47 protein-coding genes and 2 tRNA genes (1 of these 49 cut by a window edge) are annotated in these 57,671 nt (G+C 72.0%); 18 read left to right on the top strand and 31 right to left on the bottom strand.

The features are described 5' to 3' along the window. Window positions 1-192: 192 nt before the first annotated feature. The 6 genes from ACIBH3_RS23600 to pknB all read left to right on the top strand — a co-directional run bounded on the left by ACIBH3_RS23600 (window position 193) and on the right by pknB (window position 8,994). Window positions 193-1,056 carry an FhaA domain-containing protein gene (locus ACIBH3_RS23600; protein WP_396314035.1) on the top strand — a complete coding sequence of 288 codons (864 nt, stop codon included), beginning with the start codon at window positions 193-195 and terminating at the stop codon, window positions 1,054-1,056. Between the two features lie 12 nt (window positions 1,057-1,068). Then, complete coding sequence (locus ACIBH3_RS23605) at window positions 1,069-1,599, top strand: FHA domain-containing protein (RefSeq protein ID WP_396314036.1); 531 nt, start codon at window positions 1,069-1,071, stop codon at window positions 1,597-1,599. A gap of 149 nt (window positions 1,600-1,748) precedes the next feature. After that, window positions 1,749-3,416, top strand: a complete 1,668-nt coding sequence (locus ACIBH3_RS23610; RefSeq protein ID WP_396314037.1) for a protein phosphatase 2C domain-containing protein — start codon at window positions 1,749-1,751, stop codon at window positions 3,414-3,416. Between the two features lie 256 nt (window positions 3,417-3,672). After that, entirely contained in the window at window positions 3,673-5,031 is a 1,359-nt protein-coding gene (locus ACIBH3_RS23615) for an FtsW/RodA/SpoVE family cell cycle protein (RefSeq protein ID WP_396314092.1), read from the top strand. A gap of 66 nt (window positions 5,032-5,097) precedes the next feature. Continuing rightward, a complete protein-coding gene (locus ACIBH3_RS23620; RefSeq protein WP_396314038.1) occupies window positions 5,098-6,561 on the top strand; it encodes a peptidoglycan D,D-transpeptidase FtsI family protein in 1,464 nt (487 codons plus the stop codon). 285 nt (window positions 6,562-6,846) lie between these two features. Beyond that, complete coding sequence (gene pknB, locus ACIBH3_RS23625; protein ID WP_396314039.1) at window positions 6,847-8,994, top strand: Stk1 family PASTA domain-containing Ser/Thr kinase; 2,148 nt, start codon at window positions 6,847-6,849, stop codon at window positions 8,992-8,994. A 333-nt stretch (window positions 8,995-9,327) separates the two neighbouring features. Here the strand turns inward: pknB and ACIBH3_RS23630 are convergent, their stop codons facing one another. From ACIBH3_RS23630 to ACIBH3_RS23650, 5 genes are all read right to left on the bottom strand, one after another. Continuing rightward, the gene (locus ACIBH3_RS23630; protein ID WP_396314040.1) at window positions 9,328-10,131 is read right to left on the bottom strand and encodes a class E sortase; all 804 of its coding nucleotides are present in this window, start codon (window positions 10,129-10,131) and stop codon (window positions 9,328-9,330) included. Window positions 10,132-10,186: 55 nt separating this feature from the next. Continuing rightward, window positions 10,187-11,416, bottom strand: a complete 1,230-nt coding sequence (locus ACIBH3_RS23635) for a class E sortase (RefSeq protein WP_396314041.1) — start codon at window positions 11,414-11,416, stop codon at window positions 10,187-10,189. Window positions 11,417-11,421: 5 nt separating this feature from the next. Next, window positions 11,422-12,084 (bottom strand): aminodeoxychorismate/anthranilate synthase component II, encoded by a 663-nt coding sequence (locus ACIBH3_RS23640; protein ID WP_396314042.1) that lies wholly within the window; start codon window positions 12,082-12,084, stop codon window positions 11,422-11,424. A 55-nt stretch (window positions 12,085-12,139) separates the two neighbouring features. Further along, window positions 12,140-12,313 (bottom strand): hypothetical protein, encoded by a 174-nt coding sequence (locus ACIBH3_RS23645; RefSeq protein ID WP_396314043.1) that lies wholly within the window; start codon window positions 12,311-12,313, stop codon window positions 12,140-12,142. A gap of 105 nt (window positions 12,314-12,418) precedes the next feature. Further along, window positions 12,419-13,180: a DUF881 domain-containing protein gene (locus ACIBH3_RS23650; RefSeq protein WP_396314044.1), complete on the bottom strand. Its 762-nt coding sequence runs from the start codon at window positions 13,178-13,180 to the stop codon at window positions 12,419-12,421. Window positions 13,181-13,394: 214 nt separating this feature from the next. On the opposite strand from ACIBH3_RS23650, the gene crgA reads away from it, so the two are divergent. After that, window positions 13,395-13,646, top strand: coding sequence for a cell division protein CrgA (gene crgA / locus ACIBH3_RS23655; protein ID WP_396314045.1), 252 nt, complete (start codon window positions 13,395-13,397; stop codon window positions 13,644-13,646). Between the two features lie 445 nt (window positions 13,647-14,091). Here crgA and ACIBH3_RS23660 read toward each other — a convergent pair whose 3' ends face one another. Further along, window positions 14,092-15,003, bottom strand: coding sequence for a rhomboid family intramembrane serine protease (locus tag ACIBH3_RS23660; protein ID WP_396314046.1), 912 nt, complete (start codon window positions 15,001-15,003; stop codon window positions 14,092-14,094). An 86-nt stretch (window positions 15,004-15,089) separates the two neighbouring features. After that, window positions 15,090-15,614: a peptidylprolyl isomerase gene (locus tag ACIBH3_RS23665; RefSeq protein ID WP_396314047.1), complete on the bottom strand. Its 525-nt coding sequence runs from the start codon at window positions 15,612-15,614 to the stop codon at window positions 15,090-15,092. A gap of 252 nt (window positions 15,615-15,866) precedes the next feature. On the opposite strand from ACIBH3_RS23665, the gene ACIBH3_RS23670 reads away from it, so the two are divergent. After that, window positions 15,867-16,766 carry a DUF5324 family protein gene (locus ACIBH3_RS23670; protein ID WP_396314048.1) on the top strand — a complete coding sequence of 300 codons (900 nt, stop codon included), beginning with the start codon at window positions 15,867-15,869 and terminating at the stop codon, window positions 16,764-16,766. Between the two features lie 119 nt (window positions 16,767-16,885). Here ACIBH3_RS23670 and ACIBH3_RS23675 read toward each other — a convergent pair. The 13 genes from ACIBH3_RS23675 to dnaA form a co-directional block, all read right to left on the bottom strand. Further along, window positions 16,886-16,958, bottom strand: a tRNA-Ala gene (locus ACIBH3_RS23675). Between the two features lie 178 nt (window positions 16,959-17,136). Further along, a complete protein-coding gene (locus tag ACIBH3_RS23680) occupies window positions 17,137-17,268 on the bottom strand; it encodes a DLW-39 family protein (protein WP_211785814.1) in 132 nt (43 codons plus the stop codon). A 391-nt stretch (window positions 17,269-17,659) separates the two neighbouring features. Then, on the bottom strand, window positions 17,660-18,475 hold the full coding sequence (locus ACIBH3_RS23685; RefSeq protein ID WP_396314049.1) for a hypothetical protein: 816 nt from the start codon (window positions 18,473-18,475) through the stop codon (window positions 17,660-17,662). Between the two features lie 324 nt (window positions 18,476-18,799). Continuing rightward, a tRNA-Ile gene (locus tag ACIBH3_RS23690) sits at window positions 18,800-18,873 on the bottom strand. A gap of 16 nt (window positions 18,874-18,889) precedes the next feature. Then, on the bottom strand, window positions 18,890-20,341 hold the full coding sequence (locus ACIBH3_RS23695; protein ID WP_396314050.1) for a class I SAM-dependent methyltransferase: 1,452 nt from the start codon (window positions 20,339-20,341) through the stop codon (window positions 18,890-18,892). A gap of 309 nt (window positions 20,342-20,650) precedes the next feature. Then, on the bottom strand, window positions 20,651-21,409 hold the full coding sequence (locus ACIBH3_RS23700) for a DUF3566 domain-containing protein (protein WP_396314051.1): 759 nt from the start codon (window positions 21,407-21,409) through the stop codon (window positions 20,651-20,653). A 149-nt stretch (window positions 21,410-21,558) separates the two neighbouring features. Continuing rightward, complete coding sequence (gene gyrA, locus ACIBH3_RS23705) at window positions 21,559-24,192, bottom strand: DNA gyrase subunit A (RefSeq protein WP_396314052.1); 2,634 nt, start codon at window positions 24,190-24,192, stop codon at window positions 21,559-21,561. 56 nt (window positions 24,193-24,248) lie between these two features. After that, window positions 24,249-26,273: a DNA topoisomerase (ATP-hydrolyzing) subunit B gene (gyrB, locus tag ACIBH3_RS23710; protein WP_396314053.1), complete on the bottom strand. Its 2,025-nt coding sequence runs from the start codon at window positions 26,271-26,273 to the stop codon at window positions 24,249-24,251. Between the two features lie 257 nt (window positions 26,274-26,530). Further along, window positions 26,531-27,070 carry a DUF721 domain-containing protein gene (locus ACIBH3_RS23715; RefSeq protein WP_396314054.1) on the bottom strand — a complete coding sequence of 180 codons (540 nt, stop codon included), beginning with the start codon at window positions 27,068-27,070 and terminating at the stop codon, window positions 26,531-26,533. A gap of 118 nt (window positions 27,071-27,188) precedes the next feature. Further along, window positions 27,189-28,322: a DNA replication/repair protein RecF gene (gene recF, locus ACIBH3_RS23720; protein WP_396314055.1), complete on the bottom strand. Its 1,134-nt coding sequence runs from the start codon at window positions 28,320-28,322 to the stop codon at window positions 27,189-27,191. 40 nt (window positions 28,323-28,362) lie between these two features. Next, on the bottom strand, window positions 28,363-29,238 hold the full coding sequence (gene gnd, locus ACIBH3_RS23725; protein WP_396314056.1) for a phosphogluconate dehydrogenase (NAD(+)-dependent, decarboxylating): 876 nt from the start codon (window positions 29,236-29,238) through the stop codon (window positions 28,363-28,365). Between the two features lie 302 nt (window positions 29,239-29,540). Further along, entirely contained in the window at window positions 29,541-30,671 is a 1,131-nt protein-coding gene (gene dnaN, locus ACIBH3_RS23730; RefSeq protein ID WP_396314057.1) for a DNA polymerase III subunit beta, read from the bottom strand. A gap of 984 nt (window positions 30,672-31,655) precedes the next feature. Beyond that, window positions 31,656-33,653 (bottom strand): chromosomal replication initiator protein DnaA, encoded by a 1,998-nt coding sequence (dnaA, locus tag ACIBH3_RS23735; RefSeq protein WP_396314058.1) that lies wholly within the window; start codon window positions 33,651-33,653, stop codon window positions 31,656-31,658. Between the two features lie 485 nt (window positions 33,654-34,138). Between dnaA and rpmH the strand changes: the two genes are divergently transcribed. The 9 genes from rpmH to ACIBH3_RS23780 all read left to right on the top strand — a co-directional run bounded on the left by rpmH (window position 34,139) and on the right by ACIBH3_RS23780 (window position 41,008). After that, complete coding sequence (gene rpmH / locus ACIBH3_RS23740) at window positions 34,139-34,276, top strand: 50S ribosomal protein L34 (RefSeq protein ID WP_148643823.1); 138 nt, start codon at window positions 34,139-34,141, stop codon at window positions 34,274-34,276. Between the two features lie 19 nt (window positions 34,277-34,295). Further along, window positions 34,296-34,724: a ribonuclease P protein component gene (gene rnpA / locus ACIBH3_RS23745; RefSeq protein WP_396314059.1), complete on the top strand. Its 429-nt coding sequence runs from the start codon at window positions 34,296-34,298 to the stop codon at window positions 34,722-34,724. Further along, entirely contained in the window at window positions 34,721-35,089 is a 369-nt protein-coding gene (gene yidD / locus ACIBH3_RS23750) for a membrane protein insertion efficiency factor YidD (protein WP_396314060.1), read from the top strand. The genes rnpA and yidD overlap by 4 nt, the downstream gene beginning before the upstream one ends. A gap of 3 nt (window positions 35,090-35,092) precedes the next feature. Then, window positions 35,093-36,253, top strand: a complete 1,161-nt coding sequence (gene yidC, locus ACIBH3_RS23755; protein ID WP_396314061.1) for a membrane protein insertase YidC — start codon at window positions 35,093-35,095, stop codon at window positions 36,251-36,253. A gap of 67 nt (window positions 36,254-36,320) precedes the next feature. Further along, window positions 36,321-36,851, top strand: coding sequence for a protein jag (locus ACIBH3_RS23760; RefSeq protein ID WP_396314062.1), 531 nt, complete (start codon window positions 36,321-36,323; stop codon window positions 36,849-36,851). A gap of 177 nt (window positions 36,852-37,028) precedes the next feature. After that, window positions 37,029-37,847, top strand: a complete 819-nt coding sequence (rsmG, locus tag ACIBH3_RS23765) for a 16S rRNA (guanine(527)-N(7))-methyltransferase RsmG (protein WP_396314063.1) — start codon at window positions 37,029-37,031, stop codon at window positions 37,845-37,847. Between the two features lie 249 nt (window positions 37,848-38,096). Beyond that, complete coding sequence (locus ACIBH3_RS23770; protein ID WP_396314064.1) at window positions 38,097-39,170, top strand: ParA family protein; 1,074 nt, start codon at window positions 38,097-38,099, stop codon at window positions 39,168-39,170. Then, complete coding sequence (locus ACIBH3_RS23775; protein ID WP_396314065.1) at window positions 39,167-40,249, top strand: ParB/RepB/Spo0J family partition protein; 1,083 nt, start codon at window positions 39,167-39,169, stop codon at window positions 40,247-40,249. The genes ACIBH3_RS23770 and ACIBH3_RS23775 overlap by 4 nt, the downstream gene beginning before the upstream one ends. A gap of 132 nt (window positions 40,250-40,381) precedes the next feature. Then, a complete protein-coding gene (locus ACIBH3_RS23780) occupies window positions 40,382-41,008 on the top strand; it encodes a GNAT family N-acetyltransferase (protein WP_396314066.1) in 627 nt (208 codons plus the stop codon). A gap of 157 nt (window positions 41,009-41,165) precedes the next feature. On the opposite strand, the gene trxA is transcribed toward ACIBH3_RS23780, so the two are convergent. From trxA to ACIBH3_RS23815, 7 genes are all read right to left on the bottom strand, one after another. Continuing rightward, window positions 41,166-41,498, bottom strand: a complete 333-nt coding sequence (gene trxA / locus ACIBH3_RS23785; RefSeq protein ID WP_396314067.1) for a thioredoxin — start codon at window positions 41,496-41,498, stop codon at window positions 41,166-41,168. A gap of 131 nt (window positions 41,499-41,629) precedes the next feature. Then, on the bottom strand, window positions 41,630-42,595 hold the full coding sequence (gene trxB / locus ACIBH3_RS23790; RefSeq protein WP_396314068.1) for a thioredoxin-disulfide reductase: 966 nt from the start codon (window positions 42,593-42,595) through the stop codon (window positions 41,630-41,632). 138 nt (window positions 42,596-42,733) lie between these two features. After that, a complete protein-coding gene (locus ACIBH3_RS23795; protein ID WP_396314069.1) occupies window positions 42,734-43,675 on the bottom strand; it encodes a hypothetical protein in 942 nt (313 codons plus the stop codon). Continuing rightward, entirely contained in the window at window positions 43,672-44,475 is an 804-nt protein-coding gene (gene sigM, locus ACIBH3_RS23800; protein ID WP_396314070.1) for an RNA polymerase sigma factor SigM, read from the bottom strand. The genes ACIBH3_RS23795 and sigM overlap by 4 nt, the downstream gene beginning before the upstream one ends. 24 nt (window positions 44,476-44,499) lie before the next feature. After that, on the bottom strand, window positions 44,500-46,758 hold the full coding sequence (locus ACIBH3_RS23805; RefSeq protein ID WP_396314071.1) for a protein kinase family protein: 2,259 nt from the start codon (window positions 46,756-46,758) through the stop codon (window positions 44,500-44,502). A gap of 279 nt (window positions 46,759-47,037) precedes the next feature. Beyond that, window positions 47,038-49,527: a murein biosynthesis integral membrane protein MurJ gene (gene murJ / locus ACIBH3_RS23810; RefSeq protein WP_396314072.1), complete on the bottom strand. Its 2,490-nt coding sequence runs from the start codon at window positions 49,525-49,527 to the stop codon at window positions 47,038-47,040. Window positions 49,528-49,573: 46 nt separating this feature from the next. Next, complete coding sequence (locus tag ACIBH3_RS23815; protein WP_396314073.1) at window positions 49,574-52,150, bottom strand: DUF6049 family protein; 2,577 nt, start codon at window positions 52,148-52,150, stop codon at window positions 49,574-49,576. A gap of 305 nt (window positions 52,151-52,455) precedes the next feature. On the opposite strand from ACIBH3_RS23815, the gene ACIBH3_RS23820 reads away from it, so the two are divergent. Continuing rightward, entirely contained in the window at window positions 52,456-53,886 is a 1,431-nt protein-coding gene (locus tag ACIBH3_RS23820) for a CCA tRNA nucleotidyltransferase (RefSeq protein ID WP_396314093.1), read from the top strand. Window positions 53,887-54,014: 128 nt separating this feature from the next. Here ACIBH3_RS23820 and ACIBH3_RS23825 read toward each other — a convergent pair whose 3' ends face one another. The 4 genes from ACIBH3_RS23825 to ACIBH3_RS23840 form a co-directional block, all read right to left on the bottom strand. Further along, window positions 54,015-55,058, bottom strand: coding sequence for a hypothetical protein (locus tag ACIBH3_RS23825; RefSeq protein ID WP_396314074.1), 1,044 nt, complete (start codon window positions 55,056-55,058; stop codon window positions 54,015-54,017). A gap of 57 nt (window positions 55,059-55,115) precedes the next feature. Then, window positions 55,116-55,808, bottom strand: coding sequence for a hypothetical protein (locus ACIBH3_RS23830; protein ID WP_396314075.1), 693 nt, complete (start codon window positions 55,806-55,808; stop codon window positions 55,116-55,118). Window positions 55,809-55,898: 90 nt separating this feature from the next. Further along, window positions 55,899-57,242 (bottom strand): MFS transporter, encoded by a 1,344-nt coding sequence (locus ACIBH3_RS23835; protein WP_396314076.1) that lies wholly within the window; start codon window positions 57,240-57,242, stop codon window positions 55,899-55,901. Between the two features lie 170 nt (window positions 57,243-57,412). Further along, on the bottom strand, window positions 57,413-57,671 hold the end of the coding sequence (locus ACIBH3_RS23840; protein ID WP_396314077.1) for an inositol-3-phosphate synthase. The gene runs 824 nt beyond the window's last position; 259 of the gene's 1,083 nt are visible here — the last part of the coding sequence; its start codon lies off the right edge, out of view; it ends in the stop codon at window positions 57,413-57,415.

Consider the following 57,671-nt stretch of genomic DNA (forward strand, 5'->3'; position numbering starts at 1 on the left):
GCCCTGCCATGCTGCCGTCCGTGCCGCACCGGGTGTGGTCGACCCCACCCCCGGGCACGACGCGGTCCGGGAACCGTACGGATGGCCCCGGCGTGGATACGATCAGTACGGAAGTACCGCAAGTAGGCGCGACCGGCTCCCCCGGATCCGGTCGGCGGACAGGCGACCGAAACCCTTGGAAGGGGGTGCCCCGTGGGAGTGCTGAAGAAGTTCGAGCAGCGACTTGAGGGTCTCGTGAACGGCACCTTCGCCAAGGTGTTCAAGTCCGAGGTCCAGCCGGTGGAGATCGCCGGCGCGCTCCAGCGCGAGTGCGACAACAACGCCACCATCTGGAACCGCGACCGCACCGTGGTGCCCAACGACTTCATCGTCGAGCTCAGCCCGCACGACCACGAGCGCCTCAGCCCGTACTCCGGCCAGCTCGGCCAGGAACTGGCCGGCATGGTGCGCGAGTACGCCGAGGCCCAGCGCTACACCTTCATGGGCCCGCTCCAGGTGAACCTGGAGAAGGCCGACGACCTGGACACCGGCCTGTACCGGGTGCGCAGCCGCACCCTCACGGCCGAGGATCCGCAGCAGGCCGCACAGCAGCCCCCGGCCGGCCCCGCGGGCTACGGCCGCCCGCCGGCCGCGGCGGCCCCCGACGCACCGTGGCAGCAGCAGGGCGCGGGCGGGTACGGCACGCCGCCGCCACCCGCCGCCCCGCCGGCGATGCCCCCGGCCGCCCCCGCGGGCGGCAACGTCCGCCCCTTCCCCGGCGCGGGCCACGGCACCGCCGTGCGCCGCTGGATCGAGGTCAACGGGGCCCGGCACCAGATCACCGGGAACGCCTGCGTGCTCGGCCGCTCCACCGAGGCCGACGTGCGGATCGACGACCCCGGGGTCTCCCGCAAGCACGCCGAGATCCGGCCGGGCACCCCGTCGATGGTGCTCGACCTCGGATCGACGAACGGCATCGTGGTGGACGGGCAGCACACCCAGCGCGCTACGCTCCGCGACGGCTCACGAATCGTCGTGGGCTCCACCACCATCGTCTACCGACAGGTCGAAGGGTAGAGCGGGCCACTCATGTCAGAACTGACCCTGACGGTCATGCGGCTGGGATTCCTCGCCGTGCTGTGGCTGTTCGTCATCGTCGCGATCCAGGTGATCCGCAGCGACCTCTTCGGGACCAAGGTGAATCCGCGCTCCTCGCGGCGCACCGCCACCGCCGCCGCCCCATCGGGCGGCCAGGCCACCCCGGCCCCCGGTCGCGCTCCGCAGGGCCAGAGCGCCCCGCCGGCCCAGCCCTCGCGCCGCCGGGGCGGTCCGACGCAGCTGGTGGTGGTGGCGGGCTCGCTGGCCGGCACGACGGTCGCCCTGCAGGGCCAGACCATCACGCTGGGTCGCGCGCACGACTCCACCATCGTGCTGGACGACGACTACGCGTCCTCCCGGCATGCCAGGATCTATCCGGATCAGACTGGGCAGTGGACGGTCGAGGATCTAGGCTCCACAAACGGCACCTATCTGGACCGTCAGCGCCTGACCGTGCCGACACCGCTCCAGCCGGGCATGCCGATCCGTATCGGCAGGACCGTCATCGAACTGCGGAAGTAGTAGCGCATGAGGGACAGCATCCCGTCCACGACCAGCCGGGACGGCAGCGGCAACGCTGTCGCGGCAGTGCGCGCCCATTCCCGTGGCCGCGCCCTTCCCCAGGGCTGGGACCGCAGCTTTGACGACGCCCAGAGGGGGGCCCGGACCGCATGAGCTTGGTCTTGCGCTTCGCCGCCGGCTCCCACAAGGGCCTGATCCGGGAGGGGAACGAGGACTCCGGCTACGCCGGGCCGCGGCTGCTGGCCGTGGCCGACGGCATGGGCGGGGCGGCGGCCGGCGAGGTCGCCTCCTCCGAGGTGCTCGGTTCGATCGTCCGGCTGGACGAGGACGTGCCCGGGGCCGACCTGCTGACCCTGCTCGGCGACGCCGTCCAGGGCGCCAACGACCGCCTGCGCCAGATGGTGGAGGAGGACCCGCAGCTGGAGGGCATGGGCTGCACCCTCACCGCGATGCTCTGGACGGGCCAGCGGATGGGCCTGGTGCACGTCGGCGACTCCCGCGCCTACCTGCTGCGCGACGGCTCGCTCACCCAGATCACCCAGGACCACACCTGGGTGCAGCGTCTGGTGGACGAGGGCCGGATCACCCCGGAGGAGGCCGAGACCCACCCGCAGCGCTCCCTGCTGATGCGCGCGCTGGACGGCCGCGGCCAGGTCGAGCCCGACCTGTCGATCCGCGAGGTGCGCGCCGGCGACCGCTACCTGATCTGCTCCGACGGCCTGTCCGGCCCGGTCAGCCACCAGACGCTGGAGGAGACGCTCGGGAGCTTCTACTCCCCCGAGCAGACCGTCCAGGAGCTGATCCAGCTCGCCCTGCGCGGCGGCGGCCCGGACAACATCACCTGCATCGTGGCGGACGTCATCGACGTCGGCGCCACCGACACGCTCAGCGGTCGGCTCGACGACATCCCGGTGGTGGTCGGCGCGGTCGCCGAGACCCCGCCGGCCTCCGCCGCCGACCAGTCGATCCTGAACACCCCGGCCGGCCGCGCGGCCGGTCTGGGCCGCCCGCCGCAGGGCGCATTCGGCCCCGCCGAGGGCTACCAGGGCGGCTACGGCGCCGCCCCCGGGGGCTTCGGCCCGGCCGAGGGCTACGAGGACGGCTACGCCGCCGCGCAGCCGGCGGCCTACGGCAGCGAGTCCTACGAGGAGGACGAGCCGCGCCGCAAGAACCGGTGGGCGAAGATCTCCATCGTCGCCGCGGTGACCCTCGGCCTGCTCGGCGGCGCCGGGTACATCGGCTGGCGGTGGACCCAGGACCAGTACTACGTCGGGGTGGACGGCGACCACGTCGCGGTCTACCAGGGCATCAACCAGAGCCTGGCCGGGCTGAGCCTGTCCTCGGTGCACCAGACGTACCAGGACATCCAGCTCCAGTTCCTGCCGCAGGACCAGCGCACCCACGTCAGCAACACGATCACCGCCAGCAGCCTCGGCGACGCCGACGACAAGGTGAAGAAGCTCGGCGAGCAGGTCGCGGTCTGCCGCAAGGTCGCCGCGGGTGCCAAGCCCGCGCAGGGCGGCGCGGCCGGCTCGACCCCGAGCGCCGCACCCACCGGCGATGTGACCCACGCCTCGCTCACCGCGACCAGCCCGGCCACCCGCAACCCGGCGGCCACCCCGGCACCGGGCGCCCTCGTACCGGGGCAGAACACCGCGGGCAGCACGCCGAGCACCGCGCCGGGTGCGACGCCGGGCACGACGCCGAGCGCCGCGCCCAGCCAGAGCGCGAGCGCCCCGGCCCCCGCGCCACCGAGCGACGTACCCACGCTGACCGAGGAGGAGCGGCAGAAGGCCGTCTCCTGCCCGACGCCGTGACCGCCCAGGCAGCGCACCGCCCGCGCACGCACCACCGCCCCGGCGCACAGCCGCCGGGCCAGCGATCGAGCAGTACCGGCCCCGCCCTCCGGGGGCCTGCCAGCCGTCGGGGAGCGGCCACCACGTGAGCACCTATGACCTGAGCGGCGACGGCCCTAACGGCCGGCCCGGCAACCATCCGCCGGCCGGCCCGGCCACCGCCCCCACCGCCGCCGTACCCGGCGGCCGCCTCGGCCGGCGTCGCGGCAACACCACCATCACGCCGCAGGGCACGCCCAACCGCCGCAACACCGAGCTGGCCCTGCTGGCCTTCGCCGTCCTGGTGCCGATGCTGGCGTACGCCAACGTGGGCCTGGCCATGGACAAGAAGCTGCCCGCCGGCATGCTCGGCTACGGCCTGGGCATGGGCGCGCTCGCGCTGGTCGCGCACCTGGCGATGCGCCGCTTCGCGCCGTACGCCGACCCGCTGCTGCTGCCGCTGGGCACCCTGCTCAACGGGCTCGGCCTGGTGATGATCTGGCGGCTGGACAAGGCCGGCAAGCTGCTGGCCAAGAACTACGCGGCGGCGCCCAACCAGCTGATGTGGTCGGGCCTGGGCATCGCGTTCTTCATCGTGGTGATGATCTTCCTCAAGGACCACCGGGTCCTCCAGCGCTACACCTACATCTCGATGGCGGTGGCGCTGGTGCTGCTCGCCGCCCCCGCCTTCTTCCCGGCGCGCGAGGGCGACTTCGGTGCGAAGATCTGGATCCACCTCGGCCCGCTCTCGTTCCAGCCGGGCGAGTTCGCGAAGATCATCCTGACGGTGTTCTTCGCCGGCTACCTGATGGTCAAGCGGGACGCGCTGGCCCTGGCCAGCCGCCGCTTCATGGGCCTGTACCTGCCGCGCGGGCGCGACCTCGGCCCGATCATCGCGATCTGGCTGGTCAGCCTGCTGATCCTGATCTTCGAGAACGACCTCGGCTCGTCCTTCCTGTTCTTCGGCCTCTTCGTGGTGATGCTCTACGTCGCCACCGAGCGCACCAGCTGGATCGTCTTCGGCCTGCTGATGTCGATCGGCGGCGCGACCATGGTCGCCTCCACCGCCAGCCACGTGAAGGTCCGCATCGACGCCTGGCTCGACCCGATGGCCGCCTTCGGCCCGAACGCGCCCAAGGGCTCCAGCGACCAGATCGGCCAGGCCCTGATGGCCATGGGCTCGGGCGGGGTGACCGGCACCGGGCTGGGCCAGGGCCGCTCCTGGCTGATCGGCTTCGCCGCCAAGAGCGACTTCATCCTCGGCTCCTTCGGCGAGGAGCTCGGCCTGACCGGCCTGATGGCGATCTTCCTGCTCTACGGGCTGATCGTGCAGCGCGGCCTGCGCACCGCGGTCGCCGCCCGCGACCCGTTCGGCAAGCTGTTCGCGGTGGGCCTGTCCTCGGCTCTCGCGCTCCAGGTGTTCGTGGTGGCCGGCGGTGTCACCGGGCTCATCCCGCTGACCGGTATGACCATGCCCTTCATGGCCCAGGGTGGTTCCTCGGTGGTCGCCAACTGGGCCCTCATCGCCATCCTGCTGAAGATCAGCGACAGCGCCCGCCGCCCCGGGGTGGAACCGACCCCGGCCACCGAAACGTGAACCATCAGTGCGATTGAATGAGCAGCTGTCCGATGCGCTGACCGGTACGAGGAGGGGATCCGTCTCATGAACAAGCCCATTCGCCGGGTCTCGATCTTCTGCCTCGTGCTGATCCTGGCCCTGATGGTGCGCACCAACTGGGTGCAGGGTGTCCAGGCCGAGAGCTGGGCGTCGAACAAGAACAACAAGCGCAACGAGTACGACCGCTTCGCCTACCCGCGCGGCAACATCATCGTCGGCGGCGAGCGCGTCACCAACTCCGACTTCGTCGACGGCCTGCGCTACAAGTACAAGCGCTCCTGGGTCGACGGCCCGCTCTACGCGCCCGTCACCGGGTACTCCTCGCAGGTCTTCAAGACCTCGCAGCTGGAGAGCCTGGAGGACGGCATCCTCTCCGGCACCGACGACCGGCTGTTCTTCCGCAACACCCTCGACATGCTCACGGGTGAGCAGAAGAAGGGTGGCGACGTCGTCACGACGATCAACCCCAAGGCGCAGAAGGCGGCCTTCGAGGGCCTGGGCAACAAGAAGGGCGCGGCCGTCGCCATCGACCCGCGCACCGGCGCGATCCTGGCGCTGGTCTCCACGCCCTCGTACGACCCCGGCACCTTCGCGGGCGCCGAGAAGTCCGACGGCGAGGCCAAGGCCAAGCTCGACGCCGACCCGAACAAGCCGATGCTCAACCGCGCGCTGCGCGAGACGTACCCGCCCGGCTCGACGTTCAAGCTGGTCACCGCCGCCGCCGCGTTCGAGAACAACATCTTCCAGAGCATCGACGACCCGACCGACACCCCGGCCCCCTACATCCTGCCGGGGACGAGGACCGAGCTGAAGAACGAGAGCAGCACCGAGCCCTGCGAGAACGCGACGCTCAGGACCGCCCTCGCCGTCTCCTGCAACACCGTCTACGGCAAGATCGGCGCCGACCTCGGCAAGGACAAGATGCGCGAGCAGGCCGAGAAGTTCGGCTTCAACGCCACCGTCGACACCCCGATCCGCTCCACCGCCAGCGTCTACCCGAAGGACTCCACCCCGGACGGCACCGCGCTGGACTCGATCGGCCAGCACGACACCAAGGCCACCCCGCTGCAGATGGCGATGGTCTCCGCGGCCATCGCCAACAACGGCACCCTGATGCAGCCCTACCTGGTCGACGAGGAGCGCTCGGCGAGCCTGACCACCATCTCCAAGCACACCGAGAAGAAGCTCGGCCAGCCGATCAGCCCGGCCACCGCGCAGAAGCTCCAGGACATGATGGTCAGCGTGGTCGAGGATGGTCAGGGCACCGGCCACAACGCCCGGATCCCCGGTCTGAAGGTGGGCGGCAAGACGGGTACCGCCCAGCACGGCGAGGACAACAACGGCCTGCCGTTCGCCTGGTTCACCTCCTGGGCCAAGGGCGACAACGGCCAGTCGGTGGCGATCGCGGTGGTCGTCGAGGACGGCTCCAACAACCGTGACGGCATCAGCGGCGGCCGGCTCGCCGCGCCGATCGCCAAGGCCATGATGCAGGCGGTGCTGGGCAAGTAGCCGACCCCGGGTGGACCCGCTCGGTGGGTGGCGATCCGAGTGCGGCGATGGTCACGATCGGCACCCCCCTTCTGATACCGGTCTGGTATCGGCTGGCGGCCGACTCCGGTTGCGCTCGGCGCGACCGGTAGCGTATCCGCAAGCAGCGGTTGTGCCCGTTGCCCGCCTTCTGGGCGTCGTGGGGCCCTTCTCACAGAACCACGGTGGCCCGGGCGGCGTCACACAGAGCGTGCGGGGACACCTACGTCACATCCTCACCGGCCGGTGAGGGAGAGGGTCGGAACTATGGAAGAGCCTCGTCGCCTCGGCGGCAGGTACGAGCTCGGCGGCGTCCTAGGACGCGGCGGCATGGCCGAGGTGTACCTCGCCCATGACTCCCGGCTCGGCCGCTCCGTCGCAGTGAAGACGCTCCGGGCCGACATGGCCCGGGATCCGTCGTTCCAGGCCCGCTTCCGCCGCGAGGCGCAGTCCGCGGCGTCCCTGAACCACCCAGCGATCGTCGCCGTGTACGACACCGGCGAGGACTACATCGACGGCATCTCCATCCCGTACATCGTGATGGAGTACGTCGAGGGCTCCACGCTGCGCGAGCTGCTGCACTCCGGGCGGCGGTTGCTGCCCGAGCGCGCGCTGGAGATGACGATCGGCATCCTCCAGGCCCTGGAGTACTCGCACCGGGCCGGCATCGTGCACCGCGACATCAAGCCCGCCAACGTGATGCTGACCCGCCAGGGCAACGTCAAGGTGATGGACTTCGGCATCGCGCGCGCCATGGGCGACGCCGGTATGACCATGACCCAGACCTCGGCCGTGATCGGCACCGCGCAGTACCTCTCCCCGGAGCAGGCCAAGGGCGAGCAGGTCGACGCCCGCTCCGACCTCTACTCCACCGGCTGCCTGCTGTACGAGCTGCTGACCGTCCGCCCGCCGTTCGTGGGCGACTCCCCGGTCGCGGTGGCCTACCAGCACGTGCGGGAGGAGGCCCAGCCGCCGTCCGTCTACGACCCGGAGGTCCGCCCCGAGATCGACGCGATCGTGCTCAAGGCGCTCGCCAAGGAGCGGGACTACCGCTACCAGAGCGCCGACGAGATGCGCGACGACATCGAGCGCTTCCTCGACGGTCTGCCGGTGGCGGCCGCCCAGCAGGCCGCGTACGGCGCGGGCGCCGGGTACGGCTACGACCAGTACGGCCAGGGCGGCCAGCCGAACGACCCGTACGGCCAGACCAACGTGCTGCCGCAGCAGCCCGGTGGCGGCCCGACCACGCTGCTGCCGCAGGTCGGCGCCCCGCAGCAGGGCTACGGCCAGGGCGGGTACCAGGACGACGGCTACGGACAGGGCGGCGGCAACGACGGCTACGACGACGGCTACGGCCGCGGTGGCCGGCGTGGCCAGGAGCCGCCGAAGAAGAACAACACCTCCTGGATCGTGCTGGCGGTGGCCGCCGTGCTGGTCCTGGTCGGCACCTTCTTCGTGGCCCAGGCCATGTTCAGCGGCGGTGACAAGAAGTCGTCCGGCTCGGCCAAGCTGGTCGCCCCGAACCTGGTCGGCAAGAGCCTCGCGGAGGCGAAGACGGCCGCGCAGGCCGCCGGCGGCAAGCTCGTGGTGACCGAGGGCGACAAGGCGGCCTGCCCGGACACCAACATCAAGAAGGACCAGGTCTGCTCCCAGGACCCGGTCGTCGGCAGCCCGATCGCCGAGACCGCGACCATCAAGGTGCAGCTCTCCTCCGGCCCCGCCAAGGCGAACGTGCCGACCGTCGTGGGCAAGAGCAAGGACGCCGCGATCAAGGCGCTCCAGGAGGCCGGCTTCACCAACATCGCCACGCCCGAGTACAAGGACGACGACTCCGCGCCGCTCGACCAGGTGCTCACCCAGGACCCGCCGGCCGGCGGCGCCGCGGACCCGCAGACGCCGATCAAGCTGCAGGTCTCGCAGGGCAAGCAGAAGACGCCCGTCCCGGGTGTGCAGGGCCAGACCAAGGAGGCGGCCACCGCCGCGCTGGAGGCCGCCGGCTTCCAGGTCGACGCCACCAAGACGATCGCCGCGCCCGACCCGAGCAAGGCCAACACCGTCGCCTCGCAGACCCCCCCGGCGAACACCAAGGCCGCGGCCGGCACGAAGATCGTGCTCACCATCTTCAAGACGCCGGACAAGGTCACCGTGCCGGCCGACCTGCGCGGCAAGACGGTCAAGGACGCGGTGGCCGCGCTCAAGGCGGCGGGCCTGCAGTGGAGCTTCGCCGGGCTTCCGGGCGAGAGCAACAACACCGTCATGAACTACAGCCCCGGACCGAACGAACTGGTCGACCCTGGCACGTCGGTCCAGCTGCTGATCGGGCCGCCCGCCAAAGGGAACGACCCCACCACCACCCCGACACCGGGGAACACCCGGCCCGGGAGCCCCGGCGGAATCATCGGCGGGAACAACTGAGGACTGACGGCTTACGCCTGACGAGAACGACCGCTGACGGCCCGGGGGCCGCCGACGCCGAAGGGCGTGGGCGGCCCCCGGTCGCGGTTCCGGTGCCACCGGCCTCATCGGGGCTCATCCGGCCTCCTGCGGGCCCGGGACGGCCCGGGAGAGCCCGCCATGGCCTGGCCGGGCGCCCGGCCAGGCCAACGGCGTCAGGGCAGGCCTGGCGTCAGGGCAGGCCTGGCGTCAGGGGCAGGTCCGGCGTCAGGGGCAGGTCCGGCGTCAGGGGCAGGTCCGGCGTCAGGGCCTTGGCGTCAGGGCCTTGGCGTCGGAGGCCGGACCGCCGGGGCGTCAGCGCAGTTCGGCCGGCGGGGTGCGCGCGGCGTCCACCGGGTCCACCCGCACCAGGCTGCCCCAGACCGCCATCCGGTAGCGCGAGGTGTACACCGGCGTGCAGGTCGTCAAGGTGACGTACCGCCCGGGGGAGTGATAGCCCGAGCCCTTGGGCACCGGCGCGACGATGCCGGTGTCGTACTTGGAGGTCTCCGGCAGGGTGGAGTCCACCCGGTAGACGTACCAGCTGTCCCTGGTCTCGACGACGATCGCGTCGCCCTTCTTCAGCGCGTCCAGGTCGTGGAACTTGGCGCCGTGCCCGTCCCGGTGCGCGGCCAGCGCGAAGTTGCCCTGCTCGTCCCAGGGCATCGCCGAACGGTACGGCTGCTCGTACACGCCGGCCACGCCCTCGGACAGGGTGGCGGCGTCGGTGCCCATCCTGATCAGCACCTGGTAGCCGCTGCCCATCGCCGGGACGTGCAGGAAGCCGACCGCGTCGCCCGCCGCGTAGCTCTGCCCGGCCGCAGGTGGCTGCGAAGGCACCCGCCCGCCGGCCGAGGGGCCCGGTGCCGGCGCCGGGGCCGACCAGGCGCCCCGCAGCTGATCGCCCGCCCGGTCGGCCTTGCGGTCCGCCAGCACGTCCGTCCACCAGAGCGAGTAGCCGACGAACAGGGCCAGCACCAGGCCGAGGGTTATCAGCAGCTCGCCGAGGAGCCCCAGGGCGGCCAGCGCGAGGCCTCCCCGCCGCGCGGGCGCGGGGGTCCCCTGCGGGGCGGGATCGGCCTCGGGCCGGTCCGCGGGGCTGGTCGACTGCTCGGTCACGCTCGTCCGCCTTGCCGTATTCAGATGATCAGATCGAGGTCGCCCCGGACCGGCTCTAGTTGCCACCCAGCGCGGTCGGCTTGCCCTGGCTCCGGGGCCGTTCCTCGACCATCTTCCCGAAGAGGATCAGACGGGCCTTGGAGCTGAACTCCGGGGTGCAGGTGGTGAGCGTGATGTACTTCCCGGCCTGGGTGTACCCCGAGCCCTTGGGGATCGGCTGGATCACGCTGACGTTGGACGGCGGCGTCTCCGGGATGCCGCCGGTGATCTCATACGTGAAGTACGAGGTCGCGGTCTCCACGACGACCTTGTCTCCCTTGGAGAGCTGGTTGATGTGCCGGAACGGCTCACCGTGGGTGTTGCGGTGCGCGGCCAGTGCGAAGTTGCCGCTCTTGTCGCCGGGCATCGCGGTGCCGGTGTAGTGCCCGACCAGGCCCTTGTCCAGGACGTTCGGCTTGGAGGTGCCCTCCGCGATCGGGAAGGTCAGCCCGAGCTTGGGCAGGTGGATGATCGCGAAGCCCTTGCCGGGGGCGAACGCCTCCGGGGCCTTGCTGGCGTCCGGCTGCGGCTGGCCCGGGGCCGGCTGCTGACCGACGGCCTGGAACTGCTGCTCCAGTTGGTTGCGCGCGTCCCCGGCGGCCTGGTCGGCCTGCACGTTGGTCCACCACAGCTGATACGAGACGAACAGCAGCATCACCAGGCCGAGCGTGATGCACAGCTCGCCGGTCAGCCGCGCGGCCACCACGCCCACCGACTCCCTGGGCCGGACCCGCGCCTCCGCGCCCCGCCCGGACGCCCGCCGCCGACCACTGCCGGAGCGCACCGAGGGCCGCCCCTGGGCTGCCCTGCGGCGCTCCGCCCGGCCGCCCGCGGGCGGGGCCGGGTCGGCGCCCTGCTGCGGGATTGTGCGCAGCTGGAGGGTCTGGTCAGCGAGCCACGGGTACTCGGGCACACCCTGGATCTCGCCGGGCAGCACACCCGACGGCTCACCCCGTGTCTCGCCCGGCGCGCTGCCGTACGGCTCGTAGACGCCCCAGCCGTCCGGCAGCGGCTCGTCGCCCCCGCCGTGGCCGCTGTGACCGCCGTGGCCGCCCTGGCGGGCCTGGTCGCCCTGGTAGCCACCACGGGCGTGCCCGGCGCCGTACGGGCCGCCGTACGCCCCCTCGCCGCCGTACGCGCCGCCACCGGCGTACGGCTGCGCACCGTACTGCCCCGGGTCGTACTGCCCCCCGCCGTGGCCCTCGCCACCGGCCTGGTAGCGCCCCTCCGGGCGCACCGCGGTCACGCGGCTCAGCCTCGCCCGATCACCGGGGCGAGCCCGGCCGAACGGCCGACCGCATCCGGGTCACCGCACTCCGCGAGCCAGTTGGCGAGCATCCGGTGGCCGCCCTCTGTGAGCACCGACTCCGGGTGGAACTGCACACCCTCCACCAGCCGCTCGCGGTGGCGCAGCCCCATGATCACGCCGCTCCCGGTCCTGGCCGTCACCACCAGCTCCTGCGGCACGGTGGCCGGGTCGACCGCCAGCGAGTGGTAGCGGGTCGCGGTCATCGGCGAGGGCAGGCCCTCGAACACCCCGCCGTCCTCGTGCTCGACCAGCGAGGTCTTGCCGTGCAGCAACTCGGGCGCCCGACCGACCACCGCGCCGTAGGCCACCGCGATCGACTGCAGCCCCAGGCAGACCCCGAACAGCGGCAGCCCGATCCGCGCGCAGTGGTGCACCATCTCGATGCAGACCCCGGCCTCCTCGGGACCACCTGGCCCCGGCGAGAGCAGCACCCCGTCGAAGCCGGCCGCGCCGTCGCGGCGCGCCGCGTGATCGACCGTCACCTCGTCGTTGCGCACCACCTCGCAGGTGGCGCCCAGCTGGTAGAGGTACTGGACCAGGTTGAAGACGAAGCTGTCGTAGTTGTCCACGACCAGGATGCGCGGCGAGCTCGGCGGGGTCGTCATACGCGTGCTACTCCGGTGAGGTGCGGGGGCTGGGAGTGGGGGAGCGGGCCGCCGGTCAGCCGGCGTCGGCGCCTCCGTCCACTGTGACGTCACCGAAGGGCAGCAGCGGTTCCGCCCAGGGGAAGACGTACTGGAACAGCAGGTAGACCACCCCGAGTACGAGGAGCAGCGCGAGGACGGCGCGGACCAGCGTGTTCCCCGGCAGATGACGCCAGATCCAGCCGTACATGGTGCTCCCTCGACGTAAAGGTTGGGCTCAAGACTAGACCGCCCACCGCACCGGTACGGCGGCTACCGCCCACCTTCGGGGCCCGGATGCGCCGCAGCCCCCGTTCTACTGGCCCGTCGCCGAACGCAGATCGACCGTCCCGGAGTAACCCGGCACCGCCAGGTCGCCGCTCTCCTGGACCTTCCAGCCCAGGCCGTAGGCCTGCACGTACTGGAGGTAGTTGCGAATGGTGGGATCCGCGTCCACCGCGGAGCGCAGTCCGTCGGCCTTGCCCACCGCCTTGATCACGTACGGCGGCGAGTAGACCCGCCCCTGGAGCAGCAGCGTGTTGCCCACGCAGCGCACGGCGCTGGTGGAGATCAGCCGCTGGTCCATCACCTGGATGCCCTCGGCGCCGCCCCGCCACAGGGCGTTGACCACGGCCTGGATGTCCTGCTGGTGGATCACCAGGTCGTTGACGCCGGGCTCGGGGACGCCCGGGATGCGGGCGGTGGCGTTGGGCGGCGCGTCATTGAGGGTGACGGTCAGCCCGGGCCCCTGGAGCGGGGCCAGCGCGGCGCCCTGCTGGAGCTCGCCGAGCCGCGCGGCCTCGGCCGGGCTCTGCCCCCGCTGCTCGGTGAGCTCCTGGGAGCGGACCTGGAGGTCGGCGAGCTGCGCCTGCGCCTGCTGGTTCTGGGCGCTGCGCTGGCGTATCACGTCGCTCAGGCGCAGCAGCGAGTTGTCCGTGCGCAGATCGGTGCCGCGGGCGGCGTGCGCGCTGACATAGAAGAGCAGTCCGGCGAGCGCGAAGACGGTGCAGGTCAGGGCACGGCCGACAAATCGGGTGCGTCTGACACGGGTGGGGGCGGACCCAGGGGGAATCGACAAATTAGGCACCGTACCCTTATCTCCTTCAGACCCGCCGAGCCACTACGCTAACGGACGCCGGTGGCATGTGCGGAGCGCCCCGGCAGGTGCGCCCCGGACGCCGTCCGGGGCCTGTCTGCCGTTCGGTTCCCGTACCGCCCGGTTCGCGTCCCACAGCCGCCCCGCCCCGCTGCACCCTGCGCGGTCTCACAGCGCATCGACAGGAGAGCTCCTCGTGCCGAAGTCTCGACTCCGCAAGAAGTCCGACTACACCCCGCCGGTCCAGACGACCGCGGTGAAGATCAGCTCCGGCCGGAGCTGGGTGGCGCCGCTGATGCTGGCACTCTTCCTGGTCGGGCTGGTGTGGATCGTCACCTACTACGTCACCAGCGGCACCTGGCCGGTGGAGAGCTGGCGGAACTGGAACATCCTGGTGGGCTTCGGCTTCATCGCCGCGGGGTTCGGCGTCTCCACCCAGTGGAAGTGAGTCGGGCCCCGCGCGCCCGACCCTCCGCTTCACCGCAGCGTCCAGCCCGCGCCGGCGACCGCCGGGGCGGGCCGAGGGCTGTCCGGACCCGGCTGGGCCGGTAGCACCTTCTGCTTATCCACATGGTTATCCACACTGGGGAAAAGTAGGCCCAGCCTGTGGATAACTCGGGCCGCGGGCGTTCTCCAAAGCCGCACCCGGGGCCCTGCGGACCGCCGGTTTCGCCAGGAGGACACGCGTAGACCAGCCACACGGGCGATATCCGCCGATCCGGCTGTGCACAGCCGTGCGCGCGCTGTGGACAACGCCTGACCGCTCCTCAGGGACACGGCCGTCCACCGGCGGAAGTCCCGAACTCGCACCGGAGGGCGGGCGCCACATCGGCGCGGCGCGGTCGGCCGGGGGTCGGCCGGGGGTCGGGGGCAGCTGAGGGACGGCCGCCCGTTCACCCGTTCAGCCGGGCCGTCTCCAGCAGCACCATCGCCAGCACCGCCCCCAGCACCAGCACCACGGTCAGCGCCTGGACGAGATCGCGACGGGCGCGCGGGGCGTACATCATCCCGACAGCGGTCAGGGCACCGGCCATCAGCCCGCCCAGGTGGGCCCGCCAGTCGATCCCGGGGATCGAGAAGGTGACCACCAGGTTGAACACCAGCAGCGCGATCACCGGCCCCAGCGGCGTCCTGGTCCGGTAGAACAGCACCGCCGTGGCGCCGAACAGCCCGAAGATCGCCCCCGAGGCCCCCAGCGAGTCCAGCCGGCCGCCGGCCAGCAGATAGGCGAACGCGCTCCCGGCCAGCCCGGAGACCAGGTAGAGGGCGAGGAAGCGGATCCGCCCCAGGGTCCGCTCCAGCGTCGGGCCCATCCACCAGAGCGCCAGCATGTTGGTCGCGATGTGCCAGATCTGAAGGTGCAGGAAGGTCGCGGTGAGCAGCCGGTACCACTGGTCGGGCCCCGCCGCGACACCGTACGACTGCCCGCCGAACTGCGGGCCGCCGCGGCTGTAGAGCACCAGGTCCTGCCAGAGCCAGTCCCCGTAGACGTAGGCCGCCAGGACGAACACCACCAGGTTGATCCCGATCAGGATCCTGGTGACCAGCGCACCGTCCGCCGTCAGCCGCCCGCCGAAGTGCGTCCTGGCCGGGCGCTCCTCACGCCGGCCGCCGCCGACGCACTCGGGGCACTGGAAGCCCACCGAGGCACTCACCATGCACTGCGGGCAGATCGGACGGCCGCAGCGGGCACAGGCGATGCCCGTCTCGCGCTCCGGGTGCCGGTAGCAGCGGGGCGGGCCTGCGGTGCCCCCTCCTGGCCCGTGCGGGTGCTCCGCGGGCGGCTGGGCTTCGTCCGGCAGCATCCGGGGGTCCCTCCTCATCGCCGATCCCGGTGAGGCCTTCGCCGTACGGAGTACCACCGGGATCGCCAGGCTACTGCGGGGCCGGGTCAGCTGCGGCCGATCTCCACGGACCTGATCACGACGTCCTCGAAGGGCCGGGCCTCCGCGGTCGTCGGGAGCTTGGAGATCTTCTCCACCACGGCCCGGCTCGCGGGGTCGACGACCTCGCCGAAGATGGTGTGCTTCCTGGTCAGCCAGGGGGTCCGGGCGACCGTGACGAAGAACTGCGAGCCGTTGGTGCCCGGGCCCGAGTTGGCCATCGCCAGCAGGAACGGCTTGGTGAACGCCAGGTCCGGGTGGAACTCGTCGGGGAACTTGTAGCCCGGGCCGCCGGTGCCCTGGCCGAGCGGGTCCCCGCCCTGGATCATGAAGTCGCCGATCACGCGGTGGAAGAGCGTCCCGTCGTACAGCTTGTCCGCGGAGACCTCGCCGGTGGCCGGGTGGGTCCACTCACGGGTGCCCTCTGCGAGCCCGACGAAGTTGGCGACCGTCTTCGGTGCGTGGTTCGGGAAGAGCTCGACCACGATGTCCCCGTGGCTGGTCTTCAGGGTGGCGGTGAGCTTCGCGGCCACGGGATGCCTTCCTCTGCACGTCTTCTACGCGTCTTCGTACCTTGCTGACAGGACGAAGCATCCCATGTCCTGCCGCAGCGCCGTCGGCCGCGGGGGCCCACCGCGCTCACGGTCCGTGCGCAGCCCCTCACACCGCCCCGCGTACGGCCCATTCCGGCGCGCCGGTGAGCAGATCAGGATGCATGATCAGCAATCAGGTGGAAATGTGCATACAGGACGCCACCCGAGGAGGAGAGCAGACTCGTGATCCGTATGGACTCAGCTCGTGAGACGGCCGGCAAGACCCGGGACACCCTCGCGCCCTATGCCGCCACCGCCAAGGACACCGCGCTTCAGCTCGCGGACGAGGCCAAGCAGCGTCTGGGCCCCACCCTGGAGGCCCTCGGCCCAAAGGTCGCCGCCGCCCCCGGCCAGGCGAGGAACAGTGCCGCCCAGGCCGCCATCGCCGCCCGCGTCCGGTACGACAAGCATGTCGCCCCGCAGCTGGGCCATGCCTTCGCCAGCCTCCCGCCGGAGGCCCAGCAGAGCACCCTCAAGGCCATCCACCGGGCTCAGGAGGCCGCTCTGGCCGCCAAGATCTCCGCCACCCGCGCGGCCGACCAGGCGCGCTCCACGGTCACCCCCAGGGTCGTACAGGTGGTCGAGGAGACCCGCGCCGTGATCGTGCCGGCCGCCCAGGAGGCCCAGATCCGCGGCGCCGCCGCGCTCACCGCCCTCCAGGGCCACGTCAGCGCCGCGGAGATCAGCGAGATCGCCGCCAAGAACATCAAGAAGGAGCAACGCAACGGCTGGGCCACCGGCCTCGCCGTGGCCGGCACCATCGCGATCGGCGGCGGCGTGCTGGCCTGGCAGTGGTGGCGGCGCCAGAGCAGTCCCGAGTGGCTGGTCGAACCCCCGACCGCACCCGGACACCAGCAGCAGGGCTCGCAGGAAGGCGGCGCGCAGCGGCCCGGCGGTTCGCACGTGGCGGGCAGCGAGGCGAGCACCCCGCTCAACGGCTCCGCGGGCGCCGAGCACTCCGGCCCCGACACGGCGGCCACGGGCGGCGGCACGGCCTCCGGGTCGGACCGGCCCTCCCCCGGCGCCACGCCCGACCAGCCGGCCCCGCACGACGAGCGGCCCAAGCCGCACGACCCGCGCAAGCCGCACTGAGCGGGCGGCCGGGACGCGCGATCTGCGGCACCGGCGCCTCGACCGGCCCCACCGGCCCGGAAAACACCTCGGCCGCTGACCTGATCCCAGGTCAGCGGCCGGTTTCGTGCCGAACGCTGTGGAGCTTAGGAGACTCGAACTCCTGACATCTGCCTTGCAAAGGCAGCGCTCTACCAACTGAGCTAAAGCCCCGGGACGGCGCTGTGCGCACCGCCAGGCACTAGCGTACCGGGTCCGCGCGCGAATCCCACGCGGGATTCCCCCGGACCTCGGGCCGCAGCACCGAGCAGGCGAGGCCGGCCCAGCCGGAGGGCTGAGCCGACCCGCCCCTGGGAGCCCCGCACGGGGCTCCCGAAGATCGTCAGTGACGTCAGCGGGCGCCGGCCGGGACCGGGTCGGTGGCCTCGGTCCACAGGTCCTGCTCGGCGCGGTCCGCCTGGACCTGACGGTAGACAAAGAAGCCGCCGAGGGCGACCAGGGCGACCAGGAGAAGCTTCTTCACCGCGGGACCTCGTCCTTCTTGCGTAGCGGACTCAACAGCGCGCTCCGGCCGGATTTGGCCGAACCGGCGAGTCCATGAGTGTTTCGAGCACGAACAGGCGACCGGGGTGGCAGACCGCCTTGCGGCCGATGATACACACCGGTGTCCCAATCGTGACCAGCCGCCACCGGGTCCAACCGGCCGGTCCGGCCGGAGGATTGACGCCATGCCTCCTGTCGTACGGTCGGCCCGGCCCCGACGGGGCCCGAACGGGCGCCGGACCGGCACAGGAGCGGCACCGGGCGGGCACCCGCGCACCACGGCGGAGCCACCTGCCGCCCCGCCGGCTGCCCAGGACCGCACGGCTCGGGGCGTGACCCCGGGCCGTACGGCCCCACGGCGGGAGCGGCGGTCAGCGCCGCCGGGCGCGCCGCAGCTCGGCGATGTCGCGCCGGATCATCCGGATGTCACCGCGCACCGCCCGCAGGTCCTCCCCGTACTGGCAGAGGCGCTCGCCCATCGCCATGATCACGGCGCCGTGCGCGTCGAGCCGGCTCTCGATCCGGCCGAACCGCTCCTCCGCCGGCACCCGGTCGCTCTCCCGCCCCGACGGCCCGGATGCCGACGGCCCGGACGCCGAGAGCCGGGAGGGCGGATCGAACGGCTCCAGCCCGTCGATCTTCCGCCGCCAGGCCTCACCCTCGGGATCGCGCCGCAGCGCCTCGTACTCGTCCCAGTGCAGCTCGTGACGCCGCCTGCGCGGGCGCATCACCGTCCGGGGCTCCTCCTCGCCGGCCCAGGTGGAGGGCCCGGATCGCCGGGCGGCCTCCGCGACGTCCAGCAGATGACCGCGCACCCGCCGGGCGACCTCGCTGTCCCGCAGCAGCATCGCGATGTTGAGCACCGCCCGCCTGGGGTACACGGTCAGGCTCCGACGGGCCTGTGGATAACTCCCGATTGAGAGTGACATGTTGTCACTCTCGAAACTCCGCAGGTCAGCGCCTCGCAGGACGACCACCCCGCTCTCCGACAGCTCCGCGCGGTGCCGGACCACCAGCTGCCTGACGATGTCCTCACCGACCTCGAAGTAGTCGGCGACCATCCGGGTGGTCACGTGCACCCCGTCGGGGAGCAGCATGAGGATCTTGACCTTGTCGAGCACGTCGATTCGCGTGCTCAGACTGCCGCGCAGCGTGCGCGACTCCAACAGGGCGGCTTCCATGGACATGGACGTCCTCCACGCTCGAAGTGAAGTGTGAACCGCCCGATCACCCAGGGCGGGCGGGGCCGGAGCATCCGCCAGCAGGAGCAGAGGTCGCGTTACGTCCTACGGATCCAATGACCGGTTCTGACGCCCGGCTATCCCCAACTTCACAACGGTTTCGAGTCGTCCCACCCCATGTGCCTCTGCGCAACCGGTAGAACGAGCCGGCGAGACGCAGGTCACGGCCCAGCGCGGAGATCCTTCACCCCGCGCGGCCGGCCCTCGGCCGAATTCGGCCGGACATGGCGCAAGGCCCGGAGTGAGATCACTCCGGGCCTTCCGCGTCGGTGGGCCTAACAGGACTTGAACCTGTGGCCTCTTCCTTATCAGGGAAGCGCTCTAACCGTCTGAGCTATAGGCCCTTGCCGCACTGAAAGATTAGCGGACCGATGGCCGATCTCCCAAATCCGTATCGCCGGCCCTCCCGGGAGCGGATGTCCGGGCGGCGTCGGGGGTGTCGGACCAGGGGGTGGCCGGGGTGGTGGACGAGGTCCGGTCGGCCCGCCGCAGCTCAGGGCGGTGCGCGGGGGCCAGCCACTGCTCGCGGGTGGCCGGCAGCGCGGCGGCGCCGTCCTCGCGGGTGCGGACGGCCAGGACCTGGTTGACCCCGATCCGGTTCTCCTCGAAGGCCAGCGCGGACGCCGCCATGTACAGCCGCCAGACCCGGGCCCGGCCGCGGCCGACCAGCCGGACTGCCTCCTGCCAGTGCGCCTCCAGGTTGGCCACCCACTCGCGCAGGGTCAGCCCGTAGTGCTCCCGCAGCGACTCGACGTCCCGCACCTCGAAGCCGGCCTCCTCCAGCAGCGCGACCGTCGAGCCCACCGGCGACAGCTCACCATCCGGGAAGACGTACCTGCGAATGAAGGGACTGGCCTCGTACGGCTCCCCCGGGCGGGTGGGGCGGCGGGCGATCTGGTGGTTGAGCAGCCGCCCGCCCGGCGTCAGCAGGCCGTACAGGCTCTCGGCGTACAGCAGGTACTGCGCGGAGCCGACGTGTTCGGCCATCCCCACGCTGGAGATCGCGTCGAACGGGCCGTCCGGGATCTCCCGGTAGTCCTGGAGGCGGACCTCCACCCGGCCGGACAGCCCGGCCTCGCTGATCCGCCGGCGGGCCAGCGCCACCTGCTCGGCCGAGATCGACACCCCGACGGCCTCGACACCGTAGTGCCGCGCGGCGTGCAGCAGCAGGGAGCCCCAGCCGCAGCCGACGTCCAGCAGGCGCAACCCCGGGCGCAGGCCCAGCTTGCGGCAGATCAGGTCGAGCTTGGCCTCCTGGGCGTCCTCCAGGCTCTTGGCGGCCGGCGTCCAGTAGGCGCACGAGTAGACCATCGAGGAGCCCAGCACGAGAGCGTAGAAGTCGTTGCCGACGTCGTAGTGGTGGCTGATCGCGGCACGGTCCCGGCTGCGGCTGTGCAGCCGGCCCTTCACGGCCCTGGCCTCCTCGCGCGGGGCGCTCGGCTGCGGCCCCAGCACACCGGCCCGCAGCAGGGTGCGCAACAGCCGGCGACCGCCCGGCCCGGTGACCTCCCGCAGGCCGAGGTCGAGGCGGCGGATCTGCGGCAGCTCGGCGAAGTGCGCGGCGGCCGCCAGCACCTCGTAGAGGTCGGCGTCGGGAGCGAGTTCGAGGTCGCCGCAGACGTAGGCCCTGGCCAGCCCGAGCTCGTTGGGCTGCCAGAGCAGGCGGCGGACGGCACGGCGGTTGCGCAGGACCAGGGTGGGCGCTCCGGGCGGCCCGGCGACGCTGCCGTCCCAAGCCCGGACGCGCAGCGGGAGCGCAACCCCCAGCAGGCCCTCCAGCGCTTTGACCATGTCCCCTGCGAGCTCAGCCATGGCACGCCTCCGTCCAGCCGTAACCGCCGCCGTACCGGCCCCGGCCGAGCGGCCGGGGGGAGTCCCGCAAGGCTCGGAGCACAGCGCGTCCAGCTAATCCCACGGCGCCCGCCGCCCAACCTGACGGCACGCCGGGGACGACGGCTGTCACCCGAATGTCAGCGGGCCCCGAAGGCTGCAACAGCCTTCGGGGCCCGCTCATTCCACCGCGGTGACGGCTCGTCAGCACCCGTTGGCGGGGCGCCGGCGATCGGTCCTCGTCCGAGGAGTACCGGCCGATCGGTGCTCGGCCGATCGGACCTCAGCCGATCAGTCCTCCTCGGCGAGGGTCAGCTCGATGCCGCCGGTGAATCCGGCCGCCGCGTTGTAGATGAACGCCGACAGGGTGGAGAGCGCCGTCAGCAGGACGACGTCGACCACGGCGATCAGCGTGGTGAAGGTCATCACCTTGCCGAAGCCCACGTAGTCCATCAGGTTCAGGCCACCGCTGGTGTCCGAGCCGGTGACGTCCTTGAGGGTCTTGGTCAGCGAGTCGAAGACGCCCAGCGAGTCCAGCGTCATCCAGAGCACGGCCGCCGCGACGATGACGATCACACCGACGGCGAGCGACAGCAGGAAGCTGACCTTCATCACCGACCAGGGGTCGGCCTTGGTGACCCGCAGCCGCGCCTTGCGGGTACGGCCCAGACCGCCGCCGCCACCGGTGACGGGCCCGGGCCGCCGTGTGGCGCCGGCCGCCGGGGCGGGGGCACCGCTCGGGGCGCCCGCGGCTCCGGCGGGCACTCGCGTCCCGCGCGCCGGCGTCGGCTGGCCCTTGGCGTACGTGGTGGGCTGCGAGAACCCGTTACCGCCCGCCGGAGGCACGCTCGGTGGCTGCGGCGCACCGTAGCCCGCGCCGCCGCCCGCCGCCGCCTGCTGCCCGGTCGTGCCGACCGGTGGCATCATCGAGGTGGACGCAGCCGGGTGCTCGGCCGGCGGCTGCGGGACACCGCTGTACGGCATGCCGCCCTGCGCTGCGCCCGGACGGCCGCCGGCGGCCCCTCCCGCAGCACCCGTGGCTCCACTCACCTGGTCCTCCGCACTCCCACCGGGGCGGCCGGTCGCCGCCCTGGTTCATCACTCGTCATCCAGCGCCCGGCGGGATTGCCCGGTACTGGTCGGCGGCCGGTACCGCCGCACGCGGGGTGCGGTGGTACCGGCCTCCGGAAGGCACCCGATCAGGCCTGGGCGTCCTCGCCGCCCGCCGTCTGCGTGCCCTCGGCGGTCCCAACAGCTTCAACAGCATCCGCGGCGGCGCCGGACTCGGCCGTGCCGGCCTCGTCGTCCTCCACCAGATCCTCGTCCTCCGCCTCCGCGTTGCGGGCCATGCCCACCACCGCGTCGCGCTTTCCGAGGTTGATCAGTTGGACGCCCATGGTGTCACGTCCGGTTTCACGAACCTCCGAAACCCTGGTCCTGATCACACCGCCGCCCAGCGTGATCGCCATGATCTCGTCGGTGGAGTCGACCACCAGCGCCCCGACCAGCGAGCCCCGGCCCTCGACGATCTTCGCCGCCTTGGTGCCGTAACCGCCGCGGCCCTGAACACGGTACTCGTCGACGCCGGTGCGCTTGGCGTAGCCGCCGTCCGTCGCGGTGAACACGAACGTCCCCGGCCGGACCACGTTCATCGACAGCAGCTCGTCGTCCTCGCGGAACGACATGCCCTTCACCCCGGAAGTGGCCCGGCTCATCGGGCGCAGCGCCTCGTCGGTGGCTGTGAAGCGGATCGACTGCGCCTTGCGCGAGACCAGCAGCAGGTCGTCCTCGGCGGAGACCAGCTCGGCGCCGATCAGCTCGTCGTCGCGGCCGGTCTCGTCCGTCCGCAGGTTGATCGCGATCAGACCGCCGGAGCGCGGGGAGTCGTAGTCCTTCAGCGGGGTCTTCTTGACCAGACCGGCCCGGGTGGCCAGGACGAGGTACGGCTTGTCCTCGTACGTGCGCACCGCCATCACCTGGGTGATGTGCTCCTCCGGCTGGAAGGCCAGCAGGTTGGCCACGTGCTGGCCGCGGGCGTCGCGCCCGGCGTCGGGCAGCTCGTAGCCCTTGGCACGGTAGACCCGGCCCTTGTTGGTGAAGAAGAGGATCCAGTTGTGGGTCGTCGTCACGAAGAAGTGGTCGACGATGTCGTCCTGCTTCAGCTGCGCGCCGCGTACGCCCTTGCCGCCGCGCTTCTGCGAGCGGTAGAGGTCGGAGCGGGTGCGCTTGACATAGCCGCCACGGGTGATGGTGACGACGATGTCCTCCTCGGCGATGAGGTCCTCGATGGAGAGGTCGCCGTCGGAGGGGATCAGGGTGGAGCGCCGCTCGTCGCCGTACTTCTCGACGATCGCGGTCAGCTCCTCGGAGATGATCTCGCGCTGGCGCGACGGGGAGGCGAGGATCGCGTTGTACTCGTCGATCTTGCGCTGCAGCTCGTCGTGCTCGTCGGTGATCCGCTGCCGCTCCAGGGCGGCCAGGCGGCGCAGCTGCATCTCCAGGATCGCGTTGGCCTGGAGCTCGTCGATGGTGAGCAGGCCCATCAGGCCGGTGCGGGCGGCGTCCGCGCTCTCGGAGGCCCGGATCAGCGCGATGACCTCGTCGATCAGGTCGAGCGCCTTGAGCAGCGCGCGCAGGATGTGCGCCCGCTCCTCGGCCTTACGCAGGCGGAAGGTCGTCCGGCGAACGATGACCTCGACCTGGTGGTTGACCCAGTGCCGGATGAAGGCGTCCAGCGAGAGCGTGCGCGGCACGCCGTCGACCAGGGCCAGCATGTTGGCGCCGAAGTTGGTCTGCAGGTCGGTGTGCTTGTAGAGGTTGTTCAGCACGACCTTGGCGACGGCGTCGCGCTTGAGCACGATCACCAGGCGCTGGCCGGTGCGCGAGGAGGACTCGTCGCGGACGTCGGCGATGCCGGCGACCTTTCCGTCCTTGACCAGGTCGGCGATCTTCAGCGCGAGGTTGTCCGGGTTGACCTGGTAGGGCAGCTCGGTGATCACCAGGCACTGGCGGCCCTGGATCTCCTCGACCTCCACCACCGCGCGCATGGTGATCGAGCCGCGCCCGGTGCGGTACGCGTCCTCGATCCCGCGGCGACCGACGATCAGCGCGCCGGTCGGGAAGTCCGGGGCCTTGATCCGCTCGATCAGGGCCTCCAGCAGCTCCTCGTTGGAGGCCTCGGGGTGCTCCAGCGCCCAGAGCGCGCCGGAGGCGACCTCGCGCAGGTTGTGCGGCGGGATGTTGGTGGCCATGCCGACCGCGATGCCGGTGGCGCCGTTGATCAGCAGGTTGGGGATGCGCGAGGGCAGGACGGTCGGCTCCTGCGAGCGGCCGTCGTAGTTGGCGGCGAAGTCGACGGTCTCCTCGTCGATGTCGCGCATCATCTCCATGGCCAGCGGCATCATCTTGCACTCGGTGTAGCGCATGGCCGCCGCCGGGTCGTTGCCCGGGGAACCGAAGTTGCCGTTGCCGTCCACCAGCGGCATCCGCAGCGACCACGGCTGGGCCAGGCGGACCACGGTGTCGTAGATCGAGGTGTCACCGTGCGGGTGGTAGTTGCCCATCACATCGCCGACGACGCGGGCGCACTTGTAGTAGCCCTTCTCGGGCCGGTACCCGCCGTCGTACATCGCGTACAGGACGCGGCGGTGCACCGGCTTGAGGCCGTCACGGACCTCGGGCAGCGCGCGGCTGACGATCACGCTCATCGCGTAGTCGAGGTAGGAGCGCTGCATCTCGGTCTCGAGCTCGATCGGCTCGACCCGGGACACGAAGACGTCGGTGGCGGTGGTGCTGTCCGGCTGCTCGCCGTCGGGACGGTTGTCGTCGACCACTGGTGGTCAGTTTCCTTTCACGCGTGACTGGTACGTAGGAGCGGGCGCGGGGCCCGTCACACGTCCAGGAAGCGGACGTCCTTGGCGTTGCGCTGGATGAAGGAGCGCCGGGCCTCGACGTCCTCGCCCATCAGGACCGAGAACAGGTCGTCGGCACGGGCCGCGTCCTCCAGGGTGATCCGCTGGAGCAGGCGGTGCGCCTGGTCCATGGTGGTGATCCGGAGCTCCTCGGCGTTCATCTCGCCGAGACCCTTGAAGCGCTGGATGGCGTCGTCCTTGGGCAGGCGACGGCCGGCCGCGGTGCCGGCTGCGATCACCGAGTCCTTCTCGCGGTCCGAGTAGACGTAGTCGAAGTCGTCCCGACCCCACTTGATCTTGTACAGCGGCGGCATCGCCAGGTAGACGTAGCCGGCCTCGACCAGCGGGCGCATGAAGCGGAACAGCAGGGTGAGCAGCAGGGTGCGGATGTGCTGCCCGTCGACGTCGGCGTCCGCCATCAGAACGATCTTGTGATAGCGCAGCTTGGACTCGTCGTAGTCCTCCTGGATGCCGCAGCCGAAGGCCGAGATCAGCGCCTGGACCTCGGTGTTCTGCAGCACCTTGTCGATCCGCGCCTTCTCGACGTTGAGGATCTTGCCGCGGATCGGGAGGATCGCCTGGGTGCGCGGGTCGCGGCCCTGCTTGGCCGAGCCGCCGGCGGAGTCACCCTCGACGATGAAGATCTCGCACTCGGACGGGTCCTTGGACTGGCAGTCGCTCAGCTTGCCCGGCAGCGAGGCGCTCTCCAGCAGCCCCTTGCGGCGGGTCAGGTCCCGGGCCTTGCGCGCGGCCACGCGCGCGGTGGCGGCCTGGATCGACTTGCGGATGATGTCGCCGGCCTCGACCGGGTGCCGGTCCAGCCAGTCGTTCAGCTGCTCGTGCACCACCTTCTGGACGAAGGTCTTCGCCTCGGTGTTGCCGAGCTTGTCCTTGGTCTGGCCCTCGAACTGCGGCTCGCCGAGCTTGACCGAGATGATCGCGGTCAGACCCTCGCGGATGTCCTCGCCGGAGAGGTTGTCGTCCTTCTCCCGCAGCAGCTTCTTGTCCCGCGCGTAGCGGTTGACCAGGCCGGTCAGCGCCGCGCGGAAGCCCTCCTCGTGGGTACCGCCGCCGTGGGTGTGGATGGTGTTGGCGAAGCTGTAGACGCCCTCGGTGTACGAGGTGTTCCACTGCATCGCGATCTCCACCGAGATCGACTTGTCCTTGTCCTCCGACTCGAAGTCGATCACGGAGGGGTGGATGACCTCGCCCTTGCGGGAGTTGAGGTGCGCCACGAAGTCGGCGATGCCGCCGTCGTACTTGTACGTCACCGAGAGCGGCGTGCCGTCCTCGTCCGCGTGCTCCGGGCGCTCGTCCGTCAGCGAGATGCTCAGGCCCTTGTTGAGGAAGGCCATCTCCTGGAAGCGGCGCGAGAGCGTCTCGAACGAGTAGACGGTGGTCTCGAAGATCTCCGGGTCGGCCCAGAAGGTGACGCTGGTGCCCGTACGGTCGGTCGCCTCGTGCTGTGCCAGCGGCGCGGTCGGCACGCCCTGCTTGTACTCCTGCGTCCAGCGGTGGCCGCCCGTGTGGATCTCCACCGCCAGCCGGGTGGAGAGCGCGTTGACCACCGAGACGCCGACGCCGTGCAGACCGCCGGAGACCGCGTAACCGCCGCCGCCGAACTTGCCGCCCGCGTGCAGGACGGTCAGCACGACCTCGACGGCGGGCTTGTCCTGGCCCGGGACGATGCCGACCGGGATACCGCGGCCGTTGTCCACCACCCGCACCGCACCGTCGAGCAGGATCGTGACCTCGATGGTGTCGGCGTGCCCGGCCATGGCCTCGTCGACGGAGTTGTCCACCACCTCCTGGACCAGGTGGTGCAGGCCGCGCTCACCGGTCGAGCCGATGTACATGCCGGGGCGCTTGCGGACGGCGTCGAGGCCCTCCAGCACCTGGATCGCGTTGGCGTCGTAGGGCTGCCCTGTCACGGGGTCGGTGGATTCTGGGGTCTGGCTGGAGTTGCCGGAATCGGCCACGAAGCGCCCTCTCTGGCACAGCACGGGCCGCATCCCCGCCCCGGGACGGGCAGGCGTGCGACCACGGCGTTTCGACTCGGTTGCTACTAGCAACAGTGTTTGGCTTTCAGTCTACCGGTACGACTGACAGAGATGGGCGTTTGGCAGCCCCTGAGGGCAGATATACCGCCCTGAATCCCCTCCGCACATGTCCCGATACTCGCCCGGGGGGCTCAGAGCCCGCAAAAGGGCCGTCAGCGGTTCCGGAAGGTCCGCGTCCGATGCCGGCCCGCCGGCCCGGCTCACCCCCAGGTGTCGCCGGGCCCCTTGCTGCCGGGCGCGCGCAGCCGGCCGTAGCCGCGGACCGGTGCCGCCGGGCCCAGCACCTTGATCACCTTCACCGTGCCGTGCCCCAGCTCGTGGTTGAGCCGGGCCACCAGCTGGCGGGCCAGCCAGCGCAGCTGGGTCGCCCAGGCGGTGGAGTCGCACTGCACCGTCAGCACGGCCGTGGCCTCCTCGTAGTGCTTGGGCTCGCAGTGCGCCGCGATGTCCGGCCCGACGATCTGCGGCCAGCGGCCCATCACGCCGCCCACCGCCGCCGGCGCCTCCCAGCCGCGCTCGGTGATCAGCCGGTTCAGCGCGGCCCCCAGCGGCACCGGATCCCGCCCGTCCGCCCGCGCACCACTGCGCAGGCCGTGCCGCTTCGCCTCGCGCTTCTCCCGCACCTGCTCGCCGCGCTTGCGCGCCTGCTCCTTGGCGGCCCGCAGCGCCACCCGGGCCAGATCCACGCCGGACGGCTCGGCGGCCGACAGACCGGGGGACTGCTCCGCCGGATCGCTCACGACGATCTCCTTCCCCAGGCTGTGGACACCGGCGCCACGCGCGCTCCCGGTGAGCCGTCCAGCTTACGAGGTCCGTGGGACGCCCGGGCCCTCGCGGTGCCCCGGGAGCCGCCGCCCGTCACGCGTCGAGCCGCTGCACCGAGCCGTCGGCCACCGAGTAGCGCGCTCCGGCCAGCGCCTTGGGCACGTCCTCCGCCACCGCCGCCGTCACCAGCACCTGCTCGCCGCCGGCCACCAGGGCCGCCAGCTGCTCGCGCCGCCTGGCGTCCAGCTCGGCGAAGACGTCGTCCAGGATCAGCACCGGCTCACCGCCGTCCGCGCGCAGCAGCTCGTACGAGGCCAGCCTCAGCGCCAGCGCGAACGACCAGGACTCACCGTGGCTCGCGTACCCCTTGGCCGGCAGCGGGCCGAGCTTCAGCACCAGCTCGTCCCGGTGCGGGCCGACCAGTGTCAGACCGCGCTCGATCTCCTGCTTGCGGGCCGCCTGGAGGGCGCCGAGCAGCTGTTCCTCGGCCTGCTCCCGGCTGGAGGGCCGCTCGCCCTCGAAGGAGCTGCGGTACTCCAGCACGGTCGGGCCGCCGCCCGGGGCGAGGCGCTCGTAGGCCTCGGCCACCAGCGGCTGGAGGGCCGCGACCAGCTGGAGCCGGAAGGCCGTCAGTTCGGCGCCGGCCCGGGCCAGGTGGCCGTCCCAGACCTCCAGGGTGGAGAGGTCCGCACCCTTGCCGCCGCCGGCCCGGCGGGCCATCGCCGCGGTCTTGAGCAGGGCGTTGCGCTGCTTGAGCACCCGCTCGTAGTCCTGCCGGACACCGGCCAGCCGGGGGGCGCGGGCGGTGAGCAGCTCGTCCAGGAAGCGCCGGCGCTCACCCGGGTCGCCCTTGACCAGGGCGAGGTCCTCGGGGGCGAACAGGACGGTGCGCAGCAGGCCGAGGACGTCACGCGGGCGGACGTTGTCGGAGCGGTTGATCCGGGCCCGGTTGGCCTTGCCTGCGGTGAGCTCCAGCTCGACGAGGCTGGTCCGGCCGCCCGCCACGATGGAGGTGCGGATGACGGCCCGCTCCGCGCCGAGCCTGATCAGCGGGGCGTCGGTGGCGACCCGGTGGCTGCCGAGGGTGGCGACGTAGCCGATCGCCTCGACCAGGTTGGTCTTGCCCTGGCCGTTGGGGCCGACGAACGCCGTCACGCCCGGGTCGAGGGGCACCTCGGCCCGGGCGTAGGAACGGAAGTCGGCGAGCGACAGATGCGCGACATGCATGGGTGTGGACTGCGCTCGCCTTCTGGGACGTCCGAGGGGGTTACTTGGACTCGACCGCGTGGCCGCCGAACTGGTTACGCAGTGCGGCGATCATCTTCATCTGCGGGGAGTCCTCCTGCCGGGAGGCGAAGCGGGCGAAGAGCGAGGCGGTGATCGCGGGCAGCGGCACCGCGTGGTCGATGGCGGCCTCGACCGTCCAGCGGCCCTCGCCGGAGTCGGCGGCCCAGCCCTTGAGCTTGGCCAGGTGCTCGTCGTCGTCCAGCGCGCGGACGGCCAGGTCGAGCAGCCAGGAGCGGATGACCGTGCCCTCCTGCCAGCTGCGGAAGACCTCGCGCACGTCGGTGACCTCGGGCGCGGCCTCCAGCAGCTCCCAGCCCTCGGCGAAGGCCTGCATCATCGCGTACTCGATGCCGTTGTGGACCATCTTGGCGAAGTGGCCCGCGCCGACGGCGCCCGCGTGGACGGAGCCGAAGTCGCCCTCGGGCTTGAGCGCGTCGAAGACCGGCTGCACCTTGGCGACGTCCTCGGCCTTGCCGCCGTACATCAGCGCGTAGCCGTTCTCCAGGCCCCAGACGCCGCCGGAGACGCCGCAGTCGACGAAGCCGATGCCCTTGGCGGCCAGCGCCTCGGCATGCTTGACGTCGTCCGTCCAGCGGGAGTTGCCGCCGTCGACCACCACGTCGCCGGGGGCGAGCAGCTCGGCCAGCTCGTCCACGGTGGCCTGGGTGGCGGCGCCGGCGGGGACCATCACCCAGACGACGCGCGGGCCCTGGAGCTTGCTGACGAGCTCCGGGAGGCTCTCGACGTCGGAGATGTCCGGGTTGCGGTCGTAGCCGATGACGGTGTGGCCGGCGCGGCGGATCCGCTCGCGCATGTTGCCGCCCATCTTGCCGAGACCGATGAGGCCGAGCTCCATGACCAAGTCCTTACCTGTGGTGATGTGCCTGACGGCGGCGCCGTTGCCGCACTGCCTGAGCCTACGCCGCCGTCCGGGGGCCTTCGGCGAGCGAGCCGCCGTCCGCGAGCCGCTTGCCCACAGGCTGTGTACAACCGGCCGGGGCCGGGCCTGCCGGGGCGCCGGCCACGGTGGATCCGAGGGGCGGCGGGCGACGGTGGAAGCGGCACGGCCTCCGCCGGTCGGGCTGACCGGCGGAGGCCGTCCACAGGTTGTGCACAGCCTGTGGGCAGAGCGGTGTACTGCGGGCTGGTGCCGCTTGGTCAGCCGGAGAGGCGGACCGGCATGATCAGGTACTGGTAGGCCTCGTCCGCCTCGGCGTCCACCGCCGGCTTGCCGCTGAGCAGCGCCGGCTTGGTGGAGGTGGTGAAGCTCAGCTGGGCGAACGCGGAGTCGATGGCCTTGAGGCCCTCCTCCAGGTAGCCCGGGTTGAAGGCGATCGAGATGTCGTCGCCCTCGAGGTCGGCATCGATCCGCTCGGTGGCCTGGGCGTCGTCGCCCGAGCCCGCCTCCAAGGTCAGCACGCCCTGCTCGAAGTTGAGCCGGACCGGGGTGTTGCGCTCGGCGACCAGTGAGACGCGCTTGAGCGCCTCCAGGAACGGCTGGGTCTGGATCGCCGCGATCGCGCTGAACTCCGTCGGGAACAGGCTGCGGAACTTGGGGAACTCACCCTCCAGCAGGCGGGTGGTGGTGCGGCGGCCGGCGCCCTCGAAGCCGATCAGGCCCTCGCCCGCGCCGCCCGAGGCCAGCGCGATGGAGACGTTGTCGCCGCTGCCGAGGGACTTGGCGATGTCCAGCAGGGTCTTGGCGGGCACCAGCGCGACGGCCGAGATGTCCGGCTGCTCGGGCTTCCACAGCAGCTCACGGACGGCGAAGCGGTACCGGTCGGTGGCGGCCAGGGTGATCCGGTCGCCCTCGATCTCGACCCGGACACCGGTGAGCACCGGCAGGGTGTCGTCACGGCCGGCGGCCACGGCCGCCTGGCTGACGGCGGAGGCGAAGACCTCGCCGGCGACCGTGCCGGTCGCGGTCGGCATCTGCGGCAGGGACGGGTACTCGTCCACCGGCAGGGTGGGGAGGGTGAACCGCGAGCTGCCGCAGACCACGCTGACCCGCATGCCGTCGGTGGAGATCTCCACCGGCCGGTTGGGCAGGTTGCGGGAGATGTCGTTCAGCAGCCGGCCGGAGACCAGGACGGTGCCGGACTCCTCGACGTCCGCCTCCAGCTCGACCCGGGCCGAGACCTCGTAGTCGAACCCGGAGAGGGCCAGCCGGCCCTCCTGCGCGGTCAGCAGCAGGCCGGCCAGCACCGGCACCGGCGGCCGCGCCGGGAGGCTGCGAGCAGCCCAGGCCACCGCCTCCGCGAGGACGTCACGCTCCACCCGGAACTTCACCGGTAACCGCCTCCTGGATCGAGCTCTCGCTCGCAGTCTCTGGTCGTCTTGATCGTCTGGTGCTCCTGGCCGCCGAGCTCTGCCACTCCGCATCCAGTTGCCGAAGGACAGTCTGACGTACTCCACCGACAGACGGGGCAGACGGGCGGCAGCAACCCGAACAGGCGTCGGAGACCGGTTGTCCACAGATTTCGGCCCACCCCCCTGTTAACCGAGTCCAGGGGTCTATAGGTGTAGTGGTAGTAGTAGGGCCTGTGGATACCGTGGATAACCCCGTTTCCGCAGGTCAGACCATGGATTTTGTCCACAGCGCCTGTGGACGGCACCGGTGGATAACCAGGGCCCGCTGTGGACAGCGGAGCGTTACCCACAGGGCACCGTGAGTATCCACAGGTTATCCCCAGGCCCGTCCCCAGATCATGGACCGGTTATCCACGGGCCTCGGTCAACATCACGTGACGCCTTTCACACCTGGGCATGAACGCTGCCGCAACGTTGTCGAACTGTGGACGCAGCTGTGGAGAACCTGGGGATAACCGGCCGTCGCCTGGGGACAAGCGGTGGACAACCCGGATGGCCCCCTGACGGGCCGCCAGCTGTCCACAGCCTGTGGATAACGGTTGTGCACAAGTACACAGGCACCTGACCTGCGCTGAAGAGCGTAGCCGCGCGGGCCCTGTGGACGAATTCTGGATAACTCACGGCCCGCTGGCCTGTGGACGGGGAGAGGGCACCCGATCCTGTGGATGACGGCTCCACGCGCCTGACCTGTTCGAATCGATGGTCAGATGTTCGGCACGGACGCCGGCCTGTCGGCCCGTCCACTGTGGGGATCCTGCCCAGCCACCGCCGCCCTGACACCTCCCGGATACGCCGAAGGGGCGTCAGGACGGAGGTCCTGACGCCCCTTCCACAGGGCCGTGCGGTACTCCCGCACCCGGGAGCGCCGCGCCGCGGCGCGGGCCGTGTGACTGGCCGCGCCGCCTAGCTCTTGATGCGGTTGGTCAGCTCGGTGACCTGGTTGTAGATGGAGCGCCGCTCGGCCATCAGCGAGCGGATCTTGCGGTCCGCGTGCATCACCGTGGTGTGGTCACGGCCGCCGAACTGCGCGCCGATCTTCGGCAGCGAGAGGTCGGTGAGCTCCCGGCAGAGGTACATCGCGATCTGGCGGGCCGTCACCAGCACCCGGCTGCGCGAGGAACCGCAGAGATCGTCCACACCCAGGCCGAAGTACGCGGCGGTCTGCTGCATGATGACCTGCGCCGTGATCTCCGGGCCGGCGTCCTCGTCGCCGCCGGGGATCAGGTCCTTCAGGACGATCCCGGCGAGCTCCAGGTCCACCGGCGCCCGGTTGAGGTTGGCGAAGGCGGTGACGCGGATCAGCGCGCCCTCCAGCTCCCGGATGTTGCGGGTGATCCGGGACGCGATGAACTCCAACACGTCGGCGGGAGCGTTCAGTTGCTCCTGGATCGCCTTCTTGCGCAGGATCGCGATCCGGGTCTCCAGCTCCGGCGGGGTGACGTCGGTGATCAGCCCCCACTCGAAGCGGTTGCGGAGCCGGTCCTCCAGGGTGATCAGCTGCTTGGGCGGCCGGTCCGAGGAGAGCACGATCTGCTTGTTGGCGTTGTGCAGGGTGTTGAAGGTGTGGAAGAACTCCTCCTGCGTGGACTCCTTGCTCGCAAGGAACTGCACGTCGTCCACCAGCAGGATGTCCATGTCCCGGTAGCGCTTGCGGAACGCGTCCGCCTTGCCGTCCCGGATCGAGTTGATGAACTCGTTGGTGAACTCCTCCGAGGACACGTACCGCACCCGGGTGCCCGGGAAGAGGCTGCGCGAGTAGTGGCCGATGGCGTGCAGCAGGTGGGTCTTGCCGAGCCCGGACTCCCCGTAGATGAACAGCGGGTTGTAGGCCTTGGCGGGCGCCTCGGCCACGGCCACGGCGGCCGCGTGGGCGAAGCGGTTGCTGGCGCCGATCACGAAGGTGTCGAACAGGTACTTGGGGTTGAGCCGGGCGGCCGGCTCGTCCTTGCGCGAGCCGCCCGCCGGGGGAGCGCCGGGCGGGGCCGGCACACCGGGGCTGGGCGTGCGCTCGGCCAGCGCACCGGTGCGCTCGGGGGGCTGGGCCGGGGGGCGGACGGCGGGCGCGGAGCGCGGACGGGTGTCCGGAAGCTGGGAGGAGGGCGCGTCGGGGCGGCCGCCCGGAGCGAGCTGGCGGCGCGGACCGGCGCCCGGGCGGTGCTGCCCACCGGGCGGCGGCGCGTACGCGCCCCCGAAGAGGTCGCCCTGGCCGGACTGGTTGTGGCCGGACTGGTTGTGTCCCGCCGCGGGCGGGGTCTCGCGCGGCGCCGGGCCGCCGGGGCGCTCGTCGGCCTCGGGCTCGCCGCCGCGCCGGGAGTCGTCCTGGTAGCCGGCCGGGGAGTCCCAGCCGCCGGGCTGCTCGCCGCCCTCCCACGGCCGGCCCCCGCCGTACGGCGCCGGGCGCTGCTCGTAGCCCGCGGTGTCGTAGCGGCCGCGCTCGTAGCCCTGGTCGTACTGGCGGTCGTAGCCGTGGCCGTAGTCGCCGGTGGGGGCGGGGTAGGCCTCGGGCCGGGCCGAGCGGTAGTCCGGCTCCTCGCGGTAGGGCTGCTGCTCGGGCCACTCCCCTGCGCTCTCGGCCGCCGGGGCCTCGGCGGGCGCCTGCCCGGCAGCGGGGCCGGGAGCGGCGTTGGGCGGCACGGCGTTGGCGTCGACCATGACGGCGATCCGCACCGGGCGGCCGAACTCACGGCTCAGCGCCTCGCTCAGCTGCGGCAGCAGCCGGCCCTCCAGCACCTGCTTGGCGAACTCGTTCGGTGCGGCGAGCAGAGCCGTGTCGTGCATCATCCACATCGGCTGGGTGCGCCGCACCCACTGCTTGTCCTTGTCCCCGACACCAGGGTCGTTGACCAGCCGCTCGACGACCCTCGCCCAGACGGGAACGAGATCGCTGTTGACTTCAGCCACTGGTGCACGCTTTCTCGGTTCCCCGCGGCTCCAGCAGGGGTGGTGGGTCTAGAGACTGTGGGCCGACGGTGATCGCGACCGGGAATCGGGGAACGGATCGGGGGGACTGGGACCGGGGTGGAAGAGCTGGCAGAACAAACCAGACAAGTCCTGCAACGGTAGTCAGCGCGCAGACGTGATTCAAGTCGTTGTCCACAGGCTGTGGGTGAACAGGCCGGGCCGGTGGCCCGCGTCAGCACCCGGTTTGACCCTTGCGTACGATCCCGCGTACCGTAACGTGGTCGAGTTGTCGATGGCCGCTGCCGCATGTCCGCGGGTCCTCCCCGCTTCACATAAGGCGCGCAGCACGGGCGCCGTGGATTGCCTCAAACCCCAGCAGACCTGGGGAGACGGGCCGGATTTCCCATCCAGGGGAGATCACGCGGACGCACGGTGACGGCCAAGCGACACTTCGTCATCCTACGATTCACCCCAGGAGCCCCCGAGTGAGCAAGCGCACCTTCCAGCCGAACAACCGTCGTCGCGCGAAGACCCACGGCTTCCGGCTGCGGATGCGTACCCGTGCCGGCCGCGCCATCCTGGCCGCTCGCCGTGGCAAGGGCCGCAGCGCCATCTCCGCCTGATCCGCGCCAAGAGTCTGTTGTGCTGCCCTCCGAGAATCGGCTGCGGCGGCGCCAGGACTTCGCGACCGCGGTCAAACGCGGTCGTCGGGCCGGCCGGCCCCTGCTGGTCGTCCATCTCAGTAGAGACGGCGACCCAAAGGGGCAGGCCGACCGGACCAGCGACTCCCGCCCGCACGTCGCCGAGGGGACTCCTTCGGCGCGTGCGGGTTTCGTCGTGAGCAAGGCCGTCGGTCCGGCGGTCGTGCGCAACCTGGTGAAGCGCCGGCTGCGCCACCTGGTCCGTGATCGTCTGTCCAGGCTGCCCGCCGGTAGCCTGATAGTGGTGCGCGCGCTGCCCCAGGCCGGGTCGGCCTCGTACCAGGATCTTGAGCACGACCTGGACGCAGCCCTGAAGCGACTGTTCCGGGCCGAGCCGACCGCCACCGTGCCGACGGGAGCAGGGCGATGAAGTACCTGCTGATGGGGCTGATCCGGGTCTACCAGTGGACCATCAGCCCGCTGCTCGGTCCGGTCTGCCGCTACTACCCCTCCTGCTCGCACTATGGCTACGAGGCCGTGCGCGTGCACGGGGCGGTCAAGGGCGGCGGCCTCACCGTCTGGCGGATCCTGCGCTGCAACCCGTGGACGCCCGGCGGCGTGGACCATGTGCCACCGCGTAAGCACCCCGTGTGGCACCGCCGTCTGCGCGACCTGATGAATTCCCGTGGCAGGGCCGACACCGTATCCACGGCGGTCGAGCCCCCCGCCGGTCCGGCGCCCGAGGGCCCGGCACCCATTGGCCCGGCGGCCAATCCCAAAGTCCAAGGAGCCTGACCGGTGACCTTCTCCTTCCTGAATCCCCTGTACACAGCGGTGTCCTGGATCATCGTCCAGTTCCACTCGCTGTACAGCCACGTCTTCGACCCAAACGGTGGCTGGGCCTGGGGTCTTGCGATCGCCTCGATGGTGGTCGTGATCCGGATCTGCCTGATCCCGCTGTTCGTGAAGCAGATCAAGGCGACCCGGGCCATGCAGGCGATCCAGCCGAAGATGAAGGCCATCCAGGAGCGCTACAAGAACGACAAGCAGCGCCAGTCCGAAGAGATGATGAAGCTGTACAAGGAGGCGGGTACCAACCCGTTCTCCAGCTGCCTTCCTATCCTCGTGCAGGCGCCGTTCTTCACCGCCCTCTACGGTGTGCTGGCCTCCGTGGCCAAGGACAAGCCGATCGGCGTCATCAACGGTGACCTGCTGGCCAGCGCCGGCCAGGCGCACATCTTCGGCGCCCCGCTGTCGGCCACCTTCCTGGGCAGCAGTGAGACCAGCGTCAAGATCGTCACCGCCGTGATGATCATCCTGATGTCGCTGTCGCAGTTCATCACCCAGCGCCAGCTGATGACCAAGAACATGGACCTCACGGTCAAGACGCCGTTCATGCAGCAGCAGAAGATGCTGATGTACGTCTTCCCGATCATGTTCGCCGTGATGGGCATCAACTTCCCGGTCGGTGTGCTGGTCTACTGGCTCACCACCAACGTCTGGTCGATGGGCCAGCAGCTGATCGTCATCCGCAACAACCCGACGCCGGGCAGCAAGGCCTGGGACGAGCGCCAGGCCCGGCTCAAGAAGGCCGGCCGGCTCAACCCGGACGGTACGGTGATCAAGGGCGGCCTGTTCGGGCTGCTGCCCGCGAAGAAGGCCCCCGAGGCGGCCGCCGCAGTGGTCGAGGATGCGGTGCAGGTGCGCCGCCAGCAGCCGCGCAAGCAGACCAAGGCCCAGCGCCAGCACGCCGGCGCCGCCCAGCCGCACGCCGCGACCACCAGCCTGACCAAGGACGCCGAGCCGGTCGACGCCGAGCCCGCCGAGGCGGGCGCCGCGGCCAAGGCCAAGCCCGCCGCCAAGCAGGAGCCCGCCAAGCAGGGCGCCGTCCGCCAGGGCGCACGGCAGCAGCCCAAGCGCGGTGGCCAGGGCGGCCAGCGGCCGAAGAAGAAGTCCTGACCGGACCTCTCCCAGATCTTCGTTCCCGGCCCACCAACCAGGGCCCCACTTCCGAAGGAGTCCATCAGTGACGGAAGGCACCACCTCCGCCGTCGAGGCCGAGGCCGCCGGCAGCACCGACGAGAGCCTCATCGCGCGCCTGGAGCAGGAGGGCGATATCGCGGCGGACTACCTCGAAGGTCTACTGGACATCGCGGACCTCGACGGTGACATCGACATGGACGTCGAGGGCGATCGCGCCCTCGTCTCCATCGTCGGTGAGGGCAACGACCGCTCGCTGCAGCGGCTGGTCGGCCAGGACGGCGAGGTGCTGGAGGCGCTGCAGGAGCTGACCCGGTTGGCCGTCCACCGGGAGACCGGCGAGCGCAGCCGTCTCATGCTGGACATTGCCGGGTTCCGGGCGCGCAAGCGCTCCGAGCTGGCGGCCCTGGGCGCCAAGGCGGCCGAGCAGGCGAAGAGCACGGGTGAGCAGGTCAAGCTGCGGCCGATGACTCCGTTCGAGCGCAAGGTCGTGCATGACGCGGTCGCCGCGGCCGGTCTGCGCAGTGAGTCGGAGGGCGAGGAGCCCCAGCGGTGCGTGGTCGTGCTGCCGGGCTGATGCCGGTGGTGACCGGCATCGGTGCTGACGCCGGTCGTGTTGTCAGGAGGGTCGACCCCGTCCGCCTCGTGCGGGCGGGGTCGTCGTCCCTTGCGGAGCGTGCCGTTTGGCGAGAGATGTTTCACGTGAAACGGTGCTGGAGAGCGGTCGGTGCAATCGGTGAGCGGAGAGGCTGAGATGGACACGGAGAGTGCGGCTGCCGGGGGGCCCGATGAGGGCGACACGGGCGTGAACGGGCCGGCCGAGGCGAACGGGCCGGCCGAGGCACCGGCCGTGGCCCGGGAGATCTTCGGGGACCGCTTCGAGGCCGCGGTCCGCTACACCGAGCTGCTGGCCACCGCCGGGGTTCAGCGCGGCCTGATCGGCCCGCGCGAGGTGCCCCGGCTCTGGGACCGCCATGTGCTCAACTGCGCGGTGCTGGCCGAGCTGCTGCCTGCCGGCGCCTCGCTGTGCGACGTCGGCTCGGGTGCGGGGCTGCCCGGCATCCCGGTCGCGCTGGCCCGGCCGGACGTCTCGGTGACGCTGCTGGAGCCGCTGCTGCGCCGGACCACCTTCCTGGAGGAGGTGATCCGGGAGCTCGGCCTGGACAACGTCACCGTGCAGCGCGGGCGGGCCGAGGAGATGGTCGGCAAGATCGCCGTCGACATCGTGACGGCGCGCGCGGTGGCTCCGCTGGAGCGGCTGGCCGGCTGGGGGCTGCCGCTGCTGCGCCCGCACGGGCAGATGCTGGCGCTCAAGGGGGACACCGCCGAGCAGGAGCTCGAGGACTCCAGGGCTGCGCTGGCCAAGCTGGGCGCGGTCGAGTGGTCGGTGATCTCGGTGGGCGAGGGCACACTGGAGACCTCGACCCGGGTGGTCCAGGTGAAGGCGGGCGAGAGCCCCGGCGGCGTGAAGGCGGCGACCAGGCGGGCCAAGGCTGCCCGGGCCGGGCGGGCGGCGAGCGGTGGCAAGGCTCCGGAGCGGGCCAGGGGTGGTGCTGGGCGCCGTCGGCGCTGAGCGTCGCCGGCGCAGCGGGCGGGTGGTCCTCGGGGCCGCCCGCCCGTTCTGCTTTCCGCTGCCGGCTGCCCGCTGCCCGGTGCCGGCCGGGTGGTGCCTGCCGGGTGGGGCCTGGTGCCGGCTCCCGGGAGCCCGGATGCGGGGAAGCCCCGTGGTGCCGGCGCCGGGAGGCGGGGCCGGCACCGGGTCCCAGCGGGGTGTCGCTCGGACGCCGGAGTGTCGCACCGTCAGATTTCCGACATTGCGGGCATGGTGTTTCACGTGAAACGTCGCTCCCTGCTTTCTGGAATCCTCAGCCGCAGCCGGGCGGCGACTGTTGCCGCTCCGGTTTCACGTGAAACACTGACCCCCATGCAGGACTCGGAGACCATCGACCAGATCGATGACACGCCCATCGCGCGTGCTGCCCAGGCCGCTGTCCAGGCCATCGGGCGGGCCGGCGAGGGGCTGCCCAGGCCGGCCGCCACCCGGGTGATCGTGGTGGCGAACCAGAAGGGCGGGGTGGGCAAGACCACGACCACCGTCAACCTGGCCGCCTCGCTGGCGATGCACGGACTGCGCGTCCTGGTCGTGGACCTCGACCCGCAGGGCAACGCCTCCACCGCGCTGGGCATCGACCACCACGCCGAGGTGCCGTCGATCTACGACGTCCTGGTCGAGGGCAAGCCGATGGCCGACGTGGTCCAGCCGGTGGTGGACGTCGAGGGCCTGTTCTGTGTTCCCGCGACCATCGACCTGGCCGGTGCGGAGATCGAGCTGGTCTCCCTGGTCGCGCGTGAGAGCCGTCTCCAGCGCGCCATCGCCGCGTACGAGCAGCCGCTGGACTACATCCTGATCGACTGCCCGCCCTCGCTCGGCCTGCTGACCGTCAACGCGATGGTGGCCGGCCAGGAGGTGCTGATCCCGATCCAGTGCGAGTACTACGCGCTGGAGGGCCTCGGGCAGCTGCTGCGCAACGTCGAGCTGGTCCGGGCGCACCTCAACCCCGCGCTGCACGTCTCCACCATCCTGCTCACCATGTACGACGCCCGGACCAGGCTGGCCGCCCAGGTGGCGGAGGAGGTCAGGACGCACTTCCAGCAGGAGGTGCTGCAGACCGCCATCCCGCGCTCGGTGCGCATCTCGGAGGCGCCGAGCTACGGGCAGACCGTGCTGACGTACGATCCGGGTTCCACCGGTGCGCTCTCCTACCTGGAGGCGGCCCGCGAGCTCGGGCTGCGCGCGGTGGGCGTCGGGCCGAGCCTGGTGCGGCAGCAGCGCGACGGTGGTGCGGCGCAGGCCGCGCCGATGGCACAGCACGGCACGACGGAGGGTAACCGGTGAGCGTTCGCAGGGGTCTCGGCAGGGGAATCGGGGCGCTGATCCCGCCTGCCACGCAGGGGGCCGCCGAGCCGGCCTCGGCGGCGGAAGCAGGCGGTACGTCCACCTCGGGGCCCGTGCTGCCGAGCGGCCGGGCCACGGTGGCGGCCAGGGCCGCGGCCGAGAGCACCCTGGAGCAGCTGCTGCGGGAGCAGGGCGCCGAGCGCGCGGCGGAGCAGCCGGCCGCGCTCAGCCCGGTGGACGGCGCGACCTTCGCGGAGCTTGCGCTGGGCTCGATCGAGCCGAACCCGTGCCAGCCGCGCGAGGTGTTCGACGAGGAGAAGCTGGCCGAGCTGGTCGACTCCATCAGGGAGGTGGGTCTGCTCCAGCCGGTGGTCGTCCGCCGTACCGGGACCGACCGCTACGAGCTCATCATGGGCGAGCGGCGCCTGCGGGCCTCCAAGGAGGCCGGTCTGGAGAAGATCCCGGCGATCATCCGGGCCACCGAGGACGATCGGCTGCTGCTGGACGCGCTGCTGGAGAACCTCCACCGGGCGGAGCTCAACCCGCTGGAGGAGGCCAACGCCTACGACCAGCTGCTGCGTGACTTCTCCTGCACCCAGGAGGAGCTGGCGGACCGGATCGGCCGCTCGCGTCCCCACATCACCAACACCCTGCGGCTGCTGAGGCTCTCGCCGACCGTGCAGCGCAACGTCGCGGGCGGGGTGCTGTCGGCGGGGCACGCGCGGGCGCTGCTGGGGCTCTCCGACAACGAGCAGCAGGACAAGCTGGCGCTGCGGATTCTGCGGGAGGGCCTCTCGGTGCGCAGCACCGAAGAGATCGTCAAGCTGATGACGAGTGAGGAGAAGCCGCAGCGACCGGCCTCGCCGAAGGCGGGCAAGCTGCTGTCGCCGGCCTTCAACGATCTCGCCGAGCGGCTCTCCGACCGCTTCGAGACCCGGGTCAAGGTCGAGGTCTCGCAGCGCGGTGGCAAGCTCGGCAAAGGCAAGGTGGTGCTCGAGTTCGGTTCGGTGGAGGACCTGAACCGGATTCTGGACAGCCTGGCGCCGGGTGACGACGGGCTGCGGCTGTCCCAGAGCTGAGCCGGGTCAGGCTGAACCGGGCCGATCCGAGCGGTGAGCAGTGGTGGTGTGGGTGCATGTTTCACGTGAAACATGCACCCACTCGTATGTGGGGGGAATGCTCGAAGTGACGTGCATGAGGAGGTGCGGGGCATGGGACGCCGGATCGCTCCGCTGACGCTCGACAATCTCGCGGATCTGCCGACCACCTGCCGCTCCTGTGTGTTCTGGGAGCTGGATCCGGTCAGCGCCAGGGAGGCGGTGGAGTCGGGGAAGCCGGAGCTGGAGAAGGAGGGGTGGATCTCCGCCGTCCTGCTGGAGTGGGGCTCCTGCGGGCGGATCGTCTATGTGGACGACGCGCCGGCCGGGTTCGTCCTCTACGCGCCGCCGGCGTATGTGCCGCGCTCGCTGGCCTTCCCGACGAGTCCGGTCTCCCCCGACGCGGTGCAGCTGATGATCAGCCGGGTGCTGCCCGGCTACCAGCGGCAGGGGCTGGGCCGGGTGCTGGTGCAGACGGTCGCCAAGGATCTGCTGGGCCGGGGGTTCCGGGCGATCGAGGCGTTCGGTGCGGCGGCCGGTCCGGGCCGGGAGCTGCCGAGCTGCGTGCTGCCGGCCGATCATCTGCTCGCCGTCGGCTTCAAGACCGTACGGCCGCACCAGCGGTACCCGAGGCTGCGGCTGGAGGCCAGGGCCACGGTCTCCTGGAAGGACGATGTGGAGGGCGCGCTGGAGCGGCTGCTCGGCGGTGCGCGTAAGGAGCCGGCACTGAGACCGTTCTGAGCGCCTGCCGCGAGGGCGGGGCCGCGAGGGCGGTGCGGCGACGGCGGCGAGGTTGGTGTGAGGACGGCCGTGCTGCCGGCCCCGTGCGGCAGGCCGCAACGACGAGGGCGGCGGGGCCCCGGGTGGGGAGCTCCGCCGCCCTCGTCGACGCGGGAGGTCAGACCTTGATGAAGTCGGCCAGCTCGCGCAGCAGCGCGGCCTTCGGACGGGCACCGGTGATGGACTTCACCGGCTCGCCGTTCTGGTAGACGATCAGCGTCGGGATGGAGATGACGTTGTACGTCGCGGCCGTCTGCTGGTTGGCGTCGACGTCGAGCTTGGCGATGGTGAGCTGGTCGCCGAACTCACCGGCGATCTCGTCCAGGATCGGGGCGACCTGGCGGCACGGGCCGCACCAGGTGGCCCAGAAGTCCACCAGGACGGGCTTGTCGCTCTTGAGGACGTCGGCCTCGAAGGTCGCGTCGGTCACGATGGTGGTGGCGCCGGCCACGGGAACTCCTAAGGGTCAAGGACGAGGTTGGCAGCCGGGACAACAACGGCGGGGGCCGTTCTGTTTCGCCCCGGCCCAGGGCGGGTGCGTTTCACGTGAAACGCACCCGCCGGTGGTCGGTCGGGGAGGCGTCAGACCGCGACGGCGGCGGCCTGGGCCTCCAGGTCGGCCAGCGAGGCCAGGTACCGCTCGGCGTCCAGCGCGGCGGAGCAGCCGGTGCCGGCGGCGGTGATCGCCTGGCGGTAGGTGTGGTCGACGACATCGCCGGCGCCGAAGACGCCCGGGATGTTGGTGCGGGTGGAGGGGGCCTCGACCTTGAGGTAGCCCTCGGCGTCCAGCTCCAGCTGGCCGCCGAAGAGCTCGGTGCGCGGGTCGTGGCCGATGGCGATGAACAGGCCGGTGACGGCCAGCTCGCGCTTCTCGCCGGTGGTGGTGTCGCGCAGGGTGACGCCGGTGAGCTTCGGGTCGCCGTGGATCTCCTCGACCGCGCTGTCCCAGGCGAAGGTGATCTTCGGGTCGGCGAAGGCCCGTTCCTGCATCGCCTTGGAGGCGCGCAGGGTGTCCCGGCGGTGGATCACCGTGACGCTGCGGGCGAAGCGGGAGAGGAAGGTCGCCTCCTCCAGGGCGGTGTCGCCGCCGCCGACCACCGCGATGTCCTGGTCGCGGAAGAAGAAGCCGTCGCAGGTGGCGCACCAGGAGACGCCCCGGCCGGAGAGCGCGTCCTCACGCGGCAGGCCCAGCTTGCGGTGCTGCGAGCCGGTGGAGACGATCACGGCGCGGGCGCGGTGCACGTTGCCCTCGGAGTCGGTGACGGTCTTGATGTCGCCCGTGAGGTCGACCGAGACGATGTCGTCCGGCACCAGCTCGGCGCCGAAGCGCTCCGCCTGCGCCCGCATGTTGTCCATCAGCTCGGGGCCCATGATCCCGTCCCGGAAGCCCGGGAAGTTCTCGACCTCGGTGGTGTTCATCAGCGCACCACCGGCCGTGACGGCACCCTCGAAGACCAGCGGCTTGAGGGAGGCGCGGGCGGTGTAGAGCGCAGCCGTGTAGCCGGCCGGGCCGGACCCGATGATGATCACGTTACGGACGTCGCTCACTGAATCTCCTGGTTCGCATCGCGACCCGCTGGCGCGGGGACGGGCGGTCGTGCTCTGCCGCCGGGGACAACGACTGACCAGTGTCCCGCATTCCCCGGGCGATCCGTGACACGCGCCCGCACCGTGGGCGTGGTGCGCTCAGCGGGCGGGGACGGTGCTGCGCAGGAGTACCGACTCGGGACCGGCCGGGCAACCGGGTACGGTCAGCACGACCGACAGGAGGTCGGGGTCGGCCGGGACGGCGTAGACCAGGACGTCGACGGGCGCGCCGTCGAAGGTGCCGTGGTCGATGGCCAGCAGCGCCCCGGCCCCCGCCGGCGCGCAGGGGGAGCCCGCGCCGGCGCCGAGCTGGGGCCGGCCGTCGGTGGGCTGCTGCGCGGGGTTCTGGGCCGGCTGTTCGGGAGTGCCGGCGCGGCCGGCGAGCAGCTGCCGGGCCTGGGCCGCGAGGGTGTCCTCGCGGTAGACGTGGCCGGCCACCGCGGGGTGCTGGGCGCCCGCGTCGCTGGGCTGCTGCGCCGCCGCGCTGCCGCCGGACGCGGGGGCGGTGGCGGGGACGGACGAGCTGAGGGCGTCCTGGTGCTGGGGGGCGGGACGCAGCAGCAAAGCGCCCAGGCCGAAGGCGGCCAGGGCGGCGGCGGTGCCGAGCAGCACCCGGGCCCGGCGGCGCCGGCCCGCTCGGGCCGGGGGCCCGGTGACCGCCTCGGGGCGGCCGGGCGGCGAGGTGCGGGCGGCAGCCGCGGGCCGGCCGCCGGTCGAGGGCGCAGGGGCCGAGGGCGCCGGGCTCGGGCCGGTGTCCGCCGCGCGGGTGGCGCCGGTGGCGCGGGCGGCGGCCTCGGCGGCCAGGGCGGCGTCGAGCCGCTCGGCGAGGTCCTCGGGCATCGCGGGGGCGGGCGCCGAGCCGAGCAGCTCCTGGACCTCGGTGAGCGCCGCGAGGGTGTCCCGGCAGTCCGGGCAGCCGGTGACGTGCGTCCGCAGCGCCTGGGCCGTGCGGGGGCTCTCGACGAGGCCCTCGGACAGGTCGGCGAGCTCCTCGACGGAGGGGTGCGGCTCGGGCGCGTGCTGGGAGGCGGTGGGCGTCATCGCGAGGTCGCGTCTCCTTCCCGGATCGGCTTGCCGGTGGCGGTCCCGGTGGCCCCTGTGGCCCCGGCGGTTCCGGTGGCTCCGGGGGCCGTGCCGGGTGCTGTCCCTCTGACGGTCCGGGCGCGGGACGGGTTCCCCGACGGTGGTGTTTCACGTGAAACACCGGCCGCCGGGCCGCCCCCGGCGTCGTCGTCACCGGCCTCCCGCAGATGCCGCACCAGCGGCAGCAGCCGGGCCCGCCCCCGGGCACAGCGGCTCTTGACGGTGCCGACCGGCACCCCGAGCAGCTCCGCGGCCTCTGCGACGGGGTAGCCCTGCATGTCGACCAGCACAAGCGCGGCGCGCTGCTCCACGGGCAGCGCGCCGAGCGCGGCCGTCACCTCGCGGCGGACCTCCGCCCGCACGACCGGGCGGTCGGCCGGCTCCGAGCTGCCGACCACGGCGTCGAGCCGCTTCGGGTCCTCGTCCAGCGGGCCGGTGCGCCGGGTCGCGGTGCGCCGGGCGCGGTCGAGGCAGGCGTTGACGACGATCCGGTGCAGCCAGGTGGTGACGGCCGAGCGCCCCTGGAAGGTGTGGGCGGAGCGGAAGGCGGAGACCAGGGCGTCCTGGAGGGCGTCGGCGGCCTCCTCGCGGTCGCCGAGGGTGCGCAGGGCCACGGCCCAGAGCCGGTCGCGGTGGCGCCGTACGAGGATGCCGAAGGCGTCCTGGTCGCCGGCTACGTGCCGGGCCAGCAGTTCGGCGTCGCCCTCGCCCTCGCGACCGGCGTCGCTGTCCGCCCTGCGGTCGTCGCCGCCGGTCATCCCCACCCCTTCCGGCCTGTCGGGTCAGCCGGTGACCTTGATCTCGGCCACCTGACCGCGGTACTTGCCGTCCCCATCCTTGGGGAGGGCGGTCATCCAGATCAAGAGGTAGCGGCTGTTGACCGGGGTCTGCGGCTTGAGTGTGACCTGCGTGCCGCTGCCCTGGTCCAGGGTGGTGTAGCCGCCGGGCTTGGCGGGGGCGGCGGTGGCCTGGCCCGCCGGCATCCGCAGTTCCACCCGGGTGGTGCCGACGAAGCGGACGTCGACGGAGGAGACCTGCTGCGCCGAGCCGAGGTCCACCAGCAGGCCGGTGCCCTCCTTGATGAGGTTGATCGGGTCCTCGTAGCCCTGGGTCGTCCAGACGGTGGCCGGGTCGCCGTCGAAGGCCAGCGGCAGCTGCGACACGTGCTCCGGTGAGTTGCCGAGCGGGTTGAAGGACTGGAGGTCGCTGATCGCGACCGGCGTGTTGGTGGCGGCCGCCGGAGCGCTGGTCTGCGGGTGCGCGCTGTTGGGCTGCGCGGTGACGGTGGCGCCACCGGTGGGGGAGCCGTGTCCCTGGTCGCGCAGCAGTCCGACCAGCTGCCAGGAGGCGACCCCGACCGCGCTCAGGGCGAGCGTCCAGGCGGTCAGCTTGAGCGCCCGCCGCAGCCCTCGGCGGCGCCGGGGCCTGGCCGGGCGCTGCTGGTACGGCGCGGGCCGGGCGGTGGCCGGCGACAGCGGGTGGTGCTCGGTGGTCGCCGACACCGCGCGCGGGATGTGCCGGGGCAGCGGGGTGAAGATCGGCAGCTCGGGCTCGGGCTGACGGATCCGCGGCATCGCCGCGATGGCCTTGGCGAGCTGCTCGGGGGTGGTGATGGGCTCCGCGTGGTGCGGCGGGTGCGCGCACATGGTGCGCGCGGCGAGCTCCGCGAGCCCCTTGTGCACGCCGGCCCTGACCTGGTCGGGCGGTACGCAACCCAGGTCCTTGGGCAGGCCCTTGAGGTCGTAGCGGTCCTCCGGGAAGGGCCAGCGGTGGGTCAGCGCGGCGTACAGCAGGGCGCCGATCGCCCGGGTGTCGGCGAGCTGCGCGTCCTCGGTGTCCTCGGCGGAAAGGCCGCGCAGGGCGGCGTCCACGGCGATGCCGTTGATGCGGTACTGGCCGCCGTCGGTGCGCAGCACACAGCGCGGGGTGAGGCGCAGGTGGGCCTGGCCGCGCCGGTGGGCGGCGACGATGGCGTCGGTGACCTGCCGGACCATCTGGTAGGCGTCGTACGGCTCCATCGGGCCGTTGGCGAGCAGCTTGGCGAGGTCGGAGGCGTCGGGGAGCCACTCCCGGACGACGTAGACCAGTTCGCCTTCCTGGACGGCGTCGAGCACCTGGACGAAGCGGGGGTCGTTCAGCAGGGCGGCGGACTTGGCGGCGGCGAGCGCGGCGCGGGAGCGCTGCTGCCCGGCGGTCATGAGGTGGACTCCGACGGCCCGGCGCAGCTTCTCGTCCACCGCGCGCCAGCTGCTGAAGGCCTCGGTGAGGGAGATGCACTCCTCCAGCCGGTAGCGGCCGCCGATCTTGTCGCCGCTGTGCCGCAGGGGGGCGGGGAGGGTGCGCGGGAGGGCTCCGGTGTCACGGGTGTCGGCCGAGGTGCCGGAGGCCGCTGAGGCCGCCTTGGCGGGGCTCCTGGGGCCATCGGCGGGCTTCGTGGCGGCCGGGCCGGCGGCCTTGTCCGCGGTCTTGCCCGTGGCCTTCTCCGCGGCTTCGGCAGCGGCCCTGGCGGCCTCCTTGGCGGCGGACGCGCGGATGGCTCCGGCGGCGAGTTCGGCGGCGATCTCGCTGGCGGACAGCGGGGCGGTGCTCTCGGTGGTCTCCTCGGCGGCTGGGGGAGCCGCCGAGGCAGCGGCCTTGGTGGCGTTGGCAGCGGCCGCATGGGCCGGGGAGGCCTTGGCGGGGGCGGAGGACTTGGGTGCCTTGGACGGCTTCGAGGCCTTGGCGGACCCGGAGGAGGCGGACGGCTTCGAGCCGGTGGACGCGCTGGACGCGGTGGAAGCGGCCACGGGATCGCCGGACTCGTCCGGCCCGTCCCCGGCCTCGCCACCGTCCTCGGCCGCCCCGGCCGCCTCGGGAACGTCCGCCGCCTCGGCGTTGTCGTCCCCGCCCGGGGTGCCGCCGTCGGCGTCGGCGGAGGCTTCGTTCGTGGACCGGTCCGGGGCGTCGCCCTCGATGTCGTCGATCGCCATGGCCAGCGCGGCCTCGTCCGCCGTCTCGTCCGCCGCCGGCGTGTCGACGACCGCCTTGGTGCCATCAGCCACCGTGGTCCAGCCTCCCCTTGTGTCGCCCCGGTCCTGAGAATCTCGCCGGACCGCACCGAGCCCGAGGGCCCAGAGCGTTCCAGGACAATTGTGCCCACTCTTCTCCACCGGCTACGACCGCTGAGAGGGCAAACCGGTTGCCCGGTTGTGGAGAGATCCGGTGCAGATCCGCCACTGGGCCGGATTCGGCGGCCCCGGGATCACCCGAACGCCGAATCCGGCCCAGCGCCCGCCGCCTGAGGCGACGGGAGATCTCGCGGGCACGCGGTTGACGCCGGGTCAGCGCCCGAGACGGCCGCGCACCATGCCGAGCATCGCATTGAGCTCCTCGATCTTCAGCCGCTTGGCGATGACCGTGAAGACCACCAGCTGCAGACCGCCGGCGACCACCACCGCGGTCACGCTGCCGAACCAGCCGCCGACCGCGTCGTTGATCACCACGCTGAGGCCCAGGCCCACCGCGGCGGCCGGGATGCAGGCGGCGATCAGGCGAGTGTACGTGCGCCCGATCCGCTTGGTGTCCAGCCCGCCGATCTTCTTCTTGAGCTTGGGCAGCGCCATGCCGACGCCCACGGCGTAGGCCGCGCCGTACCCGAAGGCCATGCCGGTCACCGCCCACTGGGCGGGCAGCGTGAAGTAGCAGAGCAGCGAGAAGCCGGCCTGGCAGGCGGCCACCCAGACGGTGTTGGAGAACGGCGTCCGGGTGTCCTCGTAGGCGTAGAACCCACGCAGCATCACGTACTGCACCGAGTACGGGATCAGACCCAGCGCGAACGCGGAGAGCATGAAGCCGACGCCGGTGGCGCCCTGGAGCACCTGGGAGTCGCCGCCCACGGCGTAGATCGAGCGGCCGATCGAGGGCCCGAGCGCCAGGAACAGGAAGGCGGCCGGCACGACGGCGACGGCCGTGGTGCGCAGCCCGTACGAGAGGTCGTCACGTACGGCGCCCGCGTCGTGGTCGGCGGCCGCGCGCGAGAGCCTGGGCAGGACGGCGCTCATGATGGAGACCGCGATCACCGCGTGCGGAAGCTGCCAGATCAGCAGGGCGTTGGAGTACGCGGCGAGGCCCGCACCGGGGACCGTCGCCCGGTCGCCTGCGGCGGTGGCGAGCTGGGTGAGCACCAGGTAGCCGGCCTGGTTGGCGAGGACGAAGAAGAACGTCCACTTGGCCAGCCTGGCGGCCTTGCCCAGGCCGTGGCCGCGCCAGTCGAAGCGCGGCCGGAAGTTGAACCCGGCGGCCCGCAGGTAGGGGATCATCGACAGCGCCTGCACGACCAGACCGACCAGGGTGCCGATGCCGAGCAGCCGGACGCCCTCGGGGGAGATCGTCTCCGGGGTGACCTGGCTGTGGCCGAAGCCGCCGTAGACCCAGAGGTACGCGCCGAAGGTGAAGATCACCACGATGTTGTTGAGGACCGGGGTCCACATCATCGCGCCGAACCGGCCGCGGGCGTTGAGGATCTGGCCCATCACCACATGGATGCCCATGAAGAAGATGGTCGGCAGGCAGTACCGGGCCAGCGACACGGTGGTGTCCGCGCTCTGCGGGTTGCGCATCAGCGGGTGCGAGATCAGCTGGACCAGGACCGGGGCGCCCAGCACGGCGAGGAAGGAGACCCCGGCCAGCCCGACCATCACCAGGGTCAGCAGCCGGTTGGCGTAGGCGGTACCGCCGTCCTCGTCGTTCTTCATGCTGCGGACCAGCTGCGGTACGAAGACGGCGTTCAGCGCGCCGCCGCCGATCAGGATGTAGAGCAGCGTCGGCAGGGTGTTCGCCGCGTTGTAGGAGTCACCCATGGTGTGGACGCCGATGGCGGCGGCGATGACCATCGTCCGCACGAAGCCGGTGCCGCGCGAGACCAGGGTGCCGGCGGCCATCAGCGCGCTCGAGTTCAGCACCCCGGCGACCTTGCCGCCGCCGGACTTCCCGGCCCGCCCGGCGGCCCGCTCCTCGGCGGTGATGTCGTCCAGCGGCTCCACCGCGGGCGGCAACTGCACCGCGGCCACCTGCATGGTGGCCTCCTCCTCGGAGAGCGGCGGGTCGAACTCGATCGGCGGTACGAACGGCCGCTCCTCGCCGGGGCCCTGCGGGGTGTGCCCGCCGGCCGCGTACGGCGCCGCCGGGTGCCCGGGGCCCGCCTGCGCGGTGGGCGCGGTGGGCGTGGGGTGGGCCGGGTGACCTGGGTGACCTGGGTGCGGCGGCTGCCCGCCGGCGCCGAACAGCGCGTCCACCCCGACGTACTCGGTGCTCTCGGTGTTCCACGGGGACGGCGACTGCGCGGCCTGCTGCTCCCAGTTCGGGCGGCCCCACTGCGCGGCGGCCTGCTGCTCGGCCACGGCCTGCGCCGGTGCGTCCTGCTGCCAGGCCGGGGCGGGCTGCTCCTGCCAGGCGGGCACCGCGTCCTGCTGCTCCCAGGAGGGACGGGCGGCCGGGGTGTCCCAGCCGGGCTGCACGGGGGGCACCGGCGGGGCCAGTGGCGCCGCGGCCGGCGGCACCGGCGTCGGGTACCCGCTGACCTGCTGCGGGGGCAGCTGCGGCGGGACGTCGTAGGCCGGCGGCGGCGCGGCGGCCTGCTGGGCCCGCAGGCCGTACGGGTCCTGCTCGGCGCCGTCCCCGGTGTAGGCCTCGGCCGCGTACGGGTCCTGCGCGTAGGTGTCGGCGACGTACCAGTCCCCGGCCGGTGCCTCGGACGGCTGCTGTCCGGCGGCGTGGCTCTGGGCCCGGCCGCGATCCTGGCTCTGTGCTCGCTCCTCGCGCGGCCCGCTCATGCCACCTCTTCGCTGTTGGGGAGGCCGCCCTGGCAGGGGGCGGTATTCAGGGACCAACCTTCTCATCACTGACGGCCCGATCCTCGCCATCTGCGGTGGAGCCACGCAATGTCTGCGCACGCTCCCCGCCTGGAGCCTCCCCCGGGGCCCGGTCGTCGTCGGCCGGTGGCGCGTCGTCGGAGGCGTCTGCCCCGGCGTCGTCCGCGTCCTCGTCGGCATCGCCGCCGGGCCTGCCGCTGCCGTCACCGCCGTCACCGGCGCTGGCGTCGCCGCTGCCGCTCTCGCCGTCGCCGCTCTCGCCGGTGAGGGCCAGCGGTGCGTCGGGGTCCTCGTACGGGGCGTCGCCGTGCTTCTTGCGCTGAAGGTAGAACCGCAGCCCGGCCAGGAGGATCAGCACCATCCCGGCGCCGAAGACGTACAGCACGCCGTTGGTCACCGAGGTGACCTCGACGGTGAACGTCTTCGGATCCCCGTACTTCTGGGGGTTGGGCCCGGTGGTCCACAGCTGCGCGGTCATCAGGACCGGCCCGTTGTTCTTCGCCTCGGCCGGGAACTGCAGCGTGACGTTGTGCGAGGGCCCCAGGACGAGGTCCTCCGTCTGGCGGGCCCGGAGCCGGTTGGGCTGGTTCGAGGTCAGCTCCAGCCGGAGGTTGGTGACCGTCTGGGTGAGCTCGTTGCGGACGCTGACCTGGAGGATGCCGGTGTCACCGGGGAAGGTGATCACCTTCTTCTGCACCACGTTCACGGCGTCGCGCAGCGTCTTCAGGTACGTCTCCACCCCCTTGCGGTAGGCGTCGCCCGCAGGCGCGTCGGGGCGCCACTCGACGGACATCGAGCGGACCATGGCCGCCGTGAACGGGCCACGTACCCGCTGCGGCAGCGTCAGGATCTGCATCAGCAGGTCCAGGTTGGACTGGATCCCGATCGTCGTGGTCAGCGCGCCCGCCGACAGCTCCGAGGCGCGGGCCTCGGCCGGGTAGTCGGTGGACGGCGGGACGGCGCCGTTGGCCTTCGGGTCGGCGGCGGCCTGGGCGACCTGGTCCAGCTTGACCTGGGAGACCCACTTGCCGTTCTGCGCCTGCTGGAGTGCGGTGGCCAGCGTCCTGGCGCTGTTGACGGTGAGCCCGCGCGGGGGCATCACCAGCAGGCCGCGCGGGTTGTGCGGCTCCTGGCGGCTGATCACCAAGGTCTCGGCGAGGAACCGCTGCACCGCCTCGGTCTGTGCCTGGGGCGTGTTCAGATCGACCTGGAAGGGCTCGGAGACGGCGTTGTCCGCCACCACCGCGGTCTGTCCGTTGCCGATCGGGCGGACCGCGCCCGGGGTGTACTTCAGCGCGTCCGACTCCGGCAGGCTGTCCCCGTTCACCAGCAGCAGGTTGTCGCCGGCCCGCTGCGCGGTCGCCGCGATCTGCTGGTCCAGGAGGCCGCGGAACGGCCAGGCCACGTCGTCGCGGACGTTCACCGACAGCCGGCCCTCGGCCGTCACCCGGCCCGCCGTACCGGCCCGGCCCAGCGCCGTGTCGATACCGGCCAGGTCGGCGCCGTTGTGGGCGATCGAGGCGAGGTCCGGGTCGGCGTAGGGCAGCGAGACCACCTCGCTGTCGTGCTGCGCCACCGCCGTCCGCAGCTTCTCCAGCCAGGCGGTCGCGGCGGCCGTGCCGGCGCCCTGGACGGTGGTGTCCTCCCTGGCGGGATCACCCTCCTTGCCGGGCTTCTGCACCCGGTACGTCTTCGTCATCGCGAACGCGGTGTCCAGCAGATCCGGATCGACCACCCAGGTCAGCCCGTTCAGCTTGGCGCCGGTGTCCACCAGCTCGTACAGCCGCCCGCCCGGGGCGAACTCGCGGGCCAGGCTGTCGTCGCGCAGCACCGGGACGCTCTGGTCGTTGTCGGAGAAGGTCTGGGCGACCAGCTCGGGCGCGTGGGTGATCGGCCACAGCGTCGCGACCTGCACCGGCTCGGCCTCGGTCGGCTTCGGGTCGTACGGCAGGAAGGTCCGGGCGATGCCCAGCGGCCGTTCGCGCTGGTTCTCCGTGGTCCAGCCGCGCACGTCCACCGCGAGCTCGTACGCGCCCTCCTGGTCCAGACCCAGGTCGGCCACCGCGACCTGCAGCGTGAAGGGCTGGCTCTGCCCCTGCGCCAGCTCGTTCAGCGCGGCCTGCGGGCTGTCCAGGTCGATGCCGTCCTGGTTGGAGGGCGTGGTGCGGGCGGCCACCGCCGCGAGGTCGCTGCGGGTGGTCAGCGGCTTGTGACCGATCGGAGCGCGCACCGCGGCGTGCGCCGACTTCAGGACGGCCGCGCCGCTGTTGGTCACCCGGCCGGTGATCGTCACCGTGCCGTTCTGGGCCGCGACCGCCGGGCTCACCGTGTCGATCGTGACGATCAGGGGGTACTCCGCCGAGACGGTGTCGGCCGTCACGGCGTCGGCGCGGGCGGCGGAGGCCAGCGCCGGGTGTGCCGGGCCCATGCCGAGGGCGACGGCCTGCGGGCCCGCCGCCAGCACCAGGGTGCAGCTCGCCGCGGCGGCCGCCAGCCGCCTGGCGGCCCGCCCGGCGCGCCGGCGCCATCCGTTCGCGCCCAGCCCGTTCGCCTCCAGGCCCGAGTGCCGTGCCGGCTCGCCCACGCGCTTCGCCCTCGCCGTTCTCGATCGCCAGATGCTCTGTCCATGGAAACGCTCAGCGGCGGAGGTCCGGTTGCCCGTCGTCCGTCCGGCTGTGGTGGCACCGCGCCACGGCATCCACCCTGCCGCGCCCGGGACTCGCTCCCACCGGCATGGTAACGACGCGGCCGGGCCCGCAGTGTTGGGGGCCGGGATCGTGGCCCCGTCAAAACGCGCGGGCGCGGCGGTGGCGGGGGCACGTACCCTTGTGAGCCGTGTCCACTGCCAATGAGTCCAGCGCCAATCATTCCAGCATCGCCACCTCTCTCGTGCCCGGGCTGAGCGAGGCGCAGATCCTGGGACTCCAGGAACTGCTCCGGGTCTCCCCCGTCGCGGACGAGGTCGCCAGGCGGTTCCAGGCGGCCGGCTTCCGGCTGGCCCTGGTCGGCGGATCGGTGCGCGACGCCCTGCTGGGCCGGCTCGGCAACGACCTCGACTTCACCACCGACGCCCGCCCGCAGCAGGTGCTCAAGCTCGTCAAGGGCTGGGCGGACGCCGTCTGGGACGTCGGCATCGCCTTCGGCACGGTCGGCGCGCGCAAGGACACCCCCGAGGGTTCCTTCCTGATCGAGATCACCACCTACCGCTCCGAGGCGTACGACCGCACCTCACGCAAGCCGGAGGTGACGTACGGCGACACCATCGAGCAGGACCTCGTCCGGCGTGACTTCACCGTCAACGCGATGGCAGTCGACCTGCCCGGGCGCGGGTTCGTCGACCCGCACCGTGGCCTGGACGACCTGGAGGCGCGGGTGCTGCGCACCCCCGCCACGCCGGAGGAGTCGTTCTCCGACGACCCGCTGCGGATGATGCGGGCCGCCCGCTTCGCCGCCCAGCTCGACTTCACGCCCGCCCCCGAGGTGGTCGCCGCGATGACGGCGATGGCCGACCGGATCGCCATCGTCTCCGCCGAGCGGGTCCAGGCGGAGCTGAACAAGCTGCTGCTGGCCGACCATCCGGTGAAGGGCCTGCGTCTGCTCGTCGACACCGGCCTGGCCGACCACGTGCTGCCCGAGCTGCCAGCGCTGCGGCTGGAGAGCGACGAGCACCACCGGCACAAGGACGTCTACGAGCACTCGCTGACCGTGTTGGAGCAGGCCATCGCCCTGGAGCAGGACGGCCCCGACCTGGTGCTCAGGCTCGCCGCGCTGCTGCACGACATCGGCAAGCCGCGCACCCGGCGCTTCGAGTCGGACGGCCGGGTGTCCTTCCACCACCACGAGGTGGTCGGCGCCAAGATGACCCGCAAGCGGATGCGCGAGCTCAAGTACTCCAAGGAGCTGACCGAGGACGTCTCCCGGCTGGTGGAGCTGCACCTGCGCTTCCACGGCTACGGCGGCGGCGAGTGGACGGACTCCGCGGTGCGCCGCTACGTCAACGACGCCGGCCCGCTGCTGGAGCGCCTGCACAAGCTCACCCGATCGGACTGCACCACCCGCAACCGCAAGAAGGCCGCGGCGCTCTCCCGGACGTACGACGGGCTGGAGGAGCGGATCGGCGTGCTCAAGGAGCAGGAGGAGCTGGACGCGGTGCGCCCGGCCCTCGACGGCAACCAGATCATGGAGCTGCTCGAACTGAAGCCGGGGCCGCAGGTCGGCAAGGCCTACAAGCACATGCTGGAGCTGCGGCTGGAGCACGGCCCGATGGACCAAGACACGGCCGTCGCGGCGCTGCGCGCCTGGTGGGCCGAGCAGGCCTGATCCGCGCAGAGCCGCTCTGAGCCGGACCCGGTCAGATCCGGCCTGAGCCGGACCCGGTCAGAGCCGTGGGTTCACCCGACGATGTGCCGTTGCCACGCCCGGCGTGGCAACGGCACATCTCTCAGGCCCTAGGAGGCGCTGCCCTTGGTCACGGGGCCCAGGCACAGGACGTAGCTGCGGGCGCCGTTCTCCACGTAGTACGAGCTGTCCGCGGTGGGGTACGGGGCGCAGGCCTTCTCCGAGTCGCTGGTCCCGAGGACCTTGGCGAGCACCTTGTACTCGGCCTTCGGGTCGGTGCAGGGCAGCATCTTGATCTCGGGGCTCTTGTCGTCGGTGGCCGTGGTCTCGTGCTCGTTGCGCAGGCAGTCGCCGACCTTGGCGCGGTCCACGTCCGGGTTGACCTTGGAGGGGCTGGCCTTGGGCGGGGCCGTCGCCGCGCCGGTGTCCAGCGGAGCCCCGGTCGGGAAGCTCGGAATGGTGGGGAAGGTGGGGGCCGGGATGCTCGGCACGGTGATCGTCGGGGGCACCCGGTAGGGCGTGCTGGAGTGCGAGGAGGACCCGGCCAGCGCGCCGACGATCATCAGGATCACGAAGGACGACACCGCGGCGACCGGGATGAGCAGGCCCAGCATGTGCGGACGCTTGGTGAGCGGCACACCGGGATCGAGCTGCGGGCCGTGCTGCCCCGGGACGGGCGGCGGAAGCCGCTTGATGCTGCCGTTGGCGGACAGGTTGATCAGCAGGGTGATCGGGGTGATCAGCAGCGAGAGGTAGCCCCACCATCCCTGGACCATGGTCCTGGCGGACATGTCGCGGACGGTGGCGGTGCCGCAGGTGCGGCAGAACGGCCCCGGCTGCTTCAGGAACCGCATGATGATGATCATGCCCTGGTGGCCGCGCACGGTGGCGTTGACGGCCGGGAAGCCACCGCAGAAGCGGCAGACCGGCCCCTGCGGAGCGCCGTACGCGTAGCCGGGTGCCTGGTATGGCTGTTCGTACATGCCGGGCTGCTGGCCGGGCATCGGCACCGGGGCGGGCGCGGCCGGGTAGCCGTAGCCGCCCGGTGCGGGCGGCGGCACGGCGGGTGCGGCGCCGTAGGGGTTGCCGGTGGCGTACGGGTTGTCCCCGGCGGGCGGGGCGCCGTACGGCATCTGGGGAGGCGGAGTGGACAAGGGGGTCCCCCGGGAAAGAGACGGAACGGGCGTCGGATGGGTGGCGCGGAGGCCGGGTCAGGACTTCTTCACGGGGGCCGTCGGCGAGGAGCCGCTCAGCGGGCCGAGGCAGAGCAGGTAGCTGGTCTTCTTCCAGCGGCGGCCGCTCTTGCCGGACACCGTGCTGGTGGTGCCCGGAGTCTGCTTGCAGCGGTTGCTGTCCGTGGTGCCGGTGTGCTTCGCCAGGACCTTGTAGTTGGCCTTGGTGTCGGTGCACTTGACGATGTCGACGCTGCGGGAGCCGCTGGCGCGCACGCAGTCACCGGCCTTGGCACTGCTGACGCTCGGCCCGGCGACGAAGTAGCCGACGATCAGGAAGACACCGCCGATCAGCGCGCCGACGATCTTGAACTTGCTCCGGAGGCCGCCCTTCTTGGCGGGGGCGGGCTGCGGCGCGGCCATCGGCGGGCCCTGCGGCTGCCCGTACTGCGGCGTGGGGTACTGCTGGCCGGCCGGGGGCGCGCCGTAGGGCGCCTGCCCGTAGGGCTGCTGTCCGTACGGCGCGGCGGGCGGCGCGGGCTGCGGGTAGCCGTACTGCGGTGGCTGGCCGGCGGGCGGCTGCTGACCGTACGCCGGGGGCTGCCCGTACGCCGGTGCCGGTTGCGGCGCCCCGTACTGCGGCGCCGGGTAGGGCTGCGGGCCGGGCGGCGGGGCAGCCTGTGGGTACCCGTACTGCGGCGGTTGGCCGTACGGATTGGGTGGTGTGCTCAAAGTGGATCCCCCGTGGACAAGAGTCCTGTCGACACGACAGTCAGGACAGTGCTGACGTACCTTAGCGAGTCGTCGCACCGTCAGTGACGGTCAGGGTCGTTGGGGATCCTGCCGGTTGGCGGCGCTCCGATCGCGGTGTGCGGCCCGGGCGTACAGTGCGGCGGCGAGGGCGTAGACCAGCGCGACACCCGCCACCACGAGGGTCGAGCGGCCCGAGAGCGGCAGCACCAGCGCCGTCACCACCGCGGCGGCGACGAACGCGACGTTGAACAGCACGTCGTAGATGGCGAACACCCGGCCGCGGTACTCGTCCTCGACCGACTCCTGGACCACGGTGTCCGCGCAGATCTTGGTGCCCTGGGTGACGACGCCCAGCAGGAGGGCGGCCGCCAGGCCGGGGACGAGCGCGAAGCTCAGGCCGAGCGCCGGGACGAACAGCACCGGGGCGGCCAGGCAGGCGGTCATCCAGCCGGCCAGGCCGAGCCGCCGGGTGCACCAGGGGCTGACCACGGCGGCCAGGAAGAAGCCGACCGCCGAGAGCCCGACCGCCTGGCCCAGGGTGGCCAGCCCGGCCGCGCTGTCGGAGGGGTCGTTGAAGGTGTACCGGGAGAGCATCACCACGACGACGATCAGCACGCCGTAGCAGAACCGCGCGGCGGTGACGGCGGCCAGCGCGTGCACCGCGGGCCGGCAGTCGCGCACCAGGTGCCGCACCCCGGCGGAGAGCTCGCGGGTGGCCTGGCCGATCGCCTCGTGCAGGGCGGGCCGGTCGGGGTGCTGCTCGGGGCCGAGCAGGTCGGGGGCCATCCGCCGGGCGGCCAGCGCGGCGCACAGGTACAGCAGGGCCGCCACCGTCACCAGGGCGGCGTCCGCCTGCCGGCCCGGGGGCATCAGCTGGTGCAGCAGGAATCCGAGGCCGCCGCCGCACGCGGCGGCGACCGTGCCGAGGGTGGGGGAGATCGCGTTGGCGGTGACCAGTTGCGTGGGGGCCACGACCCGGGGCAGCGCGGCCGACAGGCCGGCCAGGATGAACCGGTTGAGCGCGGTGACCAGCAGGGCGGCGGCGAAGTAGAGCCAGTCCGGGGCGCCCGCCAGCAGCAGCCCACCGGTGGCCAGGCCCAGGCCGAAGCGGGCCAGGTTGCCCAGGTAGAGCACCTGGCGCCGGCGCCAGCGGTCCAGCAGTACGCCGGCGAACGGGCCGATCACCGAGAACGGCAGCAGCATCACGGCGAGCACCGAGGCGATGTCGGCGGGGGAGGACTGCTTCTCGGGCGAGAACACCACGTACGCGGCGAGCGAGACCTGGAAGACCCCGTCGGAGAGCTGGGACAGCACCCGGGCCGTCAGCAGCCGCCGGAAGTCGCGCAGCCGAAGCAGGCCGGCGAGCGTGGCGGGGCTGGGGGTCCGGGTGCTTCCGTTCGCGGTGATCGCCACCCGCCAAGGGTGCCATGGTGGCGGGCGATGTTTCACGTGAAACAAGGCCAGGAAAGGCCGGGAAACGGCAAAGGGAGCCCCGGCGTCTGCCAGGGCTCCCTTCAGTACCCGCGAGCGGTCGGCTCAGCGCTCAGCCGGTCGGCCGAGCGCGCGGCCGGTCGTCCCGGTGTTCAGCGCTCGACCTCGCCGGCGATGAACTTCTCGACGTTCTCACGGGCCTCGTCGTCGAAGTACTGCACCGGCGGGGACTTCATGAAGTACGAGGACGCCGACAGGATCGGGCCGCCGATGCCGCGGTCCTTGGCGATCTTCGCGGCGCGCACGGCGTCGATGATGACACCGGCCGAGTTCGGGGAGTCCCAGACCTCGAGCTTGTACTCGAGGTTCAGCGGAACGTCACCGAAGGCGCGGCCCTCAAGGCGGACGTAC

It is taken from the genome of Kitasatospora sp. NPDC050543 (assembly GCF_044457565.1).
GTDB lineage: Bacteria > Actinomycetota > Actinomycetes > Streptomycetales > Streptomycetaceae > Kitasatospora.

What these genes read in the sequence shown, in the direction of transcription:
- ACIBH3_RS23605 (WP_396314036.1), top strand. Translation starts at nt 1,069, where the DNA reads ATGTCAGAACTGACCCTGACGGTCATGCGGCTGGGATTCCTCGCCGTG.
- ACIBH3_RS23610 (WP_396314037.1), top strand. Translation starts at nt 1,749, where the DNA reads ATGAGCTTGGTCTTGCGCTTCGCCGCCGGCTCCCACAAGGGCCTGATC.
- ACIBH3_RS23620 (WP_396314038.1), top strand. Translation starts at nt 5,098, where the DNA reads ATGAACAAGCCCATTCGCCGGGTCTCGATCTTCTGCCTCGTGCTGATC.
- pknB (WP_396314039.1), top strand. Translation starts at nt 6,847, where the DNA reads ATGGAAGAGCCTCGTCGCCTCGGCGGCAGGTACGAGCTCGGCGGCGTC.
- ACIBH3_RS23640 (WP_396314042.1), bottom strand. Translation starts at nt 12,084, where the DNA reads ATGACGACCCCGCCGAGCTCGCCGCGCATCCTGGTCGTGGACAACTAC.
- ACIBH3_RS23645 (WP_396314043.1), bottom strand. Translation starts at nt 12,313, where the DNA reads ATGTACGGCTGGATCTGGCGTCATCTGCCGGGGAACACGCTGGTCCGC.
- ACIBH3_RS23660 (WP_396314046.1), bottom strand. Translation starts at nt 15,003, where the DNA reads ATGCTGCCGGACGAAGCCCAGCCGCCCGCGGAGCACCCGCACGGGCCA.
- ACIBH3_RS23670 (WP_396314048.1), top strand. Translation starts at nt 15,867, where the DNA reads ATGGACTCAGCTCGTGAGACGGCCGGCAAGACCCGGGACACCCTCGCG.
- ACIBH3_RS23685 (WP_396314049.1), bottom strand. Translation starts at nt 18,475, where the DNA reads ATGTCCATGGAAGCCGCCCTGTTGGAGTCGCGCACGCTGCGCGGCAGT.
- ACIBH3_RS23695 (WP_396314050.1), bottom strand. Translation starts at nt 20,341, where the DNA reads ATGGCTGAGCTCGCAGGGGACATGGTCAAAGCGCTGGAGGGCCTGCTG.
- recF (WP_396314055.1), bottom strand. Translation starts at nt 28,322, where the DNA reads ATGCATGTCGCGCATCTGTCGCTCGCCGACTTCCGTTCCTACGCCCGG.
- gnd (WP_396314056.1), bottom strand. Translation starts at nt 29,238, where the DNA reads ATGGAGCTCGGCCTCATCGGTCTCGGCAAGATGGGCGGCAACATGCGC.
- yidD (WP_396314060.1), top strand. Translation starts at nt 34,721, where the DNA reads ATGAAGTACCTGCTGATGGGGCTGATCCGGGTCTACCAGTGGACCATC.
- rsmG (WP_396314063.1), top strand. Translation starts at nt 37,029, where the DNA reads ATGGACACGGAGAGTGCGGCTGCCGGGGGGCCCGATGAGGGCGACACG.
- ACIBH3_RS23770 (WP_396314064.1), top strand. Translation starts at nt 38,097, where the DNA reads ATGGTGTTTCACGTGAAACGTCGCTCCCTGCTTTCTGGAATCCTCAGC.
- ACIBH3_RS23780 (WP_396314066.1), top strand. Translation starts at nt 40,382, where the DNA reads ATGGGACGCCGGATCGCTCCGCTGACGCTCGACAATCTCGCGGATCTG.
- ACIBH3_RS23795 (WP_396314069.1), bottom strand. Translation starts at nt 43,675, where the DNA reads ATGACGCCCACCGCCTCCCAGCACGCGCCCGAGCCGCACCCCTCCGTC.
- sigM (WP_396314070.1), bottom strand. Translation starts at nt 44,475, where the DNA reads ATGACCGGCGGCGACGACCGCAGGGCGGACAGCGACGCCGGTCGCGAG.
- murJ (WP_396314072.1), bottom strand. Translation starts at nt 49,527, where the DNA reads ATGAGCGGGCCGCGCGAGGAGCGAGCACAGAGCCAGGATCGCGGCCGG.